Origin of the sequence: Cellulomonas sp. NPDC089187, from assembly GCF_040685135.1 — a bacterium.
Classification (GTDB): Bacteria; Actinomycetota; Actinomycetes; order Actinomycetales; family Cellulomonadaceae; genus Cellulomonas.
Genome location: NZ_JBFBHI010000004.1, coordinates 284,377 through 339,825, shown reverse-complemented (window position 1 = coordinate 339,825; position 55,449 = coordinate 284,377). Strand labels below are relative to the sequence as shown.

Below are 55,449 nucleotides of genomic sequence, written 5' to 3'. Positions count from 1 at the left end.
GTGAGGTCACGCTCACTGCTGTGCCCGGACTACTCGGGGTGGACGGTGCCACCGTGAACAACCTCTACGGCACCGTGACCGGACTGGACGCCGCGATCACTGCGGTCTCCCCGGTGACGATGAGCTCCGGTGGTGTCCAGCTATCCGGCACCGTCTACGCCGATGACGACTACTCCTGGACCCGGGAGGCCGGGGAGTCCGGGCTGGCCGAGGTGCAGATCACGGTCACTGGCCACTCGTTCGGGGCGAACGGCGTGGACGAGGGCGGCGCGGGCGATGACATCCCGGTCACCGCCGAGCAGGGCCTCACCGCCACCTCCACCTCCGACGGCTCCTACACCGTCGACGGGCTGCCGCCGGGCCGGTGGACGCTGACCGCCACTACCCCGAGCGGGATGCTGCCGGGCCAGACGCCCTCCACCGAGCTAGTGCTGGAGTCCACCGAGCGGATGGCCGACCTGGACTTCGGATTCGTGGACGAGCTGGTGGCCCCGGTCGCCGCACCGGACAACGTCCGAGTGTCCGCGGGGGACAGCGTGAACGTCCCGGTGCTGGCGAACGACACCCTGGACGACTCCGCCGTCATCACCGGTCTGAGCACGCCGACCGCGGGCACCGCCACCCACACCGATGACACGGTGACCTACACCGCGCCCGCCGACGGTTCCGGCACGGTCACCGTCGACTACACGGTGCGGGACAAGGCACGGCAGACCGCGACCGGCACCCTCAGCATCGAGGTGGTTCCGCTGCCCACCGCCAGCCCGGCGCTGTACCGGGTTGGCCAGGTGGCCACTGCGCTGCCGGACATCGCCGGTCTGTTCACCGGGGATGACGCCTCGATCAGCGCGGTGAGCACCCCGGCTCACGGCGCCGTCGAGCTGGTGGACGGCGTGGTGGTCTACACCCCCGAGGCCGGCTACGCCGGTGCCGACCAGTTCTCCTACACGGTGACCGACTCGATGGGGAAGTCCGCCGGAGCGGTGATCACCCTGACCGTGGTCGCCGCCCCGACCACCACGGATCTGGCCATCGCCACCCGGCAGGACACCCCGGTGACCGCCGACCTGGGTGCACTGGCCAGCGGTGACGGCCTCACGCTCGCGGTGACCACCGCCGCCGAGCACGGCACCCTGCTGATCACCGACCCCGCCGCCGGGCTGGTCGAGTACACCCCGGATGCGGGATACATCGGGACGGACCAGATCGTGCTGACCTGGACCGACTCCGTGGGCCAGACGGTCACGACCACCCTGTCCGTCGAGGTGCGGCAGACCCCGGCAGCCAATCCCGACACCGCCGCCACCGTCATCGACGCCCCGGTCACCGTGGACGTCCTGGCCAACGACTCCGGCGTCGACCTGACGCTGACCGCCGTGATCCAGCCGGAGCACGGCACCGTCGCCATTGCCGAGGGTGCGCTGGTCTACACCCCGCAGGACGGCTGGTCCGGGGTGGACACGCTGACCTACGACGCCACCGATCGTTGGGGCGGCGAGGTCTCCGCCACGGTGACCGTCACGGTCTACTCCGCCCCGGTCGCGCCGGAGGTGACCGGTCGCACCGGTGTGCAGATGCCCCTGGTCCTGGACCCGGCCGCCGTGCAGAGTACGCAGACCGACGGGCTGCCGCGCGCACCGTGGACAGTGACCGCCATCGGCGAGCCTTCCGAGGGAACCGCGGTGCTGAACCCGGACGGCAGCATCACCGTGACCTCCGCGGCACCGACCAGCGGTGAGATCACGCTGGAATACACGGTCACCGACGCCATGGGGCAGACCGCCACCGGCACCCTGACGGTCACGGTGCTCACCCTGACCGTGGAGGACATCCGGACCCGGACTCCGTTCCAGACCCCGGTGACGGTGGATGTGCTGGCCGGGGCGCAGGGCACCGGTGTGACGCTCGCCAGCCTGGCCCAGCCGGGCATCGGCAGCGCGCGGATCGACGAGTCCGGCACGATCACCTACCTGCCCGCCGATGGGTTCGCCGGTGCTGATTCCTTCACCGTCACCGTCACCGACGAGGTCGGCCAGACCGCCGTCGCCCGGGTGGATGTCACCGTGGAGCCGGCCTCGCAGGTGCTCGCTGAGGAGCCGCCGGTGCGGGACATCGCGGCGCGGTTCCTCGCGGTGACCGGTCTGCGACTGAGCGACACGCTGTGGGCGGCGCTGGCCGTGCTGCTGATCGGCTGGCGTGTGGTCGTGGTGAGTCGGCGGCGGCAGGACGACCAGCTCTCCTGAGCCCGGGCGGAGGTCCCCGCGCTGAGCCGAGGGCGAACACGCCCCCGGTGGCCAGGGGATCGCTTGATACGATGCAAGCGATCCCTTGACCACGACGACGCCCTGCGTTGCCGTGCGTCGTCGTACCCGGTGTCTGACAACTGAAGTCGTCGTTCTGAGTCGTGCTGCGCAGCTGAAACCTGCGGGGGCGCCGCTGATCCGGCGATGCGACCCTTGACCTCTGCCGCCCACCGACAGGACGGAGCGAGCGTTTGCTGCAACTGCTCACGGTGCACCTCGTCGCTGCCCTGGCCGCCCCTGCCCTGGTGTCCTGGCTTGGCCGTAAAGCGTTCTGGGTGTTGGCCCTGGCCCCCGCCTCCGTGGCGGTGTGGGCGCTCAGCCTGACCGGAGCGGTGATGGAGGGCCGGGGCCCGACGCAGACCATCGCGTGGATTCCGGCGCTCGGCCTCGATCTGACCTTCCGGGTCGACACCCTCAGCTGGCTGATGAGCCTGCTGGTCGGCGGCGTCGGCGCGGTGGTGCTGATCTACTGCTCGGCCTACTTCAAGGAGTCCGCCACCGGGCTGGGCCGGTTCAGCGGGGTGCTGACCGCCTTCGCCGGGGCGATGTTCGGCCTGGTCACCGCGGACAACACACTGCTGCTGTTCGTGTTCTGGGAGCTGACCACGGTCTTCTCCTACCTGCTGATCGGCCACTATCACGAGCGCAAGGCCTCCCGACGGGCCGCGATGCAGGCGATCGTGGTCACCACCGCCGGTGGTCTGGCGATGCTGGTCGGGGTCATCTTCATCGGAGAGGCCGCAGGCACCTACAGCCTGTCCGCGATCCTGGCGGACCCGCCGCACTCCTCGCTGGTCACCGCCGGGGTGGTCTGCCTGCTGATCGGTGCGGCCACCAAGTCGGCGCTGATCCCCACTCACTTCTGGCTGCCCGCCGCGATGGCCGCGCCCACGCCGACCAGTGCCTACCTGCACGCCGCGGCGATGGTGAAGGCCGGGGTCTACCTGGTCGCCCGCTTCGCACCTGCGTACTCCGAGCTCAGCGTGTGGCGCTGGATGATCGTGATCCTCGGGCTCGGCACCCTGCTGCTCGGTGGCTACCGCGCGCTGCGGCAGCATGACCTCAAGCTGGTGCTGGCCTTTGGCACGGTGAGCCAGCTCGGGTTGATCGTGCTGCTGGTCGGCTACGGCACCAAGGCCACCGCGCTGGCCGGAATGGCGATGCTGGGCGCGCACGCGATGTTCAAGGCCGCGCTGTTCCTGGTGGTCGGCGTGGTCGACGTCGCCACCGGCACCCGGGACCTGCGCCGCCTGTCCGGGGTGGGTCGCACGCTGCCGCTCACCGCGCTGGCCGGGGGCCTGGCCACCGCGTCGATGATCGGTCTGCCGCCCTTCGCCGGGTATGTCGCCAAGGAGGCCGCGCTGGAGGCCTTCGCGCACGAGGGCGACACCATGGGCCTGGTGGTGCTGATCGGCGTCGCGGTGGGATCGGCGCTGACCGTGGCCTACGGGCTGCGGTTCTGGTGGGGGGCCTTCGCCAGTAAGCCGGTGATGTCCGTCGCCAAGGTCCGGATGATCACCGCCACCGAGGCCGGGCTGCCGGTGCCCGCCACCGAGGACCCGCAGGAGCGGGTGGCCGAGCCCGCGCCGGTGGGTCGACCCTCCCTGATCCTGGTCTGGCCCGCCCTGTTGCTTGCGGTGCTCGGCATCGCGGTGGCGCTGGTGCCGCACTTCGGCGAGGACCTGCTGGCCCCGCACGCCGACGCCTACCCGGTGGGCGAGCCCGGGCACCTGGTGCTCTGGGGCGGGTTCAGCCTGCCGCTGTTCATCACGCTGGCGGTGCTCGGCTCCGGTGCGCTGTTGTTCTGGGGTCGGCGGGTGGTGGAGCAGTTCCAGGCCGCGATGCCCCGTCTGCCCGAGGCCGACCGGGTGTACCGCCGCCTGATGCGGCGACTGGACGACGTGGCCGCCGATGTCACCGCCCAGACCCAGCGCGGTTCGCTGCCGCTCTACCTGGGCACGATCCTGGTGGTCTTCGTGCTGAGCATCGGCATCCCGATGCTCACCCTGACCTCGCTGCCCGACTCGACCCGCACGTGGGACGAGCCCGCGCAGCTGGTGTTCGGTCTGTTCATCGCCCTGGCTGCGATCCTGGTCGCCCGGGCCCGGCGTCGACTCAAGGCCGTGATCCTGCTCGGGGTCTGCGGCTACGGCATCGCCGCGCTCTTCCTGTTGCAGGGGGCGCCGGATCTGGCGCTGACCCAGGTGCTGACCGAGACGCTGACCCTGGTGGTCTTCGTGCTGGTGATGCGCCGCCTGCCGCCCTATTTCTCGGACCGGCCGCGGACCAGCTCGCGCTGGGTGCGTCTGGTGATCGGCTTGGCGGTGGGTCTGACCGTCGGCGGTCTGGCACTGGTGGTGCCGGGTGCCCGCATCCACACGCCGGTGTCGGTGGACTTCGCGGCGGAGGCCTACGAGTTCGGCGGCGGCAAGAACATCGTCAACGTCACTCTGGTGGACATTCGCGCCTGGGACACCATGGGCGAGATCTCGGTGCTGCTGGTTGCCGCCACCGGTGTGGCCTCGCTGGTGTTCCTGCGTCGCCGGTCCGGGGCGATCTACCGCGCCGGTGACGCCCCCGAGCACCGTCAGGTGTGGACCGGCACCGGATCGGCCGACCCGCAGGGTGCGGTGCGCCGGTTGCCGGTGTCCGAGGCGCGCCGGGCGGCGTACCAGCCGCGCGAGTGGCTGCGTTCAGCCCGCACCCTGGCGCCGCAGCGACGCTCGGTGGTCTTCGAGGTCGTGGTGCGGCTGCTGTTCCACACCATGATCGTGTACTCGCTATTCCTGCTGTTCTCCGGGCACAACAACCCCGGCGGTGGCTTCGCTGCGGGTCTGGTCACCGGCATCGCACTGATCGTGCGGTACCTGGCGGGCGGACGCTACGAGCTGGGCGAGGCGGCCCCGGTGCAGCCCGGTCTGCTGCTCGGCTCCGGGCTGTTCCTGTCCGCCGGGGTGGGTCTGGTCGCGCTGTTGGCCGGGGGGTCGGTGCTCCAGTCCTGGATCATCGACCTGAGCCTGCCGCTGATCGGCGACATCCACCTGGTGACCTCCCTGTTCTTCGACATCGGGGTGTATCTGGTGGTGGTCGGGCTGGTGCTGGACATCCTGCGCAGCCTCGGTGCGGAGCTGGACCGGCAGGCTGAGGCAGCCGGTGAGGGCTACGACCTCCCGGTGGGCGGCGACGCCGAGCCGGGTGAACGCCTGACCGATCCCTTCGCTCGGATTCGCGCCGCTATGCAGCGTGGTGCCGGTCGACCCGAGGGCCCGGACGATCCCGGCACGACGACCCCAGGAGGTGCGACATGATCGACATGAGCCCGAACCTGGTGCTGGTCGGCGTGATCGTCGTTCTGGTCACCGCCGGGGTGTACCTGCTGCTTGAGCGCTCGCTGACCCGGGTACTGATCGGCGTGGTCCTGCTGGGTAACGCCGCGAACCTGCTGTTCCTGATCGCCGGTGGCCGCGCCGGACGGCCGCCCATCGTCGGGGACGCCCCGGTGGAACAACAGGCTGACCCGCTGCCGCAGGCGATGGTCCTGACCGCCATCGTGATCACGCTGGCCACCACCGCCTTCGTGCTGGCGATGGCCTACCGCTCCTGGCAGCTGCACCGCCATGACGAGGTGCAGGACGACATTGAGGATCGGCGTATCGCCCGTTTGGCGGCCCGCGATGAGCGCGCCACCGAGGACGAGGACACCGAGGACACCAACGACACCCTGGACGAGCAGGCCGCCGAGACCCGGGACGAGACCGACGACGGGGAGGACGATCTGCCCTCGACCCCCAGCCCGCTGCACGGTGAGACCGATCCGCGCTCCGCATCCCACGACGACCAGGAGGGACGCCGATGAGCGACGTCTCCTGGCTGGTCCCGCTGCCGGTGGTGGTGCCGCTGTTCGGGGCCGGACTGGCATTGGCCCTGTACCGCCGGCCCCGGTTGCAGCGGATCATCTCCGTGCTGGCGCTCAGCATCATGCTGGTGGTCGCCGCGGTGCTGCTGGTGGCCGCCGACTCCGGTCCGGTAGTGGTCGATGTCGGCAACTGGGCCGCCCCGGTGGGCATCGACCTGGTCGCCGACCGGCTCAGTGCGCTGATGCTGACCGTCTCCGCCGCAGTGACCCTGTGCGTGCAGCTGTACTCGCTGGCCCAGGGTGAGGCCGACGGGGACGAGGCCGCCCCGGTGTCGATCTACCACCCGACGTACCTGATCCTGACCGCCGGGGTGGCGAACGCGTTCCTGTCCGGTGACCTGTTCAACATCTACGTCGGCTTCGAGATCCTGCTGTTCGCCTCCTACGTGCTGTTGACCATGGGCGGCACCGGGGAACGCATCCGGGCGGGCAGTGTCTACGTGGTCGTGGCGCTGCTGTCCTCGGTGCTGTTCCTGATCGCCATCGCGATGATCTACGCCGCCACCGGCACGGTGAACCTGGCGCAGTTGGCCGAGCGGCTGCCGGAGATCGACCCGAATGTGCAGCTGCTGTTGCAGATCCTGTTGCTGCTGGCCTTCGGGATCAAGGCGGCCATCTTCCCGCTGTCCGCGTGGCTCCCGGACTCCTACCCGACCGCCCCCGCCCCGGTCACCGCGGTGTTCGCCGGGTTGCTGACCAAGGTCGGTGTCTACGCGATCATCCGGGTGCAGACGCTGCTGTTCCCGGACGGTCGGCTCAACGGCGTGCTGATGTGGGCCGCGCTGGCCACCATGCTGGTCGGCATCCTCGGTGCGGTGGCGCAGGACGACATCAAACGTCTGCTGTCCTTCACCCTGGTCAGCCACATCGGGTACATGATCTTCGGCATCGCACTGGGCACCCAGACCGGGTGGACCGCCGCGATCTACTACGTCGCCCACCACATCACCGTGCAGACCACGCTGTTCCTGGTGTCCGGCCTGATCGAGCGCCGGGGTGGCACGACCTCACTGGACGAACTCGGTGGGCTGGCCAAGGCGGCACCGCTGTTGGCGGTGCTGTTCTTCATCCCGGCGATGAACCTGGCGGGCATCCCGCCGCTGTCCGGATTCCTGGGCAAGGTCGGGCTGATGCAGGCCGGTACCGAGGTGGGAACGCCGCTGGCCATCGCCCTGGTCGTCGGTGGGGTGGTCACCTCGCTGCTCACGCTGTACGCGCTGATTAAGGCGTGGAATAAGGCGTTCTGGCAGGACCCGCCCGCACCACTGCCGGACACCACCCTGCCCAAGGGCATGGTCGGGTCGGCGGCGGCGCTGGTGGTCTTCGGTCTGGCCCTGACCGTGTTCGCCGGGCCGCTGTACGGGTACGCCGAGCGTGCCGCCGCGTCGTTGACCGATGGGGCGTATGTCGAGGCGGTGCTGCCCGAGGGCGGGCGGGGTGAGGGCGATTCCGCCGAGGTCGCACGCGAGGCCGAGGGGTCCAATGAGGACCTGCTGACCGGATCACCCACCGCGGTCCCGTCCGGCACGACCGATCCAGCCGCTTCGGGCGAGCCCGCTGACGCGGACGGCTCCGCCACGCCCAGCCCGGAGGTGACGCCATGAGCCGCCGACCCAAACCGAGCCTGATCCGCCAGTGGCCGACCATCGTCTGGCTCACCGTGGTGTGGGTGCTGCTGTGGGGCTCGCTGAGCTGGGGCAATGTGATCGCTGGACTGATTATCGCGATCGCGGTGACCGGTCTGCTGCGAATGACCCCGGTGGACTTCCACGGGCGGGTGCGCCCCTGGGGTGTGGTCGTCCTGGTCAGCCGGTTCGTCTGGGACCTGTTCAAGGCGTCGATTGAGGTGTCCTGGGTGGCGCTGCGACCCCGGCACACCCCGCACGGCGCGGTGATCGGGGTGCAGCTGCGCTCGCACTCGGACCTGTACCTGACCATCACCGCCGAGCTGTGTTCGCTGGTGCCGGGCTCGCTGGTGGTGGAGGCGCACCGCCTGACCGGCAAGCTGTTCCTGCACGTGTTGGACGTCGACCAGGCCGGGGGGATCGAGGCCGCCCGCCAGGTGGTGCTCGACCAGGAGGAGCGGGTGCTGCGGGCGCTGGCATCCGATGCCGAACTGCGTGAGGCCGGACTGGACCCGCACCCGCACCGCAGCCGTCGCCAGGGGGTGACCGCATGACCGTCGTCGTGATCGTCAGTGCCGTGTTGCTGGCCGCGGCCGCCGCCATGGCCCTGATCCGCGCGGAGAAGGGCCCGTCCATGCTGGACCGGACCATCGCGTTGGACATCGTGGTCAGCGTGCTGGTCGCCGCCATCGCGCTCTATGCCGCCGTCGATCGCCGGGCCGATGTGGTGCCGATCCTGGTGGTGCTGTCCCTGGTGGGCTTCATCGGCTCGGTCACGATCAGCCGCTTCGCCTCGGTGGAGCCGGAGGGTGAGGGCCGGGTCCGCACCCGGGAGGAGATCGCCGCCGAGGAGGCCGAGCGGATCCGCGCCGAGGAGGAGGCCGAGCAGGAGCGCCGTGCCCGCCGGGCCAAGGACGCCGAGCGCGCCGCCAAGGACCACGGGGAGGGGCACTGATGAACTGGGACGCCGTCGCGGATGTCGCCTCCGCCATCTTCCTGCTCGGCGGTGCCGCCCTGGCCTTCGCCGCCGGGGTGGGCGTGCTGCGCTTCCCGGACCTGCTGTCGCGGATGCACGCGGGCACCAAGCCGCAGGTGCTCGGTCTGGTGCTGGTGCTGATCGGCCTGTCGCTCCGGTTGCGGGACGGCTCCGCGGTGTGGGCGCTGGTCCTGGTCGCTCTGTTCCAGATGCTCACCGCGCCCGTGGCCGCTCACCTGGTCGGCCGCGCGGGTTACCGGACTGGCAAGGTGCGCGACGACCTGCTGGTGGTGGATGAGCTCACCGAAGCCCAGGACCGCGCGGTGCAGGCCGCCGAGCAAGCCGCCGTGCCCCAGCCGCAACCCGACGACAAGTAGCCGCTTGTCCCCTCGGCCCTCCGGCACCGAGTTCGGACCATCCGCGCCGAGGTCGTCTGCCCCGCATTCGAACTCGATGCGGAACCTCCGAACTCGCGCGGGATCGGCCGCGCGACGGGTCGCTCAGGCGTTCTTGCCCGGCAGGTGTCGACCGTCGTTGACGCGCTTGCTGAACCGGGCGGTGCCGCGGGCGGCGAGCACCCGGGCCAGTGCGACCACGCCGCTGGTGATGGCGGCGGCGGCGATCACCTCGCCCAGGCGGCTGTCGCCCGGGTCCTCCGGCTTCGGCGGCTCGTGACCGGAGGCCTTCTTCCAGATCGCGCCCAGTGCCTTCTGTGCGGCCCAGGCCACGGCACCGGCGACCACCAGGCCGGTGATCTTGGCCAGGGTGGACTCGTTCTCTTCCTGGTCGGACACGGCGGGACCTCCTGGATTGACGGTGGGTGCTGCGGGTGCCCACGCTAGCCCGGACCGGGTGCCGGTGCAGGTCGCACACGGTGTACTGTCGGCGGCGAACGACAGGGGAGCGCCTATTGGCGCTGAGAGTGCGGACTGACCGCAGACCCTCACACCTGATCCGGTTAGCACCGGCGTAGGGAGTCGAGACACCTCTCCCCGTCCGGGCATATCCGTGCCCGGACGGCCCCCTCGGTAACCATCGAGGAGGACACATGCGCATCACACTGGGAGCCGGGCTGCTGGTGGTGGCCCTGGCCGGATGTTCGGTCACCGGCGGTTCCGCCCCGGCGGCGAGCGAGTCGGCGGGCACCGTCACCCTGGTCACCCACGACTCCTTCCACCTGTCCGACGGGTTGCTGGCGCAGTTCGAGCAGGAGACCGGGCTGACCGTGAAGCAGGTGGCACCCGGTGACGGCGGGGCGCTGGTGAATCAGCTGATCCTCACCAAGGACAGCCCGCTGGGCGATGTGGTCTACGGGATCGACAACAGCTTCGCCACCCGGGCCATCGACGCCGGGGTGCTCGCGCCGTACACCTCGCAGGTGCCGGCGGCCGAGGATGCCGAGCAGTACGCCCCGGACGACTCCGGATCGCTGACCGCCATCGACATGGGCGATGTCTGCCTGAACATCGACACCACCTGGTTCGCCGACCACGGCATCGCCGAGCCGACCACCCTGGACGATCTGACCGCGCCGCAGTACCGGGACCTGACCGTGGTGACCAACGCTGCGACCAGCTCGCCCGGGCTGTCCTTCCTGCTGGCGACCATCGGCGCGAAGGGCGAGGACGGCTGGCAGGAGTACTGGACCGCGCTGCGTGACAACGGCCTGAAGGTCTCCGAGAGTTGGTCGGACGCGTACTACTCGGACTTCTCCGGCGGGGGTGGCGGGGGCGCGCGGCCAATCGCGCTGTCCTACGCCTCCTCGCCGCCGGAGACCGTGAACGACGAGGCCGCGGGCCCGACCACCGCCGCGATGCTCGGCACCTGCTTCCGCCAGGTCGAGTACGCCGGGGTGATCGAGGGCGCTGCCAACCCGGAGGGTGCGCAGCGGTTGATCGACTTCCTGCTGTCCGACCAGGTCCAGGCGGACATCCCGGGGTCGATGTACATGTACCCCGTGTCTTCCACTGCGGCACTGCCAGAGGCCTGGGAGCAGTGGGCGCCCCTGTCCGAGGACCCGTGGACCGTCGACCCTGCGGAGATCTCCGCGCACCGCGACGAGTGGGTCCGCGAGTGGACGGATCTGGTGGTCGGCTGAGGCGATGACCCTCGCACCCTCTCGACGAGCGGGGCGGACCGACGACGGCTCCGCCCGGCAGGTGGTGCCCGTGCGCGGGCGCGCAGCCGTACCGCTGTGGTGGACGCTGGCGGCGCTGGTGCCGCTGGTGTTCCTCGGGGTGTTCTTCGCCTGGCCGGTGCTGTCGCTGGTTGGGCGCGGGTTCTGGGACGGCGGGCTGGACCTGTCCGGCTTCGCGGAGGTCTTCGGGCGGCCCCGGACCTGGCGGATCATCGGACTGACCCTGGCGCAGGGCGCGGTGGGCACCGTCATCTCGGTGCTGCTGGGTGTGCCGGGGGCGTATCTGCTGTACCGCTGCCGGTTCCGGGGGCAGGGAGTGTTGCGGGCGTTCGTGACGGTGCCCTTCGTGCTGCCGACCGTGGTGGTCGGGGTGGCGTTCCGGGCATTGCTGCGGGAGAACGGTCCGCTCGGGTTCCTCGGGCTGGACGGCAGCTTCGCCGCGATCATCGCCGCGCTGGTGTTCTTCAACTATGCGGTGGTGGTCCGCACGGTGGGCGGGCTGTGGTCGCGGCTCGATCCCCGTCCGGAGCAGGCGGCGCGGGCGTTGGGGGCGTCCCCGGCGCGGGCGTTCTGGACGGTGACCCTGCCCGCACTCACCCCGGCCATCGTGTCGGCGGCGTCGCTGGTGTTCCTGTTCTGTGCGACCGCCTTCGGGACGGTGCTGGTGCTGGGTGGTCTGCGGTTCGGCACCGTGGAGACCGAGATCTGGTACCTGACCACGCAGTTCCTCGACCTGCGGGCGGCGGCGGTGCTGTCGGTGGTGCAGGTGGTGGTGGTCGTGGCGGCGTTGGCGGTGGCGGCACGGGCCCGTCGTCGCCGGGAGCGGGCGCTGGCGCTGGTCGACGCACCGCTGCCCGCCGGCAGACCACACCCAGTGCCGACGCTGATCACCGCGGTCACCCTGGTGCTGTTGGCGCTGCCGCTGCTCGCGCTGGTGACCGGTTCGCTGCGGGTGGGCGAGGGGTGGGGCCTCGACCACTATCGGGCGCTGGCCACCGACGGCGGGGACTCGGCGCTGTCGGTGACGGTGTGGCAGGCGCTGGCCAACTCGCTGCGGGTGGCGGTGGACGCGACGCTGCTGGCGGTGCTGGTCGGTGGACTGGTCGCGCTGGTGGTCTCCCGCCGGCCCCGGCACCCGGTGCTGCGTCGGGCAGTGGCGGTGCTGGACGGGGTGTTCATGCTGCCGCTCGGGGTGTCCGCAGTGACCGTCGGCTTCGGGTTCCTGCTGGTGATGGGGCACCCGTTCGGGATCACGACCGACCTGCGGACCAGCGGGGTCCTGGTGCCGATCGCGCAGGCCGTGGTGGCGGTGCCGCTGGTGGTGCGCACCGTGCTGCCGGTGTTGCGGGCCATCGACCCCCGACTGCGCGAGGCGGCCACCACCCTCGGGGCCGGACCCGGGCGGGTGCTGGCCAGCATCGACCTGCCGGTGGTCGCCCGGTCGCTCGGACTGGCGGTGGGCTTCGCCTTCGCGGTGTCACTGGGCGAGTTCGGTGCGACCAGCTTCCTGGCCCGGCCGGACCGCCCGACGCTGCCGGTGGTGATCTTCCGGCTGATCGGACTGCCCGGCGCGGACCGGTACGGAATGGCCCTGGCGGCCAGTGTGGTGCTCGCGGTACTGACCGCGGGTGTGATGGCGCTCGCGGAACGGCTGCGCGGATTCGGAGGGGAACTGTGAGCCACGGTCTGTTGGTGACCGGTCTGGTGGTCCGCTATCCGGGGGTGACCGCCGTCGACGGTGTGGACCTGGCGGTCCAGGACGGTCAGGTGCTGGCGCTGCTCGGGCCTTCCGGCTGCGGCAAATCGTCCCTGTTGCGCGCGGTGGCAGGACTGGAGCCGGTTGCCGCCGGGTCGATCAGATGGCAGGGCGCGGACCTGTCCGGGGTGCCGACCCATCGGCGCGGATTCGGGCTGGTGTTTCAGGACGGGCAGCTGTTCGGGCATCGCACCGTGGCCGGGAACGTCGCCTACGGTCTGCCGCGCGGACCGCAGCGCGCGCCGCGGGTGGCCGAGTTGCTGGAGCTGGTCGGACTGCCCGGGTATCAGGACCGGCCGGTGGGCACCCTGTCCGGTGGTGAGCGGCAGCGGGTGGCGCTCGCCCGGTCGCTGGCCCCCCGGCCCCGCTTGCTGCTGCTGGACGAGCCGCTGTCCGCACTGGACCGCAGTCTGCGCGAGCGGTTGGCCGACGACCTGCGCGCGGCCCTGGTCGCCACCGGGACGACGGCGCTGTTCGTGACCCACGATCAGGACGAGGCGGCGGTGGTGGCCGACCGGGTGGCGGTGATGTCTGCCGGGCGGCTGGTGCAGGAGGGGGTGCCGGAGCAGTTGTGGTCCGCTCCGGCGGATCAGCGGGTGGCCCGGTTCCTCGGGTACCGGACCGCCCTGCCTGAGCCCGGTACGGCTGACGGCGTGCTGGTGGTGGCCGACGGGGGGTGGACGGTGGTGGACTCAGCCGCCCCGTCCCCGGAGGAGGTCCGCTCTGTGCACGAGGTCGCCGCCACCATCGTCGGTCGGCGCACCCGGCAAGGCCGTCCGGAGGTGATCGCCGAGTTGGACCCGCGGGTCGGCGCGAGCGGTCTGGACGGTGACCCGGTGGCACCGGTGGCTGCCCGACCCGGCGCGGATCGAGTGCCGGGCGTCGGGGAGCGGGTCTGGCTGCGGGTCGACCCGCATGCGTCGGCCACGGTGGCGGGCCGGTCGGGCGAGAGCTGACCCGGCGGGGTGGTGTGCACCCCGCCGGGACATCCCTCTACAGCGTCGGGTCCAGCTCCGGGTCCACCGGCGGCAGCGTCCCGCCCTGCGCCCGGAACTCGTCGACGTACTGCAACGCCACCGCCCGGGTCGACTTGCCGATCTGCTCGTACTGGTCGTCGTCCAGGTTGGCCAGGGAGAACCGGATCGACCACGGCGGCCCGTCGAACCCGCCGCCGTTCAGCGCGATGATCCCGGTCTGCTCGGCCAGCCGGAACAGGATGTCGGTGGGCTCGTAGTTCTGGTCGAGGAACGCCACCAGCTCGTCGCCGAACTCCCGCTGCGCGAAGGACCGGAAGTCGATCTCGATGTAGTACGCCACCCGGTTGGCGTCCGCGGGCAGTCGGTAGCCCAGTCCGGTCTCCAACCGGTCGAGTCGATGCTGGATCAACGCCTGGGCCTGCTGCTTGTAGTGCTGGTCGGTGTCCAGCAGGCAGTAGGCGGAGAACAGCAGCATCTGGAGCTGTTGCGGTAGGGACAGCCCGGCGGTGTGGTTCAGCGCCACATCACGGGAGTCAGCCACCAGTCGGTCGGTGAACTTCAGCGACCGAGGGTCCAGGCTCAGCGACTCGTAACGGGTGTCCAGCGCCACCTTGTCCGCCTCGGGCAGGGCGGCGATCTGCTCGTCCAGGATCGTCTTGCGGTGGGTGGCGATCACCCCGAGTCGCCAGCCGGTCGCGCCGAAGTACTTGGAGAAGGAGTACACGGTGATGGTGTTGCGCGGGCAGACCGCCGCCAGTGACCGGAATCCGGGCGCGAAGGTGGAGTACACGTCGTCGGTGATGATCACCAGGTTCGGGTTGTCGGTGGCGACGATGTCGGCGATCCGCTCCAGGGTCCGGTCGTCCATCCGCACCGACGGCGGGTTGGTGGGGTTCACGCAGAACAGCGCCTTCACGGACGGGTCGCGCAGCTTGTCCAGCTCCTCGTCCGGGTACTGCCAGGTGTGCCCGCCGTCCGGTCCGACCGCCGACGCCTGGATGTGGATCTGCTCGAACCCGAAGTCCGCGAGCTCGGTGATCTCCAGGTAGGGCGTGAAGATCGGGGTCATGATCGCCACGGTGTCCCCGGCGTGCATCAGCCGGTTCTCCTTCAGCGAACCGAAGATGTAGCACATGGCCGCAGTACCGCCCTCGACGGCGAACAGGTCGACCCCGCCGCCGGAGCCCATGCCCTCACCGAGCTCCTGGTATAGGTAGCGGCGCACGACGTCCTCGGTGTGCTTCAGCATCCGGTCCGGCTCGGGGTAGTGGTCACCGATCGCCGCGTCCGCCAGCTCCCACACGAAGGGGTCCGGGTCGTAGCCGGCCTCGCCGGTGCCCCAGTCGAGCAGTCGGGTCAGCAGGTCGACGCCGGACTCGCCCTGGTGGGCGTCCAACCAGGCGCGGAATCGGTCGGCGATGCCCTTCTCCTGCGGGACGCCGACCAGCTCCGGGTCCCAACTGGCCTGGGCGCGGGACTCCTCGACGGCGAACATGCCGAGCCGGAAGAACGCCTCCCGCGGGGTGGGGGCGGTGAAGTTCGGGTTACCGCGCCCGGCGTTGAGCATCTGGAACGCGGTGCGGCGCTCGTGCTCACCGGCCAGGGAACTGAGCGTGTTCTTCAGCTCGAAGGGCGAGAGCTGCTGGAGGCGGCGGATCTCGTCGCGGGAGATGTGCTGGACAGTCACGATTGCTCCTCTGGTGATTCTCAGCCCATGAGGGCGACGATGACCGCGCCGCCCACGGTGAGCACGATGTTGGCGATGGCATAGGGGACGGAGTAGCCGAGCAGCGGCACGGCTGATTTGGCGGCCTCCCGGGTGGCACCGACCGCGGCGGTGGCCGACCGCGATCCGCACAGCACGCCGAGGGTGATCACGGGGTCGAACTTGAACACCCACTTGGCCAGGAAGGTCATCACCAGCAGCGGCAGCAGCGTCACCACCGCACCCGCCAGCAGCAGGCTGAGCCCGTACTGCCGCAGCCCGTCGACGAACCCGGGTCCGCTGGTCAGGCCGACGATGCCGATGAACACGTTCAGGCCCACGGTCTCCAGGAACCACTGGGTGGAGCCGGGCAGCTTGGCGACCTTGGGGGAGCGGGTCCGGTACCAGCCGACCAGCAGACCGGCCAGCAGTGCACCGACGCTGGTGGATAGTCCGAGCGGGATGCCGGAGACCAGCACGGTGGGCACGCCGATCAGCGCGCCGATGGCGATGGCCAGACCGACGGTGACCATGTTGGTGTCGGTGGTGTTCCGCACCGGGTACCCGGCGTGCTTGATCCCGGCCTCCAACAGTGGCAGCGGACCCTGCACGTGGATCTCGTCCCCGGAGTCGATCCGGGTCTGGTGCGACCAGGGGATGTCCCGGCCAGAACGCTTGAGCCCTCGGACGAAGATCCGGCGCGAGCGCGGGTCGGTGGCCAGCTCGCCGATGGTGTGCCCGACGACCTCCTTGGAGGAGGCCACCACCCACAGGTCCTCGATGGGGAAGTCCAGGAGCTCGCGGTCGTCCGCCTCCTCGGTGAAGGGCTCGACATGAGCGGCGAACAGATCGTGGCGACGGGCGGTGAGCACCACGGTGTCTCCCACCGCGAGGAACGCGTCCAGATTCGGATCCTCCACCTGCCCGCTGCCACGTCGGATGCGGGCGACGAACACGTGCTCGGCGGTGCCGTTCCGGTCGTCCAGGTACTGCTCCAACTCAGCGACATTCCGTACGCCCTCGGGCAACGCGGTCAGGCGGTAGGCCCGGCGCACCACATCCAGGTAGGCGGAGCTGACGTCCGGATTGGGGTCGGAGAACCCGAGCTTGCGTTCCAGTGCGGCGGCCGCGGCGGGCAGATCCTTGATGCCGAGGATGCGCGGGGCGACATTCGCGATGAACAGCGCGGTGCCGACGGTGCCGAAGATGTAGGTCACCGCGTAGGCCACCGGCACCAGCCCCTGCCACTGGGTGATGGTGTCCGCGCTCTCCGGCAGTCCGGCGATGGACCCCTGGGAGACACCGATGATCGCCGACTGGGTCAGACCACCGGAGGCCAGTCCAGCGGCCAGGCCAGGGTTGAAGCCGAGGACCTTGGACAGCACGACCACCGTGGCGATGGCGACGACGGCGAGGATCACCGCGAACAGCGCCTGCGCCAGCCCTGCACCCTTCAACCCGCTGAAGAACTGCGGTCCGAGCCGGAACCCGAGGGCGAACAGGAAGAGCAGGAAGAAGATCGACTTAGCCGGACCATCGACGGCGATGTGGGTGATGGTGCCGTCGCTGGCGGTCACATGGACCAGTGCACCGATCACCACACCGACCAACAGGGTGCCGGTGACCGCACCCAGCCCGATCGACTTGTAGTGGATCCGACCTACCCAGAAGCCGAGACCGACTGTGAGCAGCACGGCGATCTCCGGATGGTCGATCAAGGTCTGTGCGAACCACGTCATTGCCCGAGTCCTCCGCGATGAGACATGACCTTCCGAGGTCACCGTGACACCACCCGATCCTGTGCGCGACTTATGCGAAATGTCAGCCTTTTCAGGTCACGACAGGGAAAGCGGTTGCCCTCGATGGCAGGCCGGGAGCCTCGCTGGGACTCGGAGCACCGGAGTCGCGCACGGGTCGCCGTTGGGTTAAGTTCGGACACCCGAACTAGGAGGTGCGGTGACACGCAAGACTGCGGCCATGGCCGTGCGGGACACCCCGGCAGCAGCGCCGACCCGTCCCCGCTTGCTGGCGCTGTTCGGACCCGCCTTCGTCGCCGCCATCGCCTATGTCGACCCGGGGAACGTCGCCGCCAACCTCACCGCCGGTGCCCGCTACGGCTACCTGCTCCTGTGGGTGCTGGTCGCGGCCAATGCGATGGCGGTGCTGGTGCAGTACCAGTCCGCCAAACTTGGCATCGTCACCGGAGACTCACTGCCGGGGGTGCTCGGCAGTCGGATGCGTCGGGGTCCGCGGCTGGCGTTCTGGGCGCAGGCCGAGGTAGTCGCCGCCGCCACCGATCTGGCCGAGGTGGTGGGCGGTGCGATCGCGTTGCACTTACTCTTCGGGCTGCCCCTGGTGTGGGGCGGGGCCATCATCGGCGTGGTTTCGATGCTGCTGCTGGCCACCCAGGACCGGTACGGGCAGCGCCGGTTCGAGGCGGTGATCACGGCGCTGCTGCTGGTGATCGTGATCGGCTTCCTGTGCGGGCTCGTCGTCGGACCCCCGGACCCGTCGCAAATGCTCTCCGGGCTTGCCCCCCGCTTTGCTGGGACGGATTCGGTGGTGCTGGCCGCGTCGATGCTCGGCGCTACCGTCATGCCGCATGCGATCTACGTGCACTCGGCGCTGAGTCGCGACCGCTTCGGTCGGACCGACGACGCCGACACTCGGCACCGCCTGCTCCGCGCCACCCGATGGGATGTGGTCACCGCGCTGGTCGTCGCCGGTGCGGTGAACATCGGGCTGTTGCTGCTCGCTGCGGCCAACCTGCGCGGCGTCGAGGGCACCGACACCATCGAGGGCGCGCATGCGGCCATCTCCGGTGCGCTCGGTGGCGGGGTGGGGCTGGTGTTCGCCATCGGGTTGCTCGCCTCCGGCCTGGCCTCTACCTCGGTCGGCTGCTATGCCGGGGCCGCGGTGATGGAAGGGTTGATCCATCGCCGCATCCCGTTGCTGCTGCGCCGGGCGATCACCCTGATCCCGGCGCTGCTGCTGCTCGGTCTGGGTGCCGATCCGACCTGGACCCTGGTGATCAGCCAGGTGGTGCTGAGCTTCGGTATCCCCTTCGCCGCGATCCCGCTGGTGGCGCTGAACGCGAACCGCGGTCTGATGGGCGAGCACGTCAACCGACGCGGACTGCAGGCGGTGCTGATTCTGGTGGTCGGCCTCGTGGTAGTGCTCAACGTGGTGCTGGTGGTGCTGCTCGCCACCGGGCACTGACCCGGCGCAGCGTGGCTCTGGTCCTGCTCAGGGCGTTCCCGAGCTCCATCGACACCGCCGAGATCACCGACGGCCCGCAGCGGCGGGCATCCCCACAGTCGCCGAAGGTCGCGCGGTGGCCATCGGCGGGCTCAACGACGCACGGGTATGTGCGTGTCGAGCTGGCGTGTCGGCGTCCGCACGGAATGTCGTTGTGGGCACATTCCGGGTAGCTGTAGTGCGACAACAGAAATCCGGGTGCGCGGTGCGCCAGCACGTGTGGCAGTGGGGCCTCTTGCACGGACGCATCATGTTGTAGCGCGGCTCCATAAACTCGGAGTCTGGCCCATGCGACATCCCGCGCTCCCGCCGACACGCCGCCGGGTGACACGCCGGTGCCGGTGGTCCGAGCCTTCGCGGCCGCCTGACATGCGCCCCGTCCGATATGCACCCCGCGCGATATCCACCCCGCGCGATGCGCACCCCTCCCGATATGCGCCCTGCGCGGACCTGCGCCCACGCCCAGACGCGGGCCGCGCTCGGGGTGTTACTGGACGGAGACCGTCGAGCGTCGTCGCACCACGTCACTCGGGAGGAAGCCACACTGCACAGGTATCTGTAGTCGGACTACGATGATCCGGTGACAGAGATCGACATCTGGGCGGTCGACCCCGGCGACATCACCATCGACAACCTGCCTGATGGTCGCTCCCGGCGAGCCGCGCAGACCCGGAAGGCGATCGCGCTGGCAGCCGCTCCGCTATTCCTGACGTACGGGTTCGACGGAACCAGCATGACGGCGATCGCCGGACAAGCCCGGGTCGGGGTGCAGACGGTGTACTACCACTTCCCGACCAAGGCGGCGGCGCTGGTCGGGGCGCTCGATCAGGCGGTGGACGGTGCGGACCGTCGGACCCGGCATCGACCACCTGCGCATCTGGCCTGGGCGGTCCGGACCCGCGCCGAGCCGGATCTGAAGCGTCGGCTGTTCCTGCACGTGCGCGGATGCGCTGATCGACTGGCCGCCGGTGCCGAGCTGATCGAGATGCTCCGTGCACAAGCTCGCTCCGACGCGGCGTTGGACCAACTGCGCGCGCAGGAGGAGGACGAACGGCGGGAGCTGCATCGGGCACTGATCGACTCGCTCGGCCGTGCGCTGTCGCCGCTGACCACACCAGAGCAGGCCACTGATGTGCTGGCGATGGTGCTCGGCCCGGACTCGTGGATCTCGCTGGTGGTCCGGGCCCGGTGGAGCAGGCTCGCCTGGGCCAGATGGGCGCACCGCACGCTGGTCGCGGAACTGCTGTCGGACGCTGTCCCAAGGACCGAGTAACCTGACCGACCCGTCGCCGCGTCCGTACCCAGCCCCCGCCGAGGAGCAGTCGTGACCGAATCCATCGTCATCCGTGGTGCCCGAGAGAACAACCTTCAGGATGTCGATCTGGAGGTCGCCAAGCGCCGGTTGACCGTCTTCACCGGGGTATCCGGGTCGGGCAAATCATCGCTGGCCTTCGACACCATCGCCGCCGAGTCGCAGCGGTTGTTGAACGAGACCCACAGCGCCTTCGTGCAGAACTTCCTGCCGCAGTCCGCGCAACCGGATGCCGACTCGATCACCGGACTCACCGCATCGATCGTGGTGGACCAGGAGCCGATGGGCGGCAACATCCGGTCCACGGTCGGCACCGCCACCGATGCGTACACGATGCTGCGCCGGATCTGGGCGCGTGCCGCTGAGCCCGTCCTCGGCACGCCCACCGCGTTCAGCTTCAACGACCCGCGGGGCTGGTGTCCGACCTGTGAGGGCGCCGGCACTGTCGCCGCCATCGACGAGGATGCGCTGCTGCACCCCGAGCTCAGCCTCAACGACGGGGCCATCGACTTCCCGAACTACCAGGTCGGCGGCTGGTACTGGAAGGGATTCGCCGACACCGGGTGGTTCCCGGTGGACGTGCCGACCCGGGAGTTCACCCCGGAACAGCGCAAGCTCCTGCTGTACGGCCCGGACCAGCCCGAGGGCAAGAAGGCCAAGCCGATCAAGGTCGACGTGGGCGGCATGTCCCTGTCCTACGAGGGGCTGATCCCCAAGCTGCGCCGCTCCGCGCTGAGTAAGAACCTCGACCAGCTCCAGGGTCACGTTCGCGCCGCCGTCGAGCGGATCTCCACCCGGGGTGCCTGCCCAGAGTGCGGCGGTGCTCGGATCAACGCCGCCGCCCGGTCCAGCCTGCTCGGCGGCCGCAGCATCCACGACTGCACCACCATGCAGGTCAGCGAGCTCGCCGCCTGGAGCCGCGGCCTCGACGCCCCGCAGGTCCAACCCCTGCTCGACGGCTTGGCTGATCGGCTTGATGACCTGGTCCGGATCGGACTGGGCTACCTGAGCCTCGCCCGGGAGAGCACCAGCCTGTCCGGTGGCGAGTCCCAGCGCGTGCGAATGGTGCGCCATCTCGGCTCCGCGCTCACCGACGTCACCTATGTCTTCGATGAGCCGAGCACCGGCCTGCACCCGCACGACGTGCACCGGATGAACGAGTTGCTGCGCGCGCTGTGCGACAAGGGCAACACCGTCCTGGTCGTCGAGCACAAGCCCGAGGTCATCGCGATCGCCGACCAGGTCATCGATGTCGGCCCCGGTGCGGGTGGTGCCGGCGGTCGCATCGTCTACCAGGGGGATGTGGCCGGGCTGCGTACCTCCGGCACCCTGACCGGCGAGCACCTGAGCCGGCACCAACCGCTCAAGACCGACCCGCGCACCCCCACCGGCACCCTGCCGATCCGGCACGCCACCCGGCACAACCTCCGTGATGTCGACGTCGACATCCCGACCGGTGTGCTGGTCGCGGTCACGGGTGTCGCGGGCTCCGGCAAGAGCTCACTGATCCGCGGTGTCCTGCCCGCCCAACACCCTGATGCCGTCGTCGTGGACCAGGCCACCACCCGTGGTTCCCGCCGGTCCAACGCCGCCACCTACACCGGCATGCTCGACCACATCCGCAAGGCTTTCGCCAAAGCCAACGGCGTCAAGCCCGCCCTGTTCAGCGCCAATTCTGAGGGTGCTTGCCCGGCCTGCGGCGGACTCGGCGTCATCTACACCGAACTCGGCAGCTTCGAGTCGGTGAAAACCCCCTGCGAGACCTGCGGTGGACGCCGATTCACCCAGGAGGTGCTCGACCTGACCCTGCGTGGCCGGTCCATCGCCGACGTGCTGGAGATGCCCGTGGTCGAGGCCCGCGACTTCTTCACTGAGAAGCCGATTGCCGCCATGCTCACCGCCCTGGACGACGTCGGCATCGGCTACCTCACCCTCGGTCAGCCGCTGTCCACCCTGTCCGGTGGCGAACGCCAGCGCCTCAAACTCGCCATCGAACTCGGCTCACCCGCCGACCTCTACATCCTCGACGAGCCGACCTCCGGCCTGCACATGGCCGATGTCGACCGCCTGATCGGCCTGCTCGACCGGTTCGTCGACGCTGGGTCGACCGTGATCGTGATCGAGCACAACCTGGACGTCATCTCCCGCGCGGACCACGTGATCGACCTCGGACCGGGCGCTGGGGTGGAGGGCGGGCAGGTCGTGTTCACCGGCTCGCCCGCGGAGCTGGTGCGCGCGGAAGGCTCGCTGACCGGCGCGGCGCTGGCGGAGCGGTTCGCCCGCTGACCGGCGCTCCAGTGGCGACGGGCACGTTGTACTCCGAGCAGTCCGAACGGGGGACACTGGACCACAGCAATCGTCACCACCACGAGGAGCAACACCGTGCCCCAGGGAACCGTCCGTTGGTTCGACACCGAGCGAGGCTTCGGCTTCATCGCGCCCGCCGACAGCACAGATGACGTGTTCGTCCATGCCTCGGAGGTCATCGGTCAGGACGGCCCGGTGGTGCTGCGCGAGGGGCAGGCCGTCGAGTTCGAGATCGGCGAGGGCGACCGCGGCCCCCAGGCTCGCCGGGTGCGCGTCACCGGTGACGTGGCCGCGGATGCCACCCTCGGGGTCCTCGGCACGGTGAACTGGTACGAGCCGGCCAAGGGCTACGGCTTCCTGACCCGCGATGACGGTCAGGGTGAGATCTTCGCGCACAGCTCGGCCATCGTCGGCGGCGGTGTGCTCACCGAGGGTCAACCGGTTGCGTTCCTGGTGATCGACGGGGAGAAGGGTCCCCAGGCGGACCACGTGCTCCCGCTCGCCGCCGGTTCCGGCTCTGCGGGGTCCGGGCCGGTCGCCCGCAATGACGGCGCGGACGGCACGGTGAACTGGTACGACGCGGGTAAGGGTTTCGGCTTCATTACCCCGGACTCCGGGGATCAGGACGTCTTTGTGCACGCTCGGGCGCTGTCCGGTGGCCTTGACGATCTCGCCGAGGGCGACCGGGTGAGTTACCGGACCTCCGAGGGTGAGAGGGGCGCGCAGGCCCAGGGGGTGCGGTTGGTCGGCGGCCCGGCGCGTCGTGAGCGCGGACGGTCGGAGCGCGGCCCGGTCCGCGGTGGCCGGGGTGTGGTGGCGCGATTTGATGCGGATCGCGGCTTCGGGTTCATCACGCCCGACGACGGCGGGCAGGACCTGTTCGTGCACGTGTCGGTCGTCCGCGACGGGGAGCCGCTGTACGAGGGCGACCGGGTCCGGTACCAGGTGCGTCAGAGCGACCGGGGCCCGCAGGCGGACCGGGTCGAACTGGCCTGAGTGCCTGCGCGTCCTGAGCGTGTGCCACGCGCAGGAACATTTTCGCCTTCCCCGGAGTTGAGCCAGGCAGACTCAAGTTCACCCCGTCGGAGTTGCCACCCGCGCCAACCCGACGCAGACTTGAGCCCAGACGACTCAAGGCGTCACCCCGACGCCGTACAGACGCTCAGACCTGACACAGCAGGACGAAGGAAGGCATCAGACATGGCACGTGCAGTCGGCATCGACCTCGGTACCACCAACTCCGTCGTCGCAGTCCTCGAGGGTGGCGAGCCCACCGTCATCGCCAACGCCGAGGGCTCGCGGACCACCCCGTCCGTCGTGGCGTTCTCCAAGACCGGCGAGGTGCTGGTCGGTGAGGTCGCCAAGCGGCAGGCCGTCACCAATGTGGACCGCACCATCAGCTCGGTGAAGCGCCACATGGGCACCGACTGGGCCACGGACGAGATCGACGGCAAGAAGTACACCCCGCAGGAGATCAGCGCCCGCGTGCTGGGCAAGCTGAAGCGCGACGCCGAGGAGTACCTGGGCGAGCCGGTCACCGACGCGGTGATCACCGTCCCGGCCTACTTCAACGACGCCGAGCGCCAGGCCACCAAGGACGCCGGTCAGATCGCCGGTCTGAACGTGCTGCGGATCGTGAACGAGCCGACCGCCGCCGCCCTCGCCTACGGTCTGGAGAAGGGCAAGGAGGACGAGCTCATCCTGGTCTTCGACCTGGGTGGTGGCACCTTCGACGTCTCCCTGCTCGAGGTGGGCAAGGATGACGACTTCTCCACCATCGAGGTCCGCGCGACCTCCGGTGACAACCGCCTCGGTGGCGACGACTGGGACAACCGGATCGTCGACTGGCTGGTCTCCCAGGTGAAGAACTCCAGCGGCGTGGACCTGTCCAAGGACAAGATCGCCGTGCAGCGTCTGCGTGAGGCTGCTGAGCAGGCCAAGAAGGAGCTGTCGTCTGCGACCAGCACCAACATCAGCCTGCAGTACCTCTCGATGAGCGAGAACGGCCCGATCCACCTGGACGAGAAGCTCACCCGGGCGCAGTTCCAGGAGATGACCAAGGACCTGATCGAGCGCACCAAGGCGCCGTTCAACGCCGTGATCCGTGACGCCGGCATCAAGCTGGCCGACATCGACCACGTTGTGCTGGTCGGTGGCTCCACCCGGATGCCCGCGGTGACCGAGGTCGTGCGTGAGCTGACCGGTGGCCGCGAGCCGAACAAGGGCGTGAACCCGGACGAGGTCGTGGCCGTCGGTGCCGCGCTCCAGGCCGGTGTCATCAAGGGCGACCGCAAGGACGTGCTCCTGATCGACGTCACCCCGCTGTCCCTGGGCATTGAGACCAAGGGTGGTGTGATGACCAAGCTGATCGAGCGCAACACCGCGATCCCGACCAAGCGCAGCGAGATCTTCTCGACCGCGGAGGACAACCAGCCGTCGGTGCTGATCCAGGTGTTCCAGGGTGAGCGCGAGTTCGCCCGGGACAACAAGCCGCTGGGCACCTTCGAGCTGACCGGCATCGCCCCGGCACCCCGTGGCATGCCGCAGATCGAGGTCACCTTCGACATCGACGCCAACGGCATCGTGCACGTCTCCGCCAAGGACCGGGGCACCGGCAAGGAGCAGTCGATGACCATCTCCGGCGGCTCCGGTCTGCCGAAGGAGGAGATCGACCGCATGGTCAAGGAGGCCGAGGCGCACGCGTCGGAGGACAAGAAGCGTCGTGAGGAGGCGGAGACCCGCAACTCCGCCGAGCAGCTGGTCTACTCCACGGAGAAGCTGCTCACCGACAACGACGACAAGCTCGGCGACGACGTCAAGACTGAGGTTCGCTCCGCGCTCGACGACCTGAAGAAGGCGCTCGAGGGGGAGGACCTGGCCGAGGTCACCGCCAAGCAGTCCGCCCTGGTCACCGCCAGCCAGAAGATCGGTGAGGCGCTGTACGCCCAGAACCAGGACGCCGAGCAGGCTGCCCCCGCCGGTGAGCCGGAGTCGCAGAGCTCCGACGACGACGTGGTGGACGCCGAGATCGTCGACGACGAGGGTGACAAGAAGTGACCGAGGACCACGGCGAGGACACCCCTCGCTTCACCGACAAGCGCCGCGTCGACCCGGAGACGGGTGAGCTGCGTGAGCCGACGCCGGAGGAGCAGGTGCTGGCGGAGGCCGAGGCCGCGGTCAACGGTGGCGGCGAGTCGACGTCGGAGGCGCTGTCCGAGGCGGAGCAGCTGGCGGCCGAGCGACTGGACGAGCTCCAGCGCCGGAACGCCGACTACTACAACCTCGAGCAGCAGTACTCGGCCTACGTGAAGCGGTCCAAGTCCGAGGCGCTGGTCGCCCGCGATCAGGGGGTGGCATCGGTCGCGGAGGCGCTGATCAGCGTGCTGGACGACATCGAGCTCGCCCGGCAGCACGGCGACCTCACCGGCCCCTTCGCGTCCATCGCGGAGAAGCTGGAGTCGACCCTCGGCCGGTTCGGCATCGAGCGTTACGGCGCGGCGGGCGAGATCTTCGACCCGACGGTGCACGAGGCGCTCATGCACGGGCACTCCGCCGAGGTCACCGAGCCGACCGTGCAGCAGGTGCTGCAGCCCGGTTACCGGATGGGCGAGCGAATCATCCGCGCCGCCCGGGTGGCCGTGGTCGACCCGGAGTGACCGCGAGCATCAGCAGCACCCGGCCGTCGCGGCCCCGCATGGGGACCCCGACGGCCGGGTCACCGACTCATCGAGGGGAGGCGTCATGAGCGGTCAGGACTGGCTGGAGAAGGATTTCTACGGCGTGCTCGGCGTCCCCAAGGACGCGGATGCGGCCACCATCAAGAAGGCCTACCGCAAGCTCGCGCGGACCATGCACCCGGATCACAACCCGGGCGATGCGCAGGCCGAGGCGAAGTTCAAGGAGGTCGGCGAGGCCTACGCGGTGCTCTCCGACCCCGAGCAGCGTCAGCAGTACGACCAGCTGCGGGCGATGGCCGGGGGCGCGCGCTTCCAGGCCGGTGGCGCGGGCGGGTCGGCCGGTGGTGCCGGGTTCGAGGACCTGTTCGGCGGCATGTTCGGTGGCGCGGGTGCGCCCGGGGGCTCCCGGGTCCGCTTCGGCACCGGCGGAGGCGGCGGCGGGTTCGAGGACATCCTTGGCGGGATGTTCGGCGGTGGCGGGGGTGGCTTCGGTCAGTCGCGCAGCCGTCGGGGCACCGACCTGTCCGCGGTGACCACCCTGCCCTTCCGCCAGGCGGTCGAGGGCTCCACCGTCACGCTGGGCGTCGAGGGTCGGACCGTCAAGGCCCGGATACCCGCCGGAGTGCGTGACGGTCAGAAGATCCGACTGCGGGGCAAGGGTCGACCCGGCGAGGGCGGTGGACCCGCCGGTGATCTGGAGGTCACGGTCAAGGTCACCCCGCACCCGGTGTTCGCCCTGGACGGCACGAACCTGCGGGTGACCCTGCCGGTGACCTTCGACGAGGCCGCACTCGGTGCCCAGGTCCAGGTGCCCACCCTGGACGGCAGCACCGTCACCATGAAGATCCCCGCCGGCACCCCGTCCGGTCGCACCCTGCGACTCAAGGGTCGGGGCATCACCACCAGCTCCGGCACCGGCGATCTGCTGGCCACCGTGCAGGTCGTCGTGCCTCAACGGCTCGACGGTGCCGCCAAGGAGGCGGTGGAGGCCTTCCGCGCCGCCACCGCCGGTCAGGACCCCCGTGCCGAGCTGATCGCCGAGGCCGGGAAGTGACATCCGCCGCGGGGCATCCCACCCGGTGCCCCGCGGCTCAGTCGTGAAGGAGGGGAGTCGGATGCCCGCGGAGAACGCCCAGGTCTACGTGATCTCGGTCGCCGCCGAACTCGCCGGCATGCACCCCCAGACCCTGCGCCAGTACGACCGGCTCGGTCTGGTGTCCCCGGCCCGTACCCGTGGGCGGGGCCGCCGGTACTCACTGCGGGACATCGCCACCCTGCGCGAGGTGCAGCGCCTGTCTCAGGAGGAGGGCATCAACCTCGCCGGGATCAAGCGCATCCTCGATCTGGAGGCGGAGGTCGAGCGGCTGTCCGCCCAGGTCGACTACCTGCGCGGGCTGGCCGAACCCGGTCGTCGGGTGTTCACCGCCCACCCCTCCGGGGATGTGGTCGCCATCGGGCGCAGCCGCCGTCGTCGTGCGATGGCCGACCGGACCGGTGAGCTGGACCGGACTGACCGGGACGCCCGCGCCATCGTGCTCTGGCGGCCCTGACCGGCCACAGGATCGACTGACCGGAAACCTCACTCGACTCCGCGGTCTGTCGTCACGCTCCGGACGGCAACCCGGCGATCTCCCGCAGCGCGCGCATGTGCCCGTCGAAGGCGCGCTGCCCCGCCGGGGTCAACGACAGCCACATCACCCGCCGCGCGTCGTCGCGATCCGCGGAGGCCGCCTTGGTCGCGGATACATACCCGGCCGCCGTCAGCACCTTGAGGTGTTTGGACAACGACGCATTCGAGACGTCGAGCGCATCGCGCACCCGCCCGAAGTCCACCGCGTCGACCGGTCGCAGTAGCCCGCAGATCCGCAGTCGCAGCGGCGGGTGCACGATCTCATCGAATCGCGCGTCGAGCGGCTCAGCCACGACGCAGCTCGGCGACGGCGGAGCGCAGCGCCACCCCAGACAGCCAGGTGGTCAGCCCGAAGGCGCACAGGCTGGTCAGTGCCACCGCCCACGCCGCGCCCAGGGATACCAGCCCGAGCGACACGCTGAACAGCACCAGGCAGCCGATCACCAGCGCCGTCACCGCCCCACCCGCGCGGGTACCCATCGAGCGGAACCGGATGCCCAGTTCGCGTCGGACCAGATGTGCGATCACCAGCACCCCGAGCAGGGCCAACCAACTGGACGCCGGTGCCCGATAGCCCGCACCCGGCTCGGTCCCGGCAGCACTGCCGACCCACCAGGCCGCAGCAGCGCCGAACCCGGCCATCAGGGTCCACGGCACCCGCGCCCGGTCAACCAGCTGCGCGCGGTCCGCGGCCAGTGCGTCCAGCGCCCGCGCCGCCTCGTCCGGGTCGAAGTCTCTTTCCATGCGGGAAACATAAAAGAGAGTTGCCCGATGGGCAAGTGACCGCCGCGCGGCGCATGTCCGAATCCGCCACTCCAGACCCTTCGGGCCGACACGCCCGTGTTGCCCGACACGCCGACGTTCGAGTGACCTGCGCGGCACTCCGGGGCTGTGCAGAGGTCGTCCCCAGATCCACCTCACCCTGTGGATGAACGACGTCCTGCCTGGTGTTTCAGAGGGAGTCCGTGTCAGTGCCCGGGGATAGCCTGTGGATGACGTGGGGATGACGGAACGACATCCGTGTAACACCAGTCCTTGTGTTCGGTAGCGGCGTGCACCACTAGGTGTAGTGTTCCCACTCGTCGCCCGGCACCAGGCCCGAGAGACCGGCACAGACCCCACGAGGGCCGCCGGAGGACCGAGGAAGACCAGCGCAGGCGACACGAGAGACCACAGCAGTGCCGACCCACCCACGGGTGCGGAGCACACCGATCAAGCAGCGCAGACATTCGGGGAGAACGCGATGACCATCACCGTCTACAGCAAGCCGTCGTGCGTCCAGTGCAACGCGACCTACCGCGCCCTGGACAAGGCCGGTCTGCCGTACGAGGTCGTGGACATCACCGAGGACGCGGACGCCCGCGACTACGTCATGTCGCTCGGCCACCTGCAGGCCCCGGTTGTCGTGGCCGACGGCCAGCACTGGTCCGGCTACCGCCCCGACCAGATCAAGGCCCTCGCCGAGCAGTCGGCCGCCGTCGTCGCCTGACGACTCCCTGAGACCTCGGGTCGCCCGTCCCTCCAACGGGCGGCCCGACTCTCTTTTCCCAGCCGTACACGATCCACCGGGGCGAAGGGGGATCGAGCGATGAGCTCACTGGTCTACTTCTCCAGCGTCTCGGAGAACACCCGCCGGTTCGTGGACAAGCTGGACATCGAGGCGGAGCGGATCCCGCTGCGCCCCTCAGAGCCCTTCCTGCACGTCCAGGACCCCTATGTGCTGGTGGTCCCGACCTACGGCGGCGGCAACGAGGGCGGGGCGGTCCCGAGGCAGGTAGTGAAGTTCCTCAACGACGAGGCGAACCGTTCCCTCATCCGCGGCGTGATCGCGGCCGGGAACACCAACTTCGGCAGTGCGTACTGCATCGCCGGGGACATCATCGCGGCGAAGTGCCAGGTCCCGTACCTGTATGCCTTCGAGCTCATGGGAACGACCGAGGACGTCCAGCGCGTCCGAAAGGGATGGGGACGATTTTGGCAGCGACAGTCACAGATGGTCTGACCGACGCCACGGGCGTGGTCGGCAGCATCTCTCTGGACCAGGACTACCACTCGCTCAACGCCATGCTGAACCTGTATGGCAAGGACGGCGAGATCCAGTTCGACAAGGACCGGGAGGCGGCGCGGCAGTACTTCCTGCAGCACGTCAACCAGAACACCGTCTTCTTCCACTCGCTGGAGGAGAAGCTGGACTACCTGGTCGAGAACAAGTACTACGACCCTGCGGTCCTCGCGCAGTACAGCCCGGAGTTCATCAAGGCGCTCTCCAAGCAGGCGTACGCGCACAAGTTCCGGTTCCAGACCTTCCTCGGCGCGTTCAAGTACTACACGTCGTACACACTGAAGACCTTCGACGGGAAGCGCTACCTGGAGCGGTTCGAGGACCGGGTCTGCATGGTCGCCCTGACCCTGGCCGCCGGTGACGAGAAGTTCGCCTCCCAGCTGGTGGACGAGATCATCTCCGGACGGTTCCAGCCGGCCACCCCGACCTTCCTCAACCTCGGCAAGGCGCAGCGCGGCGAGCCCGTGTCCTGCTTCCTGCTGCGGATCGAGGACAACATGGAGTCGATCGCCCGCGGCATCAACTCCGCCCTGCAGCTGTCCAAGCGCGGCGGTGGCGTGGCCCTGCTGCTGTCGAACATCCGTGAGCACGGCGCCCCGATCAAGCACATCGAGAACCAGTCCTCCGGTGTCATCCCGGTGATGAAGCTGCTCGAGGACTCCTTCTCCTACGCCAACCAGCTCGGCGCGCGCCAGGGTGCCGGTGCGGTGTACCTGCACGCCCACCACCCGGACATCATGCGGTTCCTCGACACCAAGCGGGAGAACGCGGACGAGAAGATCCGGATCAAGACCCTCTCGCTGGGTGTCGTGATCCCGGACATCACCTTCGAGCTGGCCAAGAAGAACGAGGACATGTACCTGTTCTCGCCGTACGACGTCGAGCGCGTCTACGGCAAGCCCTTCGCCGACATCAACGTGTCGGAGGAGTACCACGCGATGGTGGACAACGGGCAGATCCGCAAGAAGAAGATCAAGGCCCGCGACTTCTTCCAGACCCTGGCGGAGATCCAGTTCGAGTCCGGCTACCCGTACATCCTGTTCGAGGACACCGCGAACAAGGCGAACCCGATCAAGGGCAAGATCACCCACTCGAACCTGTGCTCGGAGATCCTCCAGGTCTCGACCCCGTCGACGTTCAACGAGGACCTGTCCTACGACCACATCGGTCGGGACATCTCCTGCAACCTGGGCTCGATGAACATCGCGCTGTCGATGGACTCCCCGGACTTCGGCCGCAGTGTCGAGGTCGCGATCCGCGCCCTGACCGCCGTCTCCGACCAGACCTCCATCGAGTCGGTGCCGTCGATCAAGCGGGCCAACAACGGTGGGCACGCCATCGGCCTGGGCCAGATGAACCTGCACGGGTACCTCGCCCGGGAGCGCGTGTTCTACGGCTCCGAGGAGGGCATCGACTTCACCAACATGTACTTCTACACGGTGGCCTTCCACGCGATCCGGGCCTCCAACAAGCTCGCCATCGAGCGTGGCCAGTCGTTCCTCGGCTTCGAGGACTCGACCTACGCCAGCGGCGAGTACTTCGAGAAGTACACCTCTCAGGTGTGGGAGCCGGCCACCGACCGGGTGCGCCAGCTGTTCGCCGACGCGAATGTGCACATCCCCACCCAGGACGAGTGGCGTGAGCTGGCCGAGTCGGTCAAGGCGCACGGTCTGTACAACCAGAACCTGCAGGCCGTCCCGCCGACCGGTTCCATCTCGTACATCAACAACTCGACCTCCTCGATCCACCCGATCGTGTCCAAGGTCGAGATCCGCAAGGAGGGCAAGATCGGCCGGGTGTACTACCCCGCGCCGTTTATGACCAACGACAACCTGGAGTACTACCAGGACGCGTACGAGATCGGCTACGAGAAGATCATCGACACCTACGCGGCGGCCACCCAGCACGTCGACCAGGGCCTGTCGCTGACGCTGTTCTTCAAGGACACCGCCACCACCCGTGACATCAACCGCGCCCAGATCTACGCCTGGCGCAAGGGCATCAAGACGCTCTACTACATCCGCCTGCGGCAGCTGGCGCTGGAGGGCACCGAGGTCGAGGGCTGCGTGTCCTGCATGCTCTGACACGCGCCACAATGACCAGCAGTACGGGGGATGAGACGAGAATGAGGAAGCACTGATGGCGGAGAAGCTCAAGCTGATCGACCGGGTCCAGGCGATCAACTGGAACCGGCTCGAGGACGACAAGGACCTCGAGGTCTGGGACCGGCTCACCGGGAACTTCTGGCTCCCGGAGAAGGTGCCGCTGTCCAATGACATCCAGTCCTGGGCGACCCTGACCGATGTCGAGAAGGAGATGACGACCCGGGTCTTCACCGGTCTGACGCTGCTCGACACCATCCAGGGCACCGTCGGCGCCGTCAGCCTGATCCCGGACGCCCTCACCCCGCACGAGGAGGCGGTGTACACCAACATCGCGTTCATGGAGTCGGTGCACGCCCGCTCCTACTCCTCGATCTTCTCCACCCTGATCTCCACCCGGGAGATCGACGAGGCGTTCCGCTGGTCCGAGGAGAACCCCGCCCTGCAGAAGAAGGCGGAGATCGTCCTCAACTACTACCGCGGTGACGACCCGCTCAAGCGGAAGGTCGCCAGCACCATGCTGGAGTCCTTCCTGTTCTACAGCGGCTTCTACGCCCCGATGTACTGGTCCTCCCGGGCCAAGCTCACCAACACGGCCGACCTGATCCGTCTGATCATCCGCGACGAGGCCGTGCACGGGTACTACATCGGCTACAAGTTCCAGAAGGGGCTCGAGTCGGCGTCGCCGGAGCGCAAGCAGGAGCTGAAGGACTACACCTTCGAGCTGCTGTTCGAGCTCTACGACAACGAGGTCGAGTACACCCAGGACCTCTACGACCCCCTGGGCCTGACCGAGGACGTCAAGAAGTTCCTGCGCTACAACGCCAACAAGGCCCTGATGAACCTGGGCTACGAGGCGCTGTTCCCCCGGGACGAGACCGACGTCAACCCGGCAATCCTGTCCGCCCTGTCCCCGAACGCGGACGAGAACCACGACTTCTTCTCCGGGTCGGGCTCCTCCTACGTGATCGGCAAGGCCGTGAACACCGAGGACGAGGACTGGGACTTCTAAAGTCGCTGAATCACGCATGACGATGCCCCCGCCGGTCGCCGCCGACGGGGGCATCGTCATGTCCGCCACAATGGTCCGCAGCCACCCGCACCGCCCGAAGGGACCCCATGCCCGCAGCCGTGATCGCCACCGGGCTGCTGCTGTCCGTCCTGGCCCGGCGCTCGGCGTGGGTGCGTGACCGGCTGCCCACCGCCGCCACCACCATCCTCACCTGGACCATCGCCGGACTGACCGCGCTGGCGTTGGCGGGCCGGAGCGCGGGGTGGGGCCGCACTGTGGTGGGTGTGGTGGTGGCGACCGTCGGGGGAGTGCTCGCGGTGCTGGCCACCGGCTGGTTGGTCGGGCGGGTGCGCGGTCCGCTGGCGCGGCGACGGGAACGCCATGCGGACGATCCGCCGTTCAGCCGCCGGGTGATCGCCTGGGCGGACCGGCACCCGGTGCAAGTGCGGGGTCGGAACGTGCTGGCGTTGGCGGTGCGCTCGGTGGTCCGGGCCGGGGAGGTCCGGGTGACTGGGCTGGCGGCGGAGATGACGTACTACGCGCTGATCTCGCTGGTGCCCATCGCCACCGCACTGGGTGCCAGCCTTGGGTACCTGCGGCCACTGATCGGCGACGCCCAGGTCGATGAGCTGCGGGCGCAGGTGGTCGATGGACTGACCACGATCTTCGCCCAGCAGCTCGCCACCGACGTGCTGGCCCCGCTGGTCGACAGCCTGTTGGACGAGCAGCGCGGCGGGTTCGCCATCGGGGCGTTGGTCGTGACGCTGTACCTGGCCAGTCGGGTGTTCCGGGCGGCGGTGCGGGCGCTGGACGACGCCTACCGGGTGGAGTCCCGCCGGAACTGGATCGCGCAGTACCTGTTGGGCTTCGCGTTCACCATCGGGGCGCTGATCACGGTGGTGACGGTGCTGCTGCTGGTGGTCGTCGGACCGTTGTTCGGGAGCGGGACCGAGCTGGCGAACCGGTGGGGCCTGGGCGGGTTCTTCCGGACCGCGTGGGACGCGCTGCGCTGGCCGACCGTGGCGGTGGTGACCGTCGCGTTCCTCACCCTGCTGTACCGCTATGCGCCGCGGGTGCGTGTGACCTGGCGGCGCTGTCTGCCAGGGGCGGTGGTCGGGGCGCTGGGCGTGTTGCTGGTGTCGAGCGGGTACACGCTCTACATCCGGCTCGCGGTGCCGAACACCCCGGAGGTCGAGGCCGGCAGCGGAGTGATGGTGCAGGCGGCGGCGCAGATGTTGGGGTTGGTGCTGGCCGGGGCGCTGTGGATCTGGCTGTGCAGCATGGCAGTGCTGCTCGGTGGCGTCGTCAACGCTGAGGTCGACGTGGCGCGGCGAACCAATTCTGCGGATGACACCGCAGGTCAGGCGGCAGAAACCGTCGAGTGAGCCAGGCCTTCCTTGCTATACAGCACCCGACCGCGCGCCTACCGTCGGGAAGGTCAGCCGCAACGCCCCCACGTCCCCCGGGAGAAGCCATGAGCACCCTCGCCGATCTTCCGGCCATCACCGAGTGTTCGGTGGCCGGCTGCTCCTACAACCACGACCACGCCTGCGGTGCCGCCGCGATCACCGTGGGCGCCGGTGGCTCCGACGCCCAGTGCGCCACCTTCATCCCGTTGAACATCAAGGGCGGGTTGGACCGGGTCGTCTCGCATGTGGGTGCCTGCCAGCGCGTGGACTGCACGCACAACACCTCGCTGGAGTGCGGCGCGGACTCGGTGCGGATCGGTGCCGGGCACGACACCGCCGACTGCCTCACTTACGCGAAGGCCTGAGCCCCCCGCTCGATCCGGCCCGCGACGGCCGCCACCCCTCGCCGGGTGGCGGCCGTTCCTCTGTCCGTGGCCGGTGCGAGGGCGTGGTTCATGACGCCTTGACCGCGCCTCGTGTCGCCATGAACCCGGCGCTTGGCTACCGCCCGGCCGGGTGCGGGGCTGTTCGTGCGTGCCGGTCAGTCCTCGGTCTCGAGCAGTGCCGCAACCGCGGCGGCGATGGGCGTCGGCCCTTCGGACAGCTCGACGGTCAGCCCGGCGGTGCGCGGCTCATCCGCCAGCGCGACGAGCACCGCCGCCACGTCGTCCCGGGTGACCTGCCCGCGCGGGATATCCGGCCCGAGCCGCACATGTCCGGTGCCGGTGTCGTCGGTGAGCGCGCCCGGTCGCAGGATCGTCCAGTCCAGCGTCGACCGTCCGCGCAGGTCCTCCTCTGCGGCGGTCTTGGCCCGCAGGTACGCGGCGAACACCTCATCGGTGCCCTCCGGCGGTTCCGCACCAGCGCCCACCGAGGACACCAGCAGGTAACGCCGAACTCCGGCCTGCTCGGCGGCGTCGGCCAGCAGCCCGGCGGCGGCGCGGTCGACGGTGTCCTTGCGGTCGGCACCGCTGCCCGGACCGGCCCCGGCGGCGAAGACCACCGCATCCACTCCGTCCAGGTACTCGGCCAGGGTGGCGGCGTCCGACTGCTCCAGGTCGATCACCACCGCGGTGGCCCCGTCGGCCTCGACATCGGGCACGTGGTCGGGATTGCGGACCAGGGCGACGGGGGAGTCCCCGCGATCCGCGAGCAGGCGGCTGAGTCGCCGCGCGATCTGTCCGTGTCCTCCGGCGATGGCGATGCGCATCCCGCCACCGTAGGCCGCGCACCGGTGGGCCGCGCGCCAAGCCTCTGTCCATCGTGCCTGGGAGTGGATGCAGAACGGCCGCCCGCTGCCGGGGGCGTGGCTGCGGGCGGCCGTAGGACTCTCACGCTAGGCCGGTCCAGAGGTGACTAGGGCGTTCTGGGCGGCACCTAAGTGGTGACCGCGAGGGCTGTGCGGTGCAGCCGGGGGTCCTCTAAGTGCCGATCGGGCACTAGGCAGGGGTCACGCGGGCTCCGCCACGGGGGAGTCCGGACCGGACTCCAGTGGTCGCAGCCGGGCCAACCGGTCCCGCAGATCCCGCACATCGTCGCTGCCGGTGCCGGGCACCAGGGACAGCGCGGTGTACGTCTCTGCGGTGGGCAGCAGGTCTCGCGCCAGATCACGCAACGCCTCCGCCACCTCGGCCAGCTCCGCGGCGCGCCCGTCGCCATCGGTGCCGTTGAGGCCCACGTACAGCACGAATCCCGCCCGGGCGGTCGGACCAGCGCTGACCGCGCCAGACCGCGGCAGGGCGGCCTCCTCACGCACCGTCATGGTGCGTTCGGCACGGGACGGGGACGTTCCATGCCCGGCCGAGCGCCGCTGAGCAGATGCGACCGGAGGGTGACGATGTGCCATGAAAGGCTCCGAGGGTGAGGGTGGCCGCAGCCTCACGGGTGGGGCGGCCGGATGCGGTGGTCAGGTGGCGTCGGTGCGGGTGTTCAGCGGGGAGCTGTTCAGCGCCAACAACGCGGAGTTCGCCGAGAAAATCGGCATACCGACCCCGGATACGCGCGCATGACGAGGGACGCCGGATGGGCGTCGGTCATGCGGAACGGGGTGGTGACCACGGACCGATGCTCTCAGGCGATCGGCCGCGCACCAAGGGATATCCACCGATCATCTCGGCGGATGAGACGAGCGAGGTCGGCTCAGACCACGCCGTAGAGGCGGTCGCCGGCGTCGCCGAGGCCCGGGACGATGTACGCCTTCTCGTTCAGGTGATCGTCCACCGCGGCCACCACGATCTTCACGTCCACCCGGTCGCCCACGGCCTCCTCGACCACCTTCAGGCCCTCCGGGGCGGCCAGCAGGCACACCGCGGTGACATCCCGCGCGCCGCGCTCGAACAGGTAGTCGATGGCCGCGACCAGGGTGCCGCCGGTGGCGAGCATCGGGTCGATCAAGAAGCACTGACGTCCGGTCAGATCGTCCGGCAGGCGGTTGGCGTAAGTGACGACGTCCAGCGTCTCCTCGTCGCGCTGCATCCCCAGGAACCCGACCTCCGCGGTCGGCATCAGGCGGGTCATCCCGTCGAGCATGCCCAGCCCGGCGCGCAGGATCGGCACCACCAACGGCAACGGCTCAGCGATCTTCACACCGGTGAACGGGGCCACCGGGGTCTGGATGTCGACCGGGGCGGTCCGCACCTCACGGGTCGCCTCATAGGCGAGTAGCGTGACCAGCTCGTCGACCAGCTTGCGGAACGTCGGGGACGAGGTGTCCTTATTCCGCAGGACGGTCAGCTTGTGAGCGACCAGGGGGTGGTCGGCGACGTGCAGGCGCATGGCCCACAACCTACAGGGCGACCGCCACGGGCCGAACGTCCCAACGTCCCGGGCTACTCATGAGTAACCATGGATTCAGGCGATGACGGTGCCGACCGCCCCCCTGCCGGTACCGTCATCGCCCTTCCAGGTCCGCGGATGCGTCACGATGGCGTGGTGCGTCTGCCCCTCTTCGCCCGACCTGACGATCTCACCGCGATGGGCCTCGCCCTGACCGAGGCTGCTGCCTGCCTGAGCACGGGGGATGTGCCGGTCGGTGCCGTCGTGCTCGGACCGGACGGTGACGTGGTCGGTGCCGGCCGCAATCGTCGCGAGGCCGAGGGTGATCCCACCGCCCACGCCGAGGTGCTGGCCTTGCGCGCCGCCGCGCACACCCTGGGACGCTGGCGGCTGGACGACTGCACCCTGGTCGTCACCCTCGAACCCTGCGTGATGTGCGCCGGGGCGACCGTGCTCGCCCGGATACCGCGTCTGGTGCTCGGTGCCTGGGACCCGAAGGCCGGGGCGTGCGGGTCGCAGTGGGATGTGGTGCGCGACTCGCGGCAGAACCACCGGGTCGAGGTGGTCGGAGGGGTGCGGGAGGACGAGTGCGCAGCGATCCTGCGGGAGTTCTTCGCGGCACACCGCGACGGGTGACGCCCGCGGGTACGCGCGGCACCCTGGACCCCGACCGCGGCGAGCGACGGTCTAGAGCCGGTCGGCCAGCAGCACCAGACTCTCCGACGCCCCCGCGTCCCAGGTCAGCGTTGCCAACGGGTCCCCCCGGGTCGCGCCGCGGTTGAGGATCACGATCGGCTTGCCCGCCTCGGACGCGCGCCGCACGAACCGCAGCCCGGACTGCACGGTCAACGACGATCCCGCGACCAGCAGCGCATCCGCCTCGTCCACCAGCGCGTACGCCTCTGCCACCCGCGGCGCGGGCACCGTCTCCCCGAAGTACACGATCTCCGGCTTCAACATCCCGCCACACAGGCCCGGGCCACCGTCCGGGTCCGGCTGCCAGCAGTCCGCCACCACAAAGTGCTGGGTCTTCTCGATCACCGCGTCGGCGTCCGGTGCGATCTCGACGTCCTCCACCGCACCGATCGACTCCACGAAGCCGGGGTTCAACGCCTCCAGGCGGTCGGCCATCTCCTGCCGGGACACCACCCGATGACAGCGCAGGCAGATCACTCGGTCATAGCGCCCGTGCAGGTCGATCACCCGCCGCGACCCGGCCTCCTCATGCAGCAGGTCGACGTTCTGCGTGATGACACCCAGCACCGTGCCGTGCGCCTCCATCGTGGCCAGCGCCCGGTGCCCGGCATTCGGCTCGCTGCGGTGCAGGAACCGCCAGCCGACGTGGTTGCGCGCCCAGTAGTGCCGCCGGAACGACTCGTCCCCGACGAACTGCTGGTACGTCATCGGAGTGCGCGGAGGCGAGTCCGGTCCGCGGTAGTCCGGGATGCCTGAGTCGGTGGACACGCCCGCGCCGGTCAGCACTGCCAGCGGGTGCCCGCGCAGCAGCTGCACCACCTGATCCGCGTCGGCGGGGTGCGGGCGGGTGGTGGGGGCGGTCCAGATCACGACTCACGGTACGTCCGGGGTGTCGCCTGAACAGTGCGGGTTTGCTCAGGGCTGAGCGAGTGGGAGCAGGGTCACAGCCGGTGCTCGCCGGGGCCGGTTCGGAGCGGAGGCGATCCATCGGCTAGACTCCCCGACCGAGGTAGCGTGTCCGAGCGGCCTAAGGAGCACGCCTCGAAAGCGTGTGTGGGTGAAAGTCCACCGTGGGTTCAAATCCCACCGCTACCGCCACAACGAAAGCCCCCGCCCGGTGTGAACCGGACGGGGGCTTCGTCGTGCGGGGGTCGGTGATCCCGAGTTCCCCCGTCGGGATCCTCTCTGGTGCGCCTTTGGCACCATGTGCCCATGGACGCGCACTTCTCGCAACGCGAGGACGGACAGGTCGACATTGATCTCGGTCCGGAGTGGGTGCTCGTCACTGAGGCGCTGAACGACTGCGTCTCGTCCTTGCCGCCCCGAGGTGCCGAAGAAGCCGCGCCGTCGCCCTACTGGGTCGACGTCACGCTGGACGCCCTGGACTCAGCCGTCGCCTCGGAGAGCAGTCGGCCATTCATCTGGGGGAACTCCACGCTGATGCGCCTGAAGGGTGGTCGAGTCGAAGCGCGCGATGAGTACGACGACGAGGACATCGACGGGCAGTTCCTCGATGTGGAGACCCTCCGAAGCCTCCTGGTCCGGTGGCGTCGCCACATCGTCCGGTCTGCTGCGGTGGGCAACCGCTGCTCTTCCCGAGACCTATCGACGCAATCCGATGCCCGACCACCAGGCGTGACGCCGTGTCCGCCGCCGCAGTCGGCGGGGCCGCCCACGCGTTCAGCGCCCCGCACCCCGCCATCGCGCACCTTGTAACCTCGCCGCGTGACCACCGCACAGGAGCGCTTCCGGGCCGTTGTTCGGGATCGACTCGCCCCCGGATTGCGCGCGATGGGGCTGCGTGGGTCCGGGCAGATCTACACACTCCCCAGCGAATCGTGCTGGGCTCAGCTCGGTATCCAGCGCAGCACCTGGAGTGACCAGGACGCGGTCGATTTCACGGTCAACCTGAGTGTGATCAGCACAGCTGCGTGGGCAAGGGCCGTCGAGGAGAACCCGAGCCTGGGCGCGAAGCCGTCGCCGAACACGTACTCGCTGTCCCGCGAGCGGTTCCAGCAGCGGATCGGTCGAGCGGCCGGCGGCGGGGATTACTGGTGGCGGCTCACGGCGGACGGGCGCGATGAGGCCGCGACGTGCGACGACTTCTTGACGATGGTCGAGGCCCACGGTCTGCCCGTGCTGCGACGCGAGGTCGAAGCTCGACGCTGAACGGTTCTCCCCGCATGACCGAACCCCCGCCAGGCATGACCTGGCGGGGGTTCAGTCGTCAGTGGTCGGTCGCCTATCGCGCCCCGACGGCCTCCAACTCCGACTCCACCTCATCCGTGAACAGGTCGCTCGCCTCGGCGCGGTCGTACTGCGCTTGATCGAGGATCCCCTCCCGCTTGGCGACGATGGTCGGTACCAGCACCTGCCCGGCGACGTTCACCGCGGTGCGTCCCATGTCGAGGATCGGGTCGATGGCCAGCAGCAGCCCGACCCCGGCCAGCGGAAGCCCGAGGGTGGACAGAGTCAGGGTCAGCATGACGATGGAACCGGTGAGTCCGGCGGTGGCCGCGGACCCGACGACGGAGACGAAGGCGATCAGCACGTAGTCGAGCAGCGACAGGTCGATGCCGAAGATCTGCGCGACGAAGATCGCGGAGATGGCCGGGTAGATCGAGGCGCAACCGTCCATCTTGGTGGTAGCGGCCAGCGGCACCGCGAAGGAGGCGTACTCGGCGGGGACGCCGAGGTTGCGCTCGGTGACTCGCTGGGTGACCGGGAGGGTGCCGATGGAGGAGCGGGAGACGAAGGCCAGCTGGATGGCGGGCCAGGCACCGCGGAACCAACGCCCGATGGCCAGGCCGTTGCTGCGCAGGATCACCGGGTAGACGACAAAGAGCACCAGCGCCAGGCCGACGTAGATCGCGATGGCGAACCGGCCGAGGGAGGCGAGGGAGTCCCAGCCGTAGGACGCGACGGCGTTGCCGACCAGGCCGAGGGTGCCGAGCGGGGCCAGGCGGATGACCCACCAGAGCACCTTCTGGATGACGACCAGCGCGGAGCGGACGAACCCGAGGAACGGGTCCGCCTTGGGTCCGACGCGCAGCACGGCGATGCCGATCACGATGGCAACGACGATGATCTGGAGCACGTTGAAGCTGACCGAGGTGGAGGCGGTGCCGTCCTCGGCCAGGGAGGTGCTGGCGCCGAGGCCGAGCACATTGCCCGGGATCAGACCGTCCAGAAAGTCCAGCCAGGACCCGGTGCGCCCGGGCTCAGCGCCATCGGCGATGGTCAGCGAGGTGTGCCGTCCGGGCTGGAGCAGCAGACCCAGGCCGATGCCGATCAGCACGGAGACCAGTGCGGTGATCGCGAACCAGAGCAGGGTCTGGACGGCCAGGCGCGCACCGTTGGCGACGTTTCGCAGGTTGGCGACCGAGGCGACGATGGCGGCGAAGATCAGCGGCGGGACGATGGCCCGCAGCAGGGTGACGAAGGACGACCCGAGGGTGTCGAGGGTGGTGGTCAGCCAGTTCGGCGACTCCGCGTCGGTGCCGGCATTCACCGGGCCGAGGGCCAGCGCGAGCCAGCCGAGGGCGACACCGAGGACGAGGGCGGCGACGATCTGGACGCCGAAGTTGCCCAGTGTCGAGCGGACACGGGAGCGTGGGGCGGTCGAGGACATGCGTGGGTCCCTCCTGGGCGCACGAGGGCGCGCCCGGATGGTCGTGAAGGTGGAGGCCGCGCGCGTGGGCGCGACGAAGGGCCGGAGGTGACCGTCAGGCGGTCACGGGGCGGCGACACAGGGCGCTGGCGACGCGCCGGAGATCGACGGCGCGGCGGGTGCTGAACAGCCAGCTGCGCATGCGTGATCTCCCCTCGTGGCGTGTGTGCGTGCACACCATAGGGCACTTCGGGCGATTCTTCAGCCGGTGACCAGCTTCTCCAGGGTGTCGAAGAACGCCTGGTAGCCCGCGTTGACCTGGGCGTACTCCTCGGTGGACAGCCCCGCACCGGTCTGGAACATGGTCATCGTCGTGGTGCCGTGCGACTCGGTGAAGTGCACGGTGACCAGTGCCCGGGCGGGGTGCTCCGGCTCATCGGTGAGGGTGAGCACCAGTCGCGCGGGCGGATCGAGCTCCAGGAACTCGCCTACCCAGTGCTTCACGCTGCCGTCCGGCAGGTGCATGGTGGCTGACCAGCGACCTCCGGTGCGCACATCCTGCTTGAGGTCGGCGACCGGCACGGATTCGGTGCCGAACCACAGGGCGAACTCCGGCCCGGTCCAGGCCCGCCAGAGGCGCTCGCGGGGGACGGGGAAGGTGCGGACGACGGTGGTACCGGACATCGTTGTCTCCGATCCGTTGCGGCTGCTCACCCGCACGGTAGCGAGCACGGACGGCGACTGCGCGTCCGTGCTACTCAATCCGCCCGCGAGAGCCCCCAGTGGGCCCGGATTGGCACGGTGCTGCTGGCAGCGTGGGCGCATGCGAGTGCTGGTGGTCGAGGACGAGGAGCGCTTGGCTGCGGGGCTGCGCACCGGGTTGGAGGCCGAGGGCTTCGCGGTGGATGTGGCGGACAACGGCACCGACGGGCTGTGGCTCGCGCAGGAGAACCAGTACGACGCGGTGCTGCTGGACCTGATGCTGCCCGGGCTGGACGGCTACCAGGTGTGTCGACGGCTGCGCGAGGCGGGCTGTTGGGTGCCGGTGGTGATGCTGACCGCGATGGGGGAGATCGAGGATCAGGTCGAGGGGCTGGAGTCCGGTGCCGACGACTATGTGACCAAACCCTTCGCCTTCCCGGTGCTGGTGGCGCGGCTGCGGGCGCTGATCCGCCGGGGCGCTCCGGAACGACCGGTGGTGCTGACCGCGGGCGATCTGAGCTTTGACCCCGCGTCCCGCCGGGCGATGCGGGGGGATGTCGATCTGCGACTGACCGCCCGGGAGGCCGCGGTGCTGGAGCACCTGATTCGCCGACCGGACACCGTGCACACCAAACGGGACATCGTGGCCGGGGTCTGGGACGACGACTTTGACGGGGACCCGAACATCGTGGAGGTATACATCCGCCGACTGCGGGCCAAGGTCGACGAGCCGATGGGCCGCAATGCGATCCGCACAGTGCGGGGCGCCGGGTACGTGTTGGACGGTCGCGGTGGCTGAGCGCGGCGGGATGTCGGTGCGGGCCCGGACGACGCTGGCGGCGGCTGCGGTGGTCGGTGTGGTGCTGGTGCTCGCGGTGGCGCTGGGGCTGCGCTACCTGAGCGCGTCGCTGACCGGCGAGGCACAGGCGATGGCCGAGGCCCGGGCACTCGCGGTGGCCGATCAGCTGGAACGTGGCGGACACCTGTTGACCGTGGTCGACCTGGACGACCCGGAGGAACTGGTCCAGGTGGTTGACGCGCAGGACACCGAGGTCGGCGCAAGTGCCAGCGGACGTGGGCTGCCGGTGCTGACCTCGCTGGGCGCAGACCGGATCAGCGTGCGCGAGGCGGACGGCAGCGCACGCTCCTACGTGCTGGCCACAGCCACGATGGCCGACGACGCGGAGGCCGCTGATCTGCGCGGGGGCACCGTCGTGGTCGGTCGGGCACTGGACAGCACTCAGCAGGTGCAGGTCGGTGCGACCATCGCTCTGGTGGCGGGGGCTGCCGCGCTGCTCGCACTGGTGACCGGCACGACCTGGTGGCTGGTCGGTCGTGCGCTGCGCCCGGTGGAGCGGATGCGGGAGCAGGCGGATGCGATCTCGCACCGGCAGCTCGACCTGCGCCTGCCCACCCCTGCCGGTGACGACGAGGTCGCCCGACTGGCCCGCACCCTGAACGCGATGCTCGACCGGTTGGACAGCTCTGCCCGGGCCCAGCGCCGATTCGTCTCCGATGCCTCGCATGAGCTGCGCACGCCCTTGAGCGTGATCCGGCAGAACGCCGAGCTGGTGCTGGCCTACCCCGACCGGGTGGACACCGCGGAACTCTCCCGTGGCACGGTGGCCGAGGTCGAGCGGATGCGGGAACTCGTCGACGGTCTGCTGGTGCTGGCCCGCTCCGACGAGCAACGTCTGCGACCGGGCCGCACCCCGGTGGATCTGGACGACCTGCTGCTGGCCGAGGCGAGCCGACTGCGCGCCGCAGGCCGGGTGCGGGTCGACATCTCCGGCGTGGGCGCGGTGCAGGTGCCCGGCGACCCCGCACTGCTGGCTCGCGCGGTCCGCAACCTGGCCGACAACGCCGCCCGGCATGCCACCGGCCTCGTCACCCTGCGGTGCGCGGAGGTCGACGGCTGGGGGGTGCTGGACGTCGACGATGACGGGGCGGGGGTGCCGGAGCCGGAGCGGGCCCGGATCTTCGACCGGTTCGTGCGACTGGACGAGGCACGGGCGCGGGACACCGGCGGGTCCGGGCTGGGGCTGGCGATCGTGCGCGAGGTGGCGCAGGCGCACGGCGGGGACGTCCGGGTATGCGAGTCCCTGACCGGTGGCGCGCGGTTCCGGCTGCGGCTGCCGCTGGGCTGACGCCGGACACGGCAGAGCCCCGCGGAGTCGTCCGCGGGGCTCTGCCGAAGGGGCGGTGCTCAGTGGTGCCACTGCTTGACGGCGACCACCTGGAAGTCGGCGTCCAGGTAGACCTCCATCTCCATCCGATCGGCGCGGGTGACCTCGATCTCGTACTGGTGGGTGGGGTCGTCGCTGTACTCGGCGGCGGTGATGGTGCCCTCGCCGCCGGCGGCCTGCATCGCTGCGGCGGCGGCCTTGGTCAGGGTGTCGCCGAACAGCTCGATGTCGTCGTTCTGGGCGATGGCGACATCGACGGTGCCGGGGTCGGCGGGGGCGGCACCCGAGCCCTGGCTGGTGTCGGTGCCACCGCTCTGGTCCGCGGTGCCGGTGCCGGTATCGGTGCCGCCGGTCGTCCCGCTGCTGTCGGTGCCCCCGGTGGTGCCGGAGCCGTTCTGCGCCGTGCCGTTCTGGCCGGTGGTGTCCGCTGCGGTGACGCGCTGGACCACCACGTCCTCGCCGCCCCGGCCGATCAGCACACCTGCGCCGACCGCGCCGCCGAGCAGCAGCACACCGGCCACTGCGCCACCGATCAGCCACGGGGTGCGATTGCGGCGGACCGGAGCAGCGGGGGCGGCGGCCATCGCGGTGGGCTGCGGGGCCGGGCCGGCGGCGAAGGTCTGCTGCGGTGCGGCCTGTCCGGTCGGGGCCGCGGCGGGGGCGGCCTGTCCGGCTGGGGTCGCGGCAGGGGTTGCCTGTGCGGCGGAGGTGGCGCCCTGGGTGGCCGGGGTAGCGGACGAGGCCGGTGCCTCGGTGCCGTGTGCGCTGTCCGCGGCGACGGGCATCGCCTCGGTGGGGGTCGGGGTGATCGCCTGGGTGGCGTCGTCGGAAGGCTGGGGGGTCGTCTGGTCGTTGCTCATGACCGGAACCATGCCGGGCGTTGGCTGAACGTCACCTGACAGCACCTGAACGCCCGCTGACAGGCGCGTGCGACCCGTGCGCGTGGGCGGTGCGGCCTAGCCTGAGCTCATGCCCGAGGGTCACACCGTCCACCGCATCGCCCGTCAGTTCGCCCGCGACTTCGTGGGTCACCGCCCAGCGGTCAGCTCGCCACAGGGCCGGTTCGCCGCCGGGGCCGCGCTGCTGGATGGGCGGGAGCTGCTCAGCTCGGCGGCGGTCGGCAAGCAGCTGTTCCTGACCTTCGACGGCGGTCAGGTGCTGCGGGTGCATCTGGGGCTGTACGGGGCGTGGGACTTTCTCGGGGCGGTGTCGCCGCTGGGCGACGGGTCGAGTGCGGTGGCGAGTCTGGGCGCGCCACGGGTGCGTCGGCGGATGGGTGAGAGCGAACGCGCGGCGGAGCTGGCGGCGGAGGACTTTCCGCCGGAGCCGGTCGGGCAGGTGCGGGTGCGGTTGGCCACCGAGTCCACGGTGGCGGACCTGCGCGGGCCCACCGCCTGCGAGGTGCTGGACCCGACGGCGGCGGCTGCGGTGCTGGACCGGCTCGGGCCGGACCCGGCGGTGGAGGCCGATGTGCTGGGTGCCTTCGGTCGCGAGTCGAGCACGGACCCGGGCCGTCAGGTGGTCGAGGCGGTGACCAAGCGCCGGACGCCGGTGGGGCAGCTGCTGATGGATCAGGCGGTGGTGGCTGGGATCGGGAACATCTACCGGGCGGAGCTGCTGTTCCGTGCCCGACTGGACCCGCACACCCCCGGGCGGGCGGTGCCGGCGGAGACGGTGCGGGCGCTCTGGGACGACTGGGCGGTACTGCTCGAGGACGGCATTCGCACCGGGGTGATGCTGACCCGGGAGGATCTGGACGCCGAGGGCCGGGCCGCCGCGCTGGCGGACCAGTCGATCCGGCACTGGGTGTACGGCCGGGCCGGGGAACCGTGCCGGGTGTGCGGCACGCATGTCGTCGTGGAGGAGATGGCCGGGCGCAAGCTTTACTACTGCCCGGCCTGCCAGTCCTGACCGGTCAGGGCGTCCGGATCATCGGCACGTGCGGGATGCCGTCCTCGTCATAGGTGGCACCGTCCCGGACGAACCCGTATCGGCCGTACCAGTGCTCCAGGTGCTCCTGGGCGTGCAAGTGGATGGTGCTGTCGGGGCCGCACAGCTCGATGCCACGTTCCAGCAACCCGCCGGCCACCCGTCGACCCCGGGCCGCCGGTGCGGTCGCCACTCGTCCGATCGCCGGGCTATCCGAACCGTGCCGTAGCACCCGGATGCAGCCCAGCACCTCGCCGTCCTCCTCGGTCCACACGTGCAGGGTGTCCGGGAGCATGTCCTGACCGTCCAACTCCGGGTACGGGCAGGTCTGCTCGACCACGAACACGTCCACTCGGAGCCGGAGCAGGGCGTACAGCTCGGCGGCGGTGATCTGGTCCGAGCGGCGGACGACGGTGCGGAGAGTCACCCGCGCAGCCTAGGTGGCGCTCACTCCAGCTCGTAGTCCGCGACCAGATGCGGGTCCACCTGCTGCTCACCGACCGGGACCGGCACGGACAGCACATTGCCCCGGCTGGGCAGCGGGCACGCCCACGCCGGGTCGTAGGCGCAGGATGGGTTGTACGCGAAGTTGAAGTCGAGGATCAGCCCGCCGTCGATGGCCCGACCCAGGTCCGCGCCCTTGACCGTATCCAGCAGATAGCGACCGCCGCCGTAGGTGCTGCGGTTGCTGGTGGCGTCCTTCACCGGCAGGAACAGTCCGCCGCCGTAGGTGCGCAGCGCCCAGACCGCGAGGGTGCCCAGATCGCCGACCTCGACCTTGGCTACCCGGTCGAAGGGGACCACGCCGTCGGTGCCGGTGGCCACCTCCATCCGCTGGGGGAGCGTGGCCCGCACCCGCACCTCAAAACGGTACGCCGGGTCATAGGGCGCGACGTCGAGCCCGGTGAACACGGCTTTGGCGGCCGGGCGCAGCGGAGAGGCGGCGTGCTCGGCGAACAGCTCGTTGCGCCCGTCGATCCAGATCCGGTGCGCGGCGGCGGGGTCCTCGGCGGCGATCTCCCGCACCCGGCCGTACAGCTGGGCGACCTGACGACGCCAATCCGCCACGGCGAGGGCGTCGAGTGCCTGGCCGAGGGGAGTCATGCACCCAGCCTGTCACGCCCGCGGGTCGGAATCATCCACGTCGGTCCAAGCGGCGCAGCGCCCGCCACTCCCGGACGGCTACGGCGGCGCAGATCAGCGCGGGCAGCCACGCCCACACCCGACCGCGCAGTCCAGCGGTCACGCACACCAGGGCGAGCAACCCCGCGCCGATCACCACGGCGAGGCTGGACCAGCGGATGCGGCTGTGCACGGGGCGACCGTACCGCCCCGGCGTGAAAGGCTCGGTGCATGGACCTGAGGATCTTCACCGAACCGCAGCAGGGCGCGACCTACGACGACCTGCTCACTGTCGCCAAAGCCACCGAGGACCTGGGCTTCGACGCGTTCTTTCGCTCGGACCACTACCTGGCGATGGGTGGCGACGGCCTGCCCGGCCCCACCGATGCGTGGACCACCCTGGCGGGTCTGGCGCGGGAAACCAGCCGGATCAAGCTCGGCACGCTGGTGACCTCCGCCACCTTCCGGCACCCCGGTGTGCTGGCGATCCAGGTCGCCCAGGTCGACCAGATGTCCGGTGGGCGGGTGGAGCTGGGCCTGGGCGCAGGCTGGTACGCCGAGGAGCACAGCGCCTACGGCATCCCGTTCCCGGCCAAGCGATTCGGCCCGCTGACCGAGCAGCTGGAGATCATCACCGGGCTGTGGGGCACCCCGGTGGGGGAGACCTTCAGCTACGACGGTGAGCACTACACCCTGGCGAACAGCCCCGCGCTGCCCAAGCCGGTGCAGGCCTCCCCGCTGGACCCGAGCAAGGCCGGGGTGCCGGTGATCGTCGGTGGGCTCGGCCCCAAGAAGACCCCGGCGTTGGCCGCCCGGTTCGCCGCGGAGTTCAACCTGTCCTTCCCACCGCTGGACCAGATCGGGGAGAAGCTGGACGGCGTGCGCGCCGCCTGCCGGGAGATCGGCCGGGCGGAGGACTCGATCACCATGTCGACCGCGCTGGTGCTGGTCGCCGGACGCGACGACGCGGAGGTCGACCGTCGTGCCGCCGCCATCGGTCGCGACCCGCAGGAGGTCCGGGGAGTGGGCATCGCCGGGACGCCGACGGCCATCGTCGACCGCCTGGGCAGTCTGGCGGAGCTGGGCATCAGTCGGGTCTACCTGCAGGTGCTCGACCTGCATGACCTGGACCACCTGGAACTGGTGGCGTCCGAGGTCATGCCGCAGCTGGGCTGAGCGCGTCGACCCGGTCGCTGCGGCCCATCCGCCACAGTGACCGGGTCACCAGCACCAGCGTCACCACCAGCAGCAGATTGCGCGCCACCAGCAGCAACGACGCCCCAAACGCCCCGGCCGTGATCGCGTCGTAGGCGAGCGGGAACACCCCCTGGGTCAGCGCGGCGATCACCAGCACCAGCACCGCAATGACCCGCCAGGAGCGCAGCGACTCCCGACCGGGCCGCGCGAGCCCGACCACCACCGGTCCGGCCAACCACCCGATGAACTGCGGCGACCCGACCTTATTGGCGACGATCAGCACCAGGGCGATCAGCAGCGCACTCCGGGCCAGGAACGCCGCGTGGTCGAGCTGGTCACCGGCCCGTCGTCGCACCCAGAACAGCAACCCGGTCGCTGCCGCCAGCGCCACCGGCAGGGCGTAACCCAGTAGACCGGACATCGTGGCGGTGCCCGGCCCGGCGATTTCCCAGGTGATGATGTCGTCGTTCATCCAGATCCGGACGCCGTCGTCCACCAGCCCGCGCAGCACCCAGGCGGTGGCGGCCACCGATTCCAGCTGCAACCCGCGCTCGCCCTGTTCGCCCAGGAAGCTGAACAGGTGCGACAGGCCACCTCCGGCGGCGACGATCCCGGCGATCACCACGCACACCGACGCGGCGGGTAGCACCAGGGTCCGCCACGGTCGCCGCACGATCATCACCAGCGGCAGCAGCAGCGCACCCGGGGCCACCTTCACCCACGCGCCGAAGGTCAACAGCGCCGACGCCACCGCCGGATGCCGGAGGGCCAGCGCCAACGCGGTGACCACCAGCGGCGCGACCACCGCGTCCAGCCGTCCCACCGCCACCGGCCCGAGCAGCACGATGAAGCCCAGCCACCACCACACCCCGGTCACCGCGCGATGACCGGCCACCCGCAGCAGCGTCCAGGCCGCGAGCGCGTTCAACGCCGTGATCAGCACCGTCCATGCCACCGCATAGGTCCGGGTGTCCCAGGTATCCACCAGCCCTGGCAGCAGCATCGGCACCACCGCACCAGCCGGGTACACCCAGTCACCGTCCAGCACCGGCCAGATGCCCTGGTGCAGGCCCTGCCACATCCACCAGCGGTACAGATCCAGATCCCAAAACGCCTTGGTCGGGATCAGCACGGTGCCGACCAGCCCAATCCACAGGTGCACGGCCAGGAACGCGACCCCCAGCGCGGCGCGGGAGCGGAGCAAGCGGTGGATGGGACACCTCCGGGATGGGGACGGCGGGCCACACCCTACGCGCAGGTCCCAGACCCAGGCCGCTACGCTTGCCTTCCGGGCCTGGCACGGCCTCGACGGCGAACCCCCTCGTCGTCTCCCCGCACATCAGGGCCCGGTGAGTTCCCGGGCCGCCTAGGAGGCAGATCCGGTGAGCAGATTCGGCTGGCAGTTGCACGGCGACGGACGGCACATCGGGGCCGGTGAGGTTGTCGCACCGGCCGAGCGGATGTCCTGGCCGCGCACCATCGGCATCGGGATGCAGCACGTGGTGGCGATGTTCGGCGCGACGTTCCTGGTGCCGCTGCTGACCGGGTTCTCCCCGGCGACCACGCTGTTGTTCAGCGCGATCGGCACGGCGCTGTTCCTGATCATCACCGGCAACAAGCTGCCGTCGTACCTCGGGTCGAGCTTCGCGTTCATCGCCCCGATCGGTGCCGCCACGGCCAGCTCCGGGCAGTCCGGTGCGGTGGGCGGCATCCTGGTCACTGGTCTGCTGCTCGCCATCATCGGCGCGGTGGTGCACTTTGCCGGGGCGCGCTGGATCGACCTGGTGATGCCGCCCATCGTCACCGGCACCATCGTCGCGCTGATCGGCTTCAACTTGGCCCCGGCCGCCTGGAACAACTTCCAGCAGGCACCGGTCACCGCTGTGGTCACCCTGGCCGGGATCATCCTGGTCGGGGTGCTGTTCCGTGGGCTGCTCGGTCGACTGTCGATCCTGGTCGGTGTGCTGATCGGCTACGCCGTCGCGGTGATCCGCGGCGAGGTCGACTTCACCGCGGTCAGTGAAGCGGCGTGGTTCGGGCTACCGGACTTTGTGACGCCGACCTTCGAGCCCAAGCTGCTGGGGCTGTTCCTGCCGGTGGTGTTCGTGCTGATCGCGGAGAACGTCGGCCACGTGAAGTCGGTCGGCCTGATGACCGGGCAGAACCTGGACCATCTGACCGGTCGTGCGCTGTTCGCCGACGGTCTGGCCACCACTGTCGCCGGTATCGGTGGCGGATCGGGTACCACGACCTACGCCGAGAACATCGGCGTGATGGCGGCGACCCGGGTGTACTCCACCGCCGCCTACTGGGTGGCCGCGGCCACCGCGCTGGTGCTCAGCCTGGTGCCGAAGTTCGGTGCGCTGATCAACACCATTCCGGTCGGGGTGCTCGGCGGTGCGACCGTCATGCTCTACGGGATGATCGGCATCCTTGGTGCCCGGATCTGGGTGCAGAACAAGGTGGACTTCTCCGACCCGGTGAACCTCACCACCGCTGCGGTGGCGCTGGTGGTCGGCATCGCCAACTTCACCTGGGTGATCGGTGACGCGAGCTTCGAGGGCATCGCGCTGGGCTCGGCCTCGGCCATCGTCGTGTATCACGTGATGCGCGGGGTGGCCCGGTGGCGCGGCACCAGCCAGGAGCCGGCATCCCCGGCATCGGTGCCCGGCGGTGTCGAGCTGGAGCACTGAGAGACGACGAGACCCCCGGAACCTGGTGAGGTTCCGGGGGTCTCGTGCTGTGCGGGTTGTTCAGCCCTCGGCGGCAGCGGGGTCCTCCGCGGCTGGCTCCTCGGTGGCCTGCGGCGGGACCGGCTGGGCCACGGGGTCGACCTGATCCATCGGGATGCACCCCTCCGGGGAGGCGAAGGGCTCACCCGGGGCGAGCACCACATCACCGGCGGCGACCAGCGCGTTGTAGGCGGTGCCGACCACCACGTCCACGCTCGCGTCCTGCCGGTCGTCCAACACCAGCCGCGGGGAGTCGAACTGCGCCGCCACCGTGTACGCCTGCGCCGCACCCTGCGCGCCGAACTGGATCAGCGCCGTGCCCTCCTGGCTGCCGGAGTACCCGCGGGACGACGCATTCGCCTCGACCCCGATCAGGAACCCGCGCCCGGACAGCGACCGTGCGGTCTCACCCGCCAGCCCCGGACGGCTGGTGCCGTTGAAGACGTTGACCGTGATCTCGCCGTAGCCGATCGGCACCGCGCCCTCCGGCGGGCAGGGCGAGTTCGCTGCGGCCAGACCGGTCGGCGCCGGGGAGGAGATCGGCTGCGACAGGAATGGCAGGCTCAGGTTGCCCGAGTACACCGCCGCGGCACCGACGGCGCTGACCGCCATCGCCCCGAGCATGACGCCGAAGATCACCGCCTGGCGCTCGCGGACACGACAACGACGGCGCTGGCGCGCGGAATCAGGGCTGCGGTCAGTGCTCATCACTCTTCGATCACCAGGACGCGGGCGTGTAGGACAGGGCGCTGTTGTAGAGCTGCTCGGACCGCCCGGTGCAGGCCGTCCTCCAGGTACAGGGTCCCGCGGAACTGCACCACATGGGCGAACAGGTCGCCGTAGAACGTCGAGTCCTCGGACAGCAGGTTGTCCAGATTCAACGTGCGCTTGGTGGTGACCAGTTCATCCAGGCGGACCTGGCGCGGCGGGACCTCCGCCCACTGTTTGGGCGTGACAAGGCCGTGGTCCGGGTACGGGCGCCCCTCGCCCACGGCCTTGAAGATCACGACGGCGAGTGTAGGGGAGGTCGATGCGCCGCCGGGGGAGGGGCTCGCGGTCCGCAGGTGGCGGAACGGTAACGACTCGGCGGTCGGGGACGGTGCCGGACAGCACCGAGGCCCCGCACCGGAACGGTGACGGGGCCTCGGGTCGGCGGAGGATGGGGGATTCGAACCCCCGAGGGCTTGCACCCAACACGCTTTCCAAGCGTGCGCCATAGGCCACTAGGCGAATCCTCCTGGCAGTACGCGGGTACCAGGGTACAGGACTCGGGCGGGTGGTCGGTGCCATCGGCGAATGTACATGATGTACGTTTGGTACATGGACATCGAGACCGTGGGGTGCACAGTGACGACGGCGCAGTTCCGCAGTCATCTCGGGGAGTACCTGGACGTCGCCCAGCGGGAGCCGGTGACCATCACCAACCGTGGTCGTGGACGGGCGGTCCTGGTGTCCTCCGAGTGGTTTGATCGGGCGTACGCCGCACTGGAGGACATAGAGGACATCGCCGCAGCGCAGCAGGCCCGCCAGGACCCGACGCCCCGGGTCACCATGGACGAGCTCCTCGCCGACCTCGGCCTGACCCGTGACGATCTGCACCGGTGACGCCGAACCGATCGTCCGGGCGCTACGAGGTCACGTTCACGACGCCCGCCCGCAAGCAGCTGCTCAAGCTCGAGCTCCATGCCCGGGTGCGGATCCTGCGCACCCTCGACCTTCTGGCTGACAACCCTCGCCCGCCCGGGTCGACCCAGCTGGTCGGTGGAGCCGGTGAGCGGCGGGTGCGTGCCGGTGACTACCGGATCGTCTACGAGGTGAACGGTGGCGAGTTGATCGTGCTGGTGCTGCGGGTCGCGCACCGACGCGAGGTCTACCGGTAGTTGTCCAGACAGGGGTCGGCCTGGTGCCACCCCCGCGGGCTGTCTGGCACTCGAACGGAGCGGATGTCCTACCTAGACAGAGCGTCCTGACCCGCAGACCGGGCGTGCTTGACCCCGCACTTCGGGTCGCAGGGGCCGGTGTGGGGGTGCACCGGTGGGAGCCTGGCGCCAGCCCAGCCGGACGACCAAGGACGTTGTGATGCCCTCTCAGACCCCCGCCCAGCGCCGCGCCGCCGCCACCGAGGCAGCCAAGCGGATGCGCCAAGAGCAGCAGGCCGCTGCCCGTCGTCGCCGGATGATCGGCTTCGGTGTCCTGGGGGTGGCGGTGTTGGCGCTGATCGGCGTCGCGGCTGTGGTCATCGGGCAGAACTGGAAGCAGACCAGCTACGAGGACATCGCGCTGGCGGATGTGGCGACGGTGCCGTCGGTGGCGCTGGAGGACGGGGGCATCCCGGTGTCCGCGCAGGGCGTCGGTGTGCTGGACGAGTCGGTGCCGCGCGTCGACATCTATCAGGACTTCATCTGCCCGGGCTGCGGCACCTTCGAGCAGCTGAACGGCGCGATGCTGGATGAGCTGGTCACCGCCGGGGAGGCGACGGTGGTCTACCACCCGTTGGCCACGCTGGACAGCATGTCCCTCGGCAAGCAGTTCTCCACCCGTGCGGCAGCCTCGGCGGCCCTGGTCGCGCAGGAGGATTCCGAGCACTACCTGGCGTACACCGAGGCGCTGTTCGCGAACCAGCCTGCGGAGAACACCGCCGGCCTGACCGATGAGGAGATGGCGGAGCTGGCGCGTGGCGCCGGAGTCTCCGACACGGTGGCGGACAAGATCGCCGCCGGCACCGCGCAGGAGACCTACGGGCAGTGGGTGTACTCCGCAACCCAGCTGGCGGTCTCGGACAGCTCGCTGGTCTCGGAGAGCAACGGTGGCTTCGTCACCCCGACCGTGACCATCGACGGCGCGATGTGGGAGGGCGGCTACGACACCGAGACCCTGCGCGCCGGGATTCTCGGCGAGGGCTGATTGGCCCCTGCCGTCCAGGGTGCGGATCTGCGTTACCCTTGATTCAGACCCCTCGTGCGGCGTCATCTCGCTGAACCCCCCCAGGGCCGGAAGGCAGCAAGGGCAGGTGAGCTCTGGCGGGTGTGCGGGGGGTCCTGTCATGCCCGGGACGCACCGGCCACGGCGAAACCTGCGCCGCCGCTGCTGCGGTCAGTGCTCGCGCAGACGCAGGTGCGCCCGGACTGAGGCCCTCGACGCGCGTGGTGGCGCTGATCCGGGGATGCTGGTCCGGTCCAGAAGGAGGCACCGGTGCCCGCAGCGCAACCACCCGATCCCGTGACCGCCCTGTCCGACCCGTTGACCGCCACAGTCGATGCTGGTCTGCGGCTGATCCCCGGGGGCCTGAGTGACCCGCAGCCGCTGCCGGAGGGTGGGCTGCTCGGTGGTCGGTACCGGGTCGGCCCGCTGCTCGGCAGCGGTGGCATGGCGGATGTCCATCGCGGGCACGACAGCCTGCTCGGCCGCGAGGTGGCGCTCAAGGTGTTCCGCGGTCCGGGGGAGACCCATGCTGGTCGGCAACGGGAGATGCGGCTGCTGGCCCGGTTCAGCCACCCGGGTCTGGTCGCGGTGTACGACGCCGGGGTGGTGGCGGACGGGCCGGGCGCGGGCCGGCACTACCTGGTGCTGGAGTTGGTGCCGGGGTCGACGCTGGCGCAGGCGATCCGTGCCGGCGCGCTCTGCCCGCCGATGGTCGCGCGGATCGGTGCGGACATTGCCGAGGCGTTGGCCTTCGTGCACGAGGCCGGGGTGGTGCATCGGGATGTGAAGCCGGCCAACATCCTGCTGCCGCCCGGTGTGCTGGACGAGGAGGGCACCCCTGGTGACCCGTTGACCGCGCCCCGTGCCCGGCTGGCGGACTTCGGCATCGCCCGTTCGACCCGGGACCATCCGGCCAGCGTGGTGGATCGTCGCGGGACGCCGGGCTATCTCAGTCCGGAGCAGGCCAGGGGCGCCCCGTTGTCGCCGACCTCCGACGTCTACGCCCTGGGTTTGGTGCTGTTGGAGTCGGTGACCGGGCAGCGCGCGTTCACCGGCACGCCCACCGAGCAGGCCTACGCCCGCACCCGGCACGCACCGCCGATGCCGGACACCCTGCCTGAGGCCTGGCGTCGTCTGCTGTCTGCGATGACGGCCCTAGACCCGGCCGCCCGTCCCACCGCCGCGCAGGCGGAGCAGGAGCTGCGCGCGATCTGAGACGTCCCGGTTCACGGGCCGATACGGACGCTACGGTGCTGGCATCCCCATCGACCTGCGGAGGTGTCCTGGTGTCGCGTCGGTTGCAGACCTGGTCGGAGCTCAAACCGCTGTTGCGGATGCGGCCTGTCGAGCTGGACCCGGTGGCCCGACGGTTGTCCCGGGCGTACACCATCGGTGACCTGCGCCGGATCGGTCG

At 70.0% G+C, this 55,449-nt stretch carries 58 protein-coding genes, 2 tRNA genes, 1 other RNA gene and 1 riboswitch (2 of these 62 cut by a window edge); of the genes, 41 read left to right on the top strand and 20 right to left on the bottom strand.

All coding sequences use genetic code 11. From position 1 onward, the window contains the following. From AB0N78_RS12865 to mnhG, 7 genes are all read left to right on the top strand, one after another. Positions 1–2,243, top strand: the final stretch of a protein-coding gene (locus AB0N78_RS12865) for a tandem-95 repeat protein (RefSeq protein ID WP_363390746.1). It extends 2,587 nt beyond the left edge of the window; 2,243 of the gene's 4,830 nt are visible here — the last part of the coding sequence; the start codon falls outside the window, past its left edge; its stop codon occupies positions 2,241–2,243. Positions 2,244–2,494: 251 nt separating this feature from the next. Further along, complete coding sequence (locus tag AB0N78_RS12860) at positions 2,495–5,611, top strand: Na+/H+ antiporter subunit A (RefSeq protein ID WP_363390743.1); 3,117 nt, start codon at positions 2,495–2,497, stop codon at positions 5,609–5,611. Beyond that, positions 5,608–6,159 (top strand): Na(+)/H(+) antiporter subunit C, encoded by a 552-nt coding sequence (locus tag AB0N78_RS12855; RefSeq protein ID WP_363390740.1) that lies wholly within the window; start codon positions 5,608–5,610, stop codon positions 6,157–6,159. The genes AB0N78_RS12860 and AB0N78_RS12855 overlap by 4 nt, the downstream gene beginning before the upstream one ends. After that, positions 6,156–7,823, top strand: a complete 1,668-nt coding sequence (locus AB0N78_RS12850) for a Na+/H+ antiporter subunit D (protein WP_363390737.1) — start codon at positions 6,156–6,158, stop codon at positions 7,821–7,823. Before AB0N78_RS12855 ends, AB0N78_RS12850 begins: the two co-directional genes overlap by 4 nt. After that, a complete protein-coding gene (locus AB0N78_RS12845) occupies positions 7,820–8,398 on the top strand; it encodes a Na+/H+ antiporter subunit E (RefSeq protein WP_363390734.1) in 579 nt (192 codons plus the stop codon). The genes AB0N78_RS12850 and AB0N78_RS12845 overlap by 4 nt, the downstream gene beginning before the upstream one ends. After that, positions 8,395–8,799, top strand: coding sequence for a monovalent cation/H+ antiporter complex subunit F (locus AB0N78_RS12840; RefSeq protein WP_363390731.1), 405 nt, complete (start codon positions 8,395–8,397; stop codon positions 8,797–8,799). Before AB0N78_RS12845 ends, AB0N78_RS12840 begins: the two co-directional genes overlap by 4 nt. Continuing rightward, positions 8,799–9,197: a monovalent cation/H(+) antiporter subunit G gene (mnhG, locus tag AB0N78_RS12835; protein WP_363390728.1), complete on the top strand. Its 399-nt coding sequence runs from the start codon at positions 8,799–8,801 to the stop codon at positions 9,195–9,197. Before AB0N78_RS12840 ends, mnhG begins: the two co-directional genes overlap by 1 nt. 123 nt (positions 9,198–9,320) lie before the next feature. Here the strand turns inward: mnhG and AB0N78_RS12830 are convergent, their stop codons facing one another. Continuing rightward, on the bottom strand, positions 9,321–9,614 hold the full coding sequence (locus AB0N78_RS12830) for a DUF4235 domain-containing protein (RefSeq protein ID WP_363390725.1): 294 nt from the start codon (positions 9,612–9,614) through the stop codon (positions 9,321–9,323). Between the two features lie 93 nt (positions 9,615–9,707). Next, positions 9,708–9,813, top strand: a riboswitch (TPP riboswitch). Between the two features lie 55 nt (positions 9,814–9,868). Between AB0N78_RS12830 and AB0N78_RS12825 the strand changes: the two genes are divergently transcribed. Genes AB0N78_RS12825 through AB0N78_RS12815 form a run of 3 tightly spaced genes read left to right on the top strand, consistent with a single transcriptional unit; the run spans position 9,869 to position 13,669 of the window. Further along, positions 9,869–10,918 carry a thiamine ABC transporter substrate-binding protein gene (locus AB0N78_RS12825; RefSeq protein WP_363390722.1) on the top strand — a complete coding sequence of 350 codons (1,050 nt, stop codon included), beginning with the start codon at positions 9,869–9,871 and terminating at the stop codon, positions 10,916–10,918. Between the two features lie 4 nt (positions 10,919–10,922). Continuing rightward, positions 10,923–12,635 (top strand): iron ABC transporter permease, encoded by a 1,713-nt coding sequence (locus AB0N78_RS12820; RefSeq protein ID WP_363390719.1) that lies wholly within the window; start codon positions 10,923–10,925, stop codon positions 12,633–12,635. Further along, the gene (locus AB0N78_RS12815) at positions 12,632–13,669 is read left to right on the top strand and encodes an ABC transporter ATP-binding protein (RefSeq protein WP_363390716.1); all 1,038 of its coding nucleotides are present in this window, start codon (positions 12,632–12,634) and stop codon (positions 13,667–13,669) included. The genes AB0N78_RS12820 and AB0N78_RS12815 overlap by 4 nt, the downstream gene beginning before the upstream one ends. A gap of 37 nt (positions 13,670–13,706) precedes the next feature. Here AB0N78_RS12815 and AB0N78_RS12810 read toward each other — a convergent pair whose 3' ends face one another. After that, a complete protein-coding gene (locus tag AB0N78_RS12810; protein ID WP_363390713.1) occupies positions 13,707–15,377 on the bottom strand; it encodes a bifunctional aspartate transaminase/aspartate 4-decarboxylase in 1,671 nt (556 codons plus the stop codon). A gap of 20 nt (positions 15,378–15,397) precedes the next feature. Next, positions 15,398–17,134, bottom strand: coding sequence for a hypothetical protein (locus tag AB0N78_RS12805; RefSeq protein ID WP_363390710.1), 1,737 nt, complete (start codon positions 17,132–17,134; stop codon positions 15,398–15,400). A 238-nt stretch (positions 17,135–17,372) separates the two neighbouring features. On the opposite strand from AB0N78_RS12805, the gene AB0N78_RS12800 reads away from it, so the two are divergent. From AB0N78_RS12800 to AB0N78_RS12765, 8 genes are all read left to right on the top strand, one after another. After that, complete coding sequence (locus AB0N78_RS12800) at positions 17,373–18,614, top strand: Nramp family divalent metal transporter (protein ID WP_363391473.1); 1,242 nt, start codon at positions 17,373–17,375, stop codon at positions 18,612–18,614. 619 nt (positions 18,615–19,233) lie between these two features. Continuing rightward, positions 19,234–19,926 carry a TetR/AcrR family transcriptional regulator gene (locus AB0N78_RS12795; protein ID WP_363390707.1) on the top strand — a complete coding sequence of 231 codons (693 nt, stop codon included), beginning with the start codon at positions 19,234–19,236 and terminating at the stop codon, positions 19,924–19,926. A 51-nt stretch (positions 19,927–19,977) separates the two neighbouring features. Beyond that, on the top strand, positions 19,978–22,251 hold the full coding sequence (locus tag AB0N78_RS12790; RefSeq protein WP_363390704.1) for an excinuclease ABC subunit UvrA: 2,274 nt from the start codon (positions 19,978–19,980) through the stop codon (positions 22,249–22,251). A gap of 96 nt (positions 22,252–22,347) precedes the next feature. After that, entirely contained in the window at positions 22,348–23,268 is a 921-nt protein-coding gene (locus AB0N78_RS12785; protein ID WP_363390701.1) for a cold shock domain-containing protein, read from the top strand. Between the two features lie 204 nt (positions 23,269–23,472). Then, a complete protein-coding gene (gene dnaK / locus AB0N78_RS12780; protein ID WP_363390698.1) occupies positions 23,473–25,329 on the top strand; it encodes a molecular chaperone DnaK in 1,857 nt (618 codons plus the stop codon). Further along, complete coding sequence (grpE, locus tag AB0N78_RS12775) at positions 25,326–25,928, top strand: nucleotide exchange factor GrpE (protein ID WP_363390695.1); 603 nt, start codon at positions 25,326–25,328, stop codon at positions 25,926–25,928. The genes dnaK and grpE overlap by 4 nt, the downstream gene beginning before the upstream one ends. Positions 25,929–26,013: 85 nt before the next feature. After that, the gene (locus AB0N78_RS12770) at positions 26,014–27,003 is read left to right on the top strand and encodes a DnaJ C-terminal domain-containing protein (RefSeq protein WP_363390692.1); all 990 of its coding nucleotides are present in this window, start codon (positions 26,014–26,016) and stop codon (positions 27,001–27,003) included. A 61-nt stretch (positions 27,004–27,064) separates the two neighbouring features. Next, positions 27,065–27,499, top strand: coding sequence for a helix-turn-helix transcriptional regulator (locus AB0N78_RS12765; protein ID WP_363390689.1), 435 nt, complete (start codon positions 27,065–27,067; stop codon positions 27,497–27,499). 52 nt (positions 27,500–27,551) lie between these two features. Here AB0N78_RS12765 and AB0N78_RS12760 read toward each other — a convergent pair whose 3' ends face one another. Continuing rightward, a complete protein-coding gene (locus AB0N78_RS12760; protein ID WP_363390686.1) occupies positions 27,552–27,872 on the bottom strand; it encodes a transcriptional regulator in 321 nt (106 codons plus the stop codon). Further along, the gene (locus AB0N78_RS12755) at positions 27,865–28,323 is read right to left on the bottom strand and encodes a hypothetical protein (RefSeq protein ID WP_363390683.1); all 459 of its coding nucleotides are present in this window, start codon (positions 28,321–28,323) and stop codon (positions 27,865–27,867) included. Before AB0N78_RS12755 ends, AB0N78_RS12760 begins: the two co-directional genes overlap by 8 nt. Before the next feature lie 499 nt (positions 28,324–28,822). Here AB0N78_RS12755 and nrdH point away from each other — a divergent pair, with 499 nt between their 5' ends. The 6 genes from nrdH (at position 28,823) to AB0N78_RS12725 (ending at position 34,529) form a co-directional block, all read left to right on the top strand. After that, positions 28,823–29,068 carry a glutaredoxin-like protein NrdH gene (nrdH, locus tag AB0N78_RS12750; RefSeq protein ID WP_363390680.1) on the top strand — a complete coding sequence of 82 codons (246 nt, stop codon included), beginning with the start codon at positions 28,823–28,825 and terminating at the stop codon, positions 29,066–29,068. 99 nt (positions 29,069–29,167) lie between these two features. Further along, positions 29,168–29,581 (top strand): class Ib ribonucleoside-diphosphate reductase assembly flavoprotein NrdI, encoded by a 414-nt coding sequence (nrdI, locus tag AB0N78_RS12745; RefSeq protein WP_363390677.1) that lies wholly within the window; start codon positions 29,168–29,170, stop codon positions 29,579–29,581. Continuing rightward, entirely contained in the window at positions 29,554–31,725 is a 2,172-nt protein-coding gene (gene nrdE, locus AB0N78_RS12740) for a class 1b ribonucleoside-diphosphate reductase subunit alpha (protein WP_363390674.1), read from the top strand. Before nrdI ends, nrdE begins: the two co-directional genes overlap by 28 nt. A 55-nt stretch (positions 31,726–31,780) precedes the next feature. Further along, entirely contained in the window at positions 31,781–32,755 is a 975-nt protein-coding gene (gene nrdF, locus AB0N78_RS12735; RefSeq protein WP_363390671.1) for a class 1b ribonucleoside-diphosphate reductase subunit beta, read from the top strand. Between the two features lie 107 nt (positions 32,756–32,862). Beyond that, entirely contained in the window at positions 32,863–34,140 is a 1,278-nt protein-coding gene (locus tag AB0N78_RS12730) for a YihY/virulence factor BrkB family protein (RefSeq protein ID WP_363390669.1), read from the top strand. Between the two features lie 89 nt (positions 34,141–34,229). Continuing rightward, a complete protein-coding gene (locus AB0N78_RS12725) occupies positions 34,230–34,529 on the top strand; it encodes a DUF1540 domain-containing protein (protein WP_363390666.1) in 300 nt (99 codons plus the stop codon). A 176-nt stretch (positions 34,530–34,705) separates the two neighbouring features. Here AB0N78_RS12725 and AB0N78_RS12720 read toward each other — a convergent pair whose 3' ends face one another. Then, entirely contained in the window at positions 34,706–35,374 is a 669-nt protein-coding gene (locus AB0N78_RS12720) for an SDR family oxidoreductase (RefSeq protein WP_363390663.1), read from the bottom strand. A 240-nt stretch (positions 35,375–35,614) separates the two neighbouring features. Beyond that, positions 35,615–35,926, bottom strand: coding sequence for a hypothetical protein (locus AB0N78_RS12715; protein WP_363390660.1), 312 nt, complete (start codon positions 35,924–35,926; stop codon positions 35,615–35,617). Between the two features lie 82 nt (positions 35,927–36,008). Between AB0N78_RS12715 and AB0N78_RS12710 the strand changes: the two genes are divergently transcribed. Then, positions 36,009–36,173, top strand: a complete 165-nt coding sequence (locus AB0N78_RS12710) for a hypothetical protein (protein ID WP_363390657.1) — start codon at positions 36,009–36,011, stop codon at positions 36,171–36,173. A gap of 130 nt (positions 36,174–36,303) precedes the next feature. Here the strand turns inward: AB0N78_RS12710 and upp are convergent, their stop codons facing one another. Then, a complete protein-coding gene (gene upp, locus AB0N78_RS12705; protein ID WP_363390654.1) occupies positions 36,304–36,939 on the bottom strand; it encodes a uracil phosphoribosyltransferase in 636 nt (211 codons plus the stop codon). 198 nt (positions 36,940–37,137) lie between these two features. Here upp and AB0N78_RS12700 point away from each other — a divergent pair, with 198 nt between their 5' ends. Next, a complete protein-coding gene (locus tag AB0N78_RS12700; RefSeq protein ID WP_363391470.1) occupies positions 37,138–37,575 on the top strand; it encodes a nucleoside deaminase in 438 nt (145 codons plus the stop codon). A 51-nt stretch (positions 37,576–37,626) separates the two neighbouring features. Here the strand turns inward: AB0N78_RS12700 and AB0N78_RS12695 are convergent, their stop codons facing one another. Beyond that, entirely contained in the window at positions 37,627–38,502 is an 876-nt protein-coding gene (locus AB0N78_RS12695; protein WP_363391468.1) for a Sir2 family NAD-dependent protein deacetylase, read from the bottom strand. A gap of 141 nt (positions 38,503–38,643) precedes the next feature. On the opposite strand from AB0N78_RS12695, the gene AB0N78_RS12690 reads away from it, so the two are divergent. The 4 genes from AB0N78_RS12690 to AB0N78_RS12675 all read left to right on the top strand — a co-directional run bounded on the left by AB0N78_RS12690 (position 38,644) and on the right by AB0N78_RS12675 (position 39,804). After that, positions 38,644–38,733: transfer RNA gene (locus AB0N78_RS12690), tRNA-Ser, on the top strand. Between the two features lie 114 nt (positions 38,734–38,847). Further along, positions 38,848–39,351: a hypothetical protein gene (locus AB0N78_RS12685; RefSeq protein WP_363391491.1), complete on the top strand. Its 504-nt coding sequence runs from the start codon at positions 38,848–38,850 to the stop codon at positions 39,349–39,351. Then, the gene (locus AB0N78_RS12680; RefSeq protein ID WP_363390651.1) at positions 39,279–39,515 is read left to right on the top strand and encodes a hypothetical protein; all 237 of its coding nucleotides are present in this window, start codon (positions 39,279–39,281) and stop codon (positions 39,513–39,515) included. Before AB0N78_RS12685 ends, AB0N78_RS12680 begins: the two co-directional genes overlap by 73 nt. Next, a complete protein-coding gene (locus tag AB0N78_RS12675) occupies positions 39,418–39,804 on the top strand; it encodes a DUF4304 domain-containing protein (RefSeq protein WP_363391465.1) in 387 nt (128 codons plus the stop codon). Before AB0N78_RS12680 ends, AB0N78_RS12675 begins: the two co-directional genes overlap by 98 nt. Positions 39,805–39,877: 73 nt before the next feature. Here AB0N78_RS12675 and AB0N78_RS12670 read toward each other — a convergent pair whose 3' ends face one another. The 3 genes from AB0N78_RS12670 to AB0N78_RS12660 form a co-directional block, all read right to left on the bottom strand. After that, positions 39,878–41,266 carry a dicarboxylate/amino acid:cation symporter gene (locus AB0N78_RS12670; RefSeq protein ID WP_363390648.1) on the bottom strand — a complete coding sequence of 463 codons (1,389 nt, stop codon included), beginning with the start codon at positions 41,264–41,266 and terminating at the stop codon, positions 39,878–39,880. A gap of 94 nt (positions 41,267–41,360) precedes the next feature. Then, entirely contained in the window at positions 41,361–41,447 is an 87-nt protein-coding gene (locus AB0N78_RS12665) for a putative leader peptide (RefSeq protein WP_363391462.1), read from the bottom strand. A gap of 59 nt (positions 41,448–41,506) precedes the next feature. Further along, positions 41,507–41,929 (bottom strand): SRPBCC domain-containing protein, encoded by a 423-nt coding sequence (locus tag AB0N78_RS12660; RefSeq protein ID WP_363390645.1) that lies wholly within the window; start codon positions 41,927–41,929, stop codon positions 41,507–41,509. A 139-nt stretch (positions 41,930–42,068) separates the two neighbouring features. On the opposite strand from AB0N78_RS12660, the gene AB0N78_RS12655 reads away from it, so the two are divergent. Together AB0N78_RS12655 and AB0N78_RS12650 are read left to right on the top strand one after the other, a co-directional pair. Then, a complete protein-coding gene (locus tag AB0N78_RS12655) occupies positions 42,069–42,746 on the top strand; it encodes a response regulator transcription factor (protein WP_363390642.1) in 678 nt (225 codons plus the stop codon). Next, the gene (locus AB0N78_RS12650; RefSeq protein ID WP_363390639.1) at positions 42,739–44,094 is read left to right on the top strand and encodes an ATP-binding protein; all 1,356 of its coding nucleotides are present in this window, start codon (positions 42,739–42,741) and stop codon (positions 44,092–44,094) included. The genes AB0N78_RS12655 and AB0N78_RS12650 overlap by 8 nt, the downstream gene beginning before the upstream one ends. Positions 44,095–44,153: 59 nt before the next feature. Here the strand turns inward: AB0N78_RS12650 and AB0N78_RS12645 are convergent, their stop codons facing one another. Further along, entirely contained in the window at positions 44,154–44,993 is an 840-nt protein-coding gene (locus AB0N78_RS12645; RefSeq protein WP_363390636.1) for a hypothetical protein, read from the bottom strand. A 109-nt stretch (positions 44,994–45,102) separates the two neighbouring features. On the opposite strand from AB0N78_RS12645, the gene AB0N78_RS12640 reads away from it, so the two are divergent. Continuing rightward, positions 45,103–46,044: a zinc finger domain-containing protein gene (locus tag AB0N78_RS12640; RefSeq protein ID WP_363390633.1), complete on the top strand. Its 942-nt coding sequence runs from the start codon at positions 45,103–45,105 to the stop codon at positions 46,042–46,044. 4 nt (positions 46,045–46,048) lie between these two features. Here the strand turns inward: AB0N78_RS12640 and AB0N78_RS12635 are convergent, their stop codons facing one another. From AB0N78_RS12635 to AB0N78_RS12625, 3 genes are read right to left on the bottom strand one after another with little or no spacing between them, the layout of a single operon-like run. Beyond that, the gene (locus tag AB0N78_RS12635) at positions 46,049–46,489 is read right to left on the bottom strand and encodes a GNAT family N-acetyltransferase (RefSeq protein ID WP_363390630.1); all 441 of its coding nucleotides are present in this window, start codon (positions 46,487–46,489) and stop codon (positions 46,049–46,051) included. Positions 46,490–46,509: 20 nt separating this feature from the next. Continuing rightward, complete coding sequence (locus AB0N78_RS12630; RefSeq protein WP_363390628.1) at positions 46,510–47,166, bottom strand: DUF1684 domain-containing protein; 657 nt, start codon at positions 47,164–47,166, stop codon at positions 46,510–46,512. Positions 47,167–47,197: 31 nt separating this feature from the next. Beyond that, positions 47,198–47,377, bottom strand: coding sequence for a hypothetical protein (locus AB0N78_RS12625; protein WP_363390625.1), 180 nt, complete (start codon positions 47,375–47,377; stop codon positions 47,198–47,200). A gap of 38 nt (positions 47,378–47,415) precedes the next feature. Here AB0N78_RS12625 and AB0N78_RS12620 point away from each other — a divergent pair, with 38 nt between their 5' ends. Next, entirely contained in the window at positions 47,416–48,360 is a 945-nt protein-coding gene (locus tag AB0N78_RS12620) for an LLM class F420-dependent oxidoreductase (RefSeq protein WP_363390622.1), read from the top strand. On the opposite strand, the gene AB0N78_RS12615 is transcribed toward AB0N78_RS12620, so the two are convergent. After that, positions 48,341–49,585: a glycosyltransferase 87 family protein gene (locus AB0N78_RS12615; protein ID WP_363390619.1), complete on the bottom strand. Its 1,245-nt coding sequence runs from the start codon at positions 49,583–49,585 to the stop codon at positions 48,341–48,343. The genes AB0N78_RS12620 and AB0N78_RS12615 overlap by 20 nt on opposite strands. Positions 49,586–49,763: 178 nt before the next feature. Between AB0N78_RS12615 and AB0N78_RS12610 the strand changes: the two genes are divergently transcribed. After that, a complete protein-coding gene (locus tag AB0N78_RS12610) occupies positions 49,764–51,074 on the top strand; it encodes a solute carrier family 23 protein (protein ID WP_363390617.1) in 1,311 nt (436 codons plus the stop codon). Between the two features lie 60 nt (positions 51,075–51,134). On the opposite strand, the gene AB0N78_RS12605 is transcribed toward AB0N78_RS12610, so the two are convergent. The 3 genes from AB0N78_RS12605 to AB0N78_RS12595 form a co-directional block, all read right to left on the bottom strand. After that, positions 51,135–51,821 carry a LytR C-terminal domain-containing protein gene (locus AB0N78_RS12605; protein ID WP_363390614.1) on the bottom strand — a complete coding sequence of 229 codons (687 nt, stop codon included), beginning with the start codon at positions 51,819–51,821 and terminating at the stop codon, positions 51,135–51,137. Then, positions 51,821–52,120, bottom strand: coding sequence for a type II toxin-antitoxin system VapB family antitoxin (locus tag AB0N78_RS12600; protein WP_363390611.1), 300 nt, complete (start codon positions 52,118–52,120; stop codon positions 51,821–51,823). Before AB0N78_RS12600 ends, AB0N78_RS12605 begins: the two co-directional genes overlap by 1 nt. A 146-nt stretch (positions 52,121–52,266) precedes the next feature. Beyond that, positions 52,267–52,351: transfer RNA gene (locus AB0N78_RS12595), tRNA-Ser, on the bottom strand. An 82-nt stretch (positions 52,352–52,433) separates the two neighbouring features. Here AB0N78_RS12595 and AB0N78_RS12590 point away from each other — a divergent pair. From AB0N78_RS12590 to AB0N78_RS12565, 6 genes are all read left to right on the top strand, one after another. Beyond that, on the top strand, positions 52,434–52,718 hold the full coding sequence (locus AB0N78_RS12590) for a type II toxin-antitoxin system prevent-host-death family antitoxin (RefSeq protein ID WP_363390608.1): 285 nt from the start codon (positions 52,434–52,436) through the stop codon (positions 52,716–52,718). Next, positions 52,715–52,993: a type II toxin-antitoxin system RelE/ParE family toxin gene (locus tag AB0N78_RS12585; protein WP_363390605.1), complete on the top strand. Its 279-nt coding sequence runs from the start codon at positions 52,715–52,717 to the stop codon at positions 52,991–52,993. The genes AB0N78_RS12590 and AB0N78_RS12585 overlap by 4 nt, the downstream gene beginning before the upstream one ends. Before the next feature lie 199 nt (positions 52,994–53,192). Next, the gene (locus AB0N78_RS12580; protein ID WP_363390602.1) at positions 53,193–54,017 is read left to right on the top strand and encodes a thioredoxin domain-containing protein; all 825 of its coding nucleotides are present in this window, start codon (positions 53,193–53,195) and stop codon (positions 54,015–54,017) included. 43 nt (positions 54,018–54,060) lie between these two features. Next, positions 54,061–54,157: signal recognition particle sRNA small type (ffs, locus tag AB0N78_RS12575), an RNA gene on the top strand. Positions 54,158–54,305: 148 nt separating this feature from the next. Next, positions 54,306–55,250, top strand: a complete 945-nt coding sequence (locus tag AB0N78_RS12570; RefSeq protein WP_363390599.1) for a serine/threonine-protein kinase — start codon at positions 54,306–54,308, stop codon at positions 55,248–55,250. Positions 55,251–55,321: 71 nt separating this feature from the next. After that, positions 55,322–55,449, top strand: the 5' portion of a protein-coding gene (locus AB0N78_RS12565; RefSeq protein WP_363390596.1) for an alpha-hydroxy acid oxidase. 1,081 nt of this gene lie beyond the right edge of the window; 128 of the gene's 1,209 nt are visible here — the first part of the coding sequence; the start codon lies at positions 55,322–55,324; its stop codon lies beyond the right edge, outside the window.

Coding starts and splice junctions, on each gene's coding strand:
- AB0N78_RS12855 (WP_363390740.1), top strand. CDS start 5,608: ATGATCGACATGAGCCCGAACCTGGTGCTGGTCGGCGTGATCGTCGTT.
- AB0N78_RS12850 (WP_363390737.1), top strand. CDS start 6,156: ATGAGCGACGTCTCCTGGCTGGTCCCGCTGCCGGTGGTGGTGCCGCTG.
- AB0N78_RS12845 (WP_363390734.1), top strand. CDS start 7,820: ATGAGCCGCCGACCCAAACCGAGCCTGATCCGCCAGTGGCCGACCATC.
- AB0N78_RS12840 (WP_363390731.1), top strand. CDS start 8,395: ATGACCGTCGTCGTGATCGTCAGTGCCGTGTTGCTGGCCGCGGCCGCC.
- mnhG (WP_363390728.1), top strand. CDS start 8,799: ATGAACTGGGACGCCGTCGCGGATGTCGCCTCCGCCATCTTCCTGCTC.
- AB0N78_RS12825 (WP_363390722.1), top strand. CDS start 9,869: ATGCGCATCACACTGGGAGCCGGGCTGCTGGTGGTGGCCCTGGCCGGA.
- AB0N78_RS12820 (WP_363390719.1), top strand. CDS start 10,923: ATGACCCTCGCACCCTCTCGACGAGCGGGGCGGACCGACGACGGCTCC.
- AB0N78_RS12805 (WP_363390710.1), bottom strand. CDS start 17,134: ATGACGTGGTTCGCACAGACCTTGATCGACCATCCGGAGATCGCCGTG.
- AB0N78_RS12800 (WP_363391473.1), top strand. CDS start 17,373: ATGGCCGTGCGGGACACCCCGGCAGCAGCGCCGACCCGTCCCCGCTTG.
- dnaK (WP_363390698.1), top strand. CDS start 23,473: ATGGCACGTGCAGTCGGCATCGACCTCGGTACCACCAACTCCGTCGTC.
- AB0N78_RS12770 (WP_363390692.1), top strand. CDS start 26,014: ATGAGCGGTCAGGACTGGCTGGAGAAGGATTTCTACGGCGTGCTCGGC.
- AB0N78_RS12765 (WP_363390689.1), top strand. CDS start 27,065: ATGCCCGCGGAGAACGCCCAGGTCTACGTGATCTCGGTCGCCGCCGAA.
- AB0N78_RS12755 (WP_363390683.1), bottom strand. CDS start 28,323: ATGGAAAGAGACTTCGACCCGGACGAGGCGGCGCGGGCGCTGGACGCA.
- nrdH (WP_363390680.1), top strand. CDS start 28,823: ATGACCATCACCGTCTACAGCAAGCCGTCGTGCGTCCAGTGCAACGCG.
- nrdI (WP_363390677.1), top strand. CDS start 29,168: ATGAGCTCACTGGTCTACTTCTCCAGCGTCTCGGAGAACACCCGCCGG.
- nrdF (WP_363390671.1), top strand. CDS start 31,781: ATGGCGGAGAAGCTCAAGCTGATCGACCGGGTCCAGGCGATCAACTGG.
- AB0N78_RS12730 (WP_363390669.1), top strand. CDS start 32,863: ATGCCCGCAGCCGTGATCGCCACCGGGCTGCTGCTGTCCGTCCTGGCC.
- AB0N78_RS12725 (WP_363390666.1), top strand. CDS start 34,230: ATGAGCACCCTCGCCGATCTTCCGGCCATCACCGAGTGTTCGGTGGCC.
- AB0N78_RS12720 (WP_363390663.1), bottom strand. CDS start 35,374: ATGCGCATCGCCATCGCCGGAGGACACGGACAGATCGCGCGGCGACTC.
- AB0N78_RS12715 (WP_363390660.1), bottom strand. CDS start 35,926: ATGACGGTGCGTGAGGAGGCCGCCCTGCCGCGGTCTGGCGCGGTCAGC.
- AB0N78_RS12710 (WP_363390657.1), top strand. CDS start 36,009: ATGAAAGGCTCCGAGGGTGAGGGTGGCCGCAGCCTCACGGGTGGGGCG.
- upp (WP_363390654.1), bottom strand. CDS start 36,939: ATGCGCCTGCACGTCGCCGACCACCCCCTGGTCGCTCACAAGCTGACC.
- AB0N78_RS12700 (WP_363391470.1), top strand. CDS start 37,138: ATGGGCCTCGCCCTGACCGAGGCTGCTGCCTGCCTGAGCACGGGGGAT.
- AB0N78_RS12685 (WP_363391491.1), top strand. CDS start 38,848: ATGGACGCGCACTTCTCGCAACGCGAGGACGGACAGGTCGACATTGAT.
- AB0N78_RS12670 (WP_363390648.1), bottom strand. CDS start 41,266: ATGTCCTCGACCGCCCCACGCTCCCGTGTCCGCTCGACACTGGGCAAC.
- AB0N78_RS12665 (WP_363391462.1), bottom strand. CDS start 41,447: ATGCGCAGCTGGCTGTTCAGCACCCGCCGCGCCGTCGATCTCCGGCGC.
- AB0N78_RS12660 (WP_363390645.1), bottom strand. CDS start 41,929: ATGTCCGGTACCACCGTCGTCCGCACCTTCCCCGTCCCCCGCGAGCGC.
- AB0N78_RS12655 (WP_363390642.1), top strand. CDS start 42,069: ATGCGAGTGCTGGTGGTCGAGGACGAGGAGCGCTTGGCTGCGGGGCTG.
- AB0N78_RS12645 (WP_363390636.1), bottom strand. CDS start 44,993: ATGAGCAACGACCAGACGACCCCCCAGCCTTCCGACGACGCCACCCAG.
- AB0N78_RS12640 (WP_363390633.1), top strand. CDS start 45,103: ATGCCCGAGGGTCACACCGTCCACCGCATCGCCCGTCAGTTCGCCCGC.
- AB0N78_RS12630 (WP_363390628.1), bottom strand. CDS start 47,166: ATGACTCCCCTCGGCCAGGCACTCGACGCCCTCGCCGTGGCGGATTGG.
- AB0N78_RS12620 (WP_363390622.1), top strand. CDS start 47,416: ATGGACCTGAGGATCTTCACCGAACCGCAGCAGGGCGCGACCTACGAC.
- AB0N78_RS12605 (WP_363390614.1), bottom strand. CDS start 51,821: ATGAGCACTGACCGCAGCCCTGATTCCGCGCGCCAGCGCCGTCGTTGT.
- AB0N78_RS12590 (WP_363390608.1), top strand. CDS start 52,434: ATGGACATCGAGACCGTGGGGTGCACAGTGACGACGGCGCAGTTCCGC.
- AB0N78_RS12580 (WP_363390602.1), top strand. CDS start 53,193: ATGCCCTCTCAGACCCCCGCCCAGCGCCGCGCCGCCGCCACCGAGGCA.